At 72.0% G+C, this 56,525-nt stretch carries 52 protein-coding genes and 1 pseudogene (2 of these 53 cut by a window edge); 34 read left to right on the plus strand and 19 right to left on the minus strand.

The features are described from left to right. The 3 genes from C2L59_RS07130 to C2L59_RS46950 all read left to right on the plus strand — a co-directional run. Positions 1–399, plus strand: the final stretch of a protein-coding gene (locus C2L59_RS07130; RefSeq protein ID WP_103348705.1) for a SpoIIE family protein phosphatase. It extends 1,155 nt beyond the left edge of the window; only the last 399 of its 1,554 coding nucleotides appear in the window; its start codon lies beyond the left edge, outside the window; its stop codon occupies positions 397–399. Positions 400–547: 148 nt separating this feature from the next. Then, entirely contained in the window at positions 548–1,090 is a 543-nt protein-coding gene (locus tag C2L59_RS07135) for a type 1 glutamine amidotransferase domain-containing protein (protein ID WP_103348706.1), read from the plus strand. 94 nt (positions 1,091–1,184) lie between these two features. Further along, positions 1,185–1,385, plus strand: coding sequence for a hypothetical protein (locus C2L59_RS46950; protein WP_146060284.1), 201 nt, complete (start codon positions 1,185–1,187; stop codon positions 1,383–1,385). A 56-nt stretch (positions 1,386–1,441) separates the two neighbouring features. On the opposite strand, the gene C2L59_RS07145 is transcribed toward C2L59_RS46950, so the two are convergent. Beyond that, complete coding sequence (locus C2L59_RS07145; RefSeq protein WP_103348708.1) at positions 1,442–1,852, minus strand: hypothetical protein; 411 nt, start codon at positions 1,850–1,852, stop codon at positions 1,442–1,444. Between the two features lie 156 nt (positions 1,853–2,008). On the opposite strand from C2L59_RS07145, the gene C2L59_RS07150 reads away from it, so the two are divergent. The 3 genes from C2L59_RS07150 (at position 2,009) to C2L59_RS07160 (ending at position 4,907) form a co-directional block, all read left to right on the plus strand. Beyond that, entirely contained in the window at positions 2,009–2,434 is a 426-nt protein-coding gene (locus C2L59_RS07150) for a helix-turn-helix domain-containing protein (RefSeq protein ID WP_103348709.1), read from the plus strand. 394 nt (positions 2,435–2,828) lie between these two features. Continuing rightward, the gene (locus C2L59_RS07155) at positions 2,829–3,926 is read left to right on the plus strand and encodes a hypothetical protein (RefSeq protein WP_199198954.1); all 1,098 of its coding nucleotides are present in this window, start codon (positions 2,829–2,831) and stop codon (positions 3,924–3,926) included. Between the two features lie 141 nt (positions 3,927–4,067). Beyond that, entirely contained in the window at positions 4,068–4,907 is an 840-nt protein-coding gene (locus C2L59_RS07160; protein WP_103348711.1) for an SAM-dependent methyltransferase, read from the plus strand. Positions 4,908–4,972: 65 nt separating this feature from the next. On the opposite strand, the gene C2L59_RS07165 is transcribed toward C2L59_RS07160, so the two are convergent. Further along, positions 4,973–5,806, minus strand: coding sequence for an aldo/keto reductase (locus C2L59_RS07165; RefSeq protein WP_103348712.1), 834 nt, complete (start codon positions 5,804–5,806; stop codon positions 4,973–4,975). A gap of 23 nt (positions 5,807–5,829) precedes the next feature. Beyond that, entirely contained in the window at positions 5,830–6,768 is a 939-nt protein-coding gene (locus tag C2L59_RS07170) for an MFS transporter (protein WP_255410246.1), read from the minus strand. A gap of 686 nt (positions 6,769–7,454) precedes the next feature. Between C2L59_RS07170 and C2L59_RS07175 the strand changes: the two genes are divergently transcribed. The 13 genes from C2L59_RS07175 to C2L59_RS07235 all read left to right on the plus strand — a co-directional run bounded on the left by C2L59_RS07175 (position 7,455) and on the right by C2L59_RS07235 (position 21,139). After that, on the plus strand, positions 7,455–8,717 hold the full coding sequence (locus tag C2L59_RS07175; protein ID WP_199198955.1) for an ROK family transcriptional regulator: 1,263 nt from the start codon (positions 7,455–7,457) through the stop codon (positions 8,715–8,717). After that, the gene (locus C2L59_RS07180; RefSeq protein WP_199198956.1) at positions 8,714–10,219 is read left to right on the plus strand and encodes a sugar ABC transporter ATP-binding protein; all 1,506 of its coding nucleotides are present in this window, start codon (positions 8,714–8,716) and stop codon (positions 10,217–10,219) included. Before C2L59_RS07175 ends, C2L59_RS07180 begins: the two co-directional genes overlap by 4 nt. Continuing rightward, positions 10,212–11,204 carry an ABC transporter permease gene (locus C2L59_RS07185; RefSeq protein WP_103348713.1) on the plus strand — a complete coding sequence of 331 codons (993 nt, stop codon included), beginning with the start codon at positions 10,212–10,214 and terminating at the stop codon, positions 11,202–11,204. The genes C2L59_RS07180 and C2L59_RS07185 overlap by 8 nt, the downstream gene beginning before the upstream one ends. Beyond that, positions 11,201–12,226 (plus strand): substrate-binding domain-containing protein, encoded by a 1,026-nt coding sequence (locus C2L59_RS07190; protein WP_103348714.1) that lies wholly within the window; start codon positions 11,201–11,203, stop codon positions 12,224–12,226. Before C2L59_RS07185 ends, C2L59_RS07190 begins: the two co-directional genes overlap by 4 nt. Continuing rightward, complete coding sequence (locus tag C2L59_RS07195; RefSeq protein WP_103348715.1) at positions 12,223–13,380, plus strand: Gfo/Idh/MocA family protein; 1,158 nt, start codon at positions 12,223–12,225, stop codon at positions 13,378–13,380. Before C2L59_RS07190 ends, C2L59_RS07195 begins: the two co-directional genes overlap by 4 nt. Before the next feature lie 19 nt (positions 13,381–13,399). Then, positions 13,400–14,509: an inositol-3-phosphate synthase gene (locus C2L59_RS07200; RefSeq protein WP_103348716.1), complete on the plus strand. Its 1,110-nt coding sequence runs from the start codon at positions 13,400–13,402 to the stop codon at positions 14,507–14,509. Further along, positions 14,506–15,333 (plus strand): SCO3242 family prenyltransferase, encoded by an 828-nt coding sequence (locus C2L59_RS07205; protein WP_199198966.1) that lies wholly within the window; start codon positions 14,506–14,508, stop codon positions 15,331–15,333. The genes C2L59_RS07200 and C2L59_RS07205 overlap by 4 nt, the downstream gene beginning before the upstream one ends. Next, complete coding sequence (locus C2L59_RS50235) at positions 15,330–16,151, plus strand: sugar phosphate isomerase/epimerase family protein (protein WP_103348718.1); 822 nt, start codon at positions 15,330–15,332, stop codon at positions 16,149–16,151. Before C2L59_RS07205 ends, C2L59_RS50235 begins: the two co-directional genes overlap by 4 nt. Beyond that, complete coding sequence (locus C2L59_RS50240; RefSeq protein WP_103348719.1) at positions 16,148–16,693, plus strand: EboA domain-containing protein; 546 nt, start codon at positions 16,148–16,150, stop codon at positions 16,691–16,693. Before C2L59_RS50235 ends, C2L59_RS50240 begins: the two co-directional genes overlap by 4 nt. Next, positions 16,693–17,544 carry a TatD family hydrolase gene (locus C2L59_RS07220; RefSeq protein ID WP_103348720.1) on the plus strand — a complete coding sequence of 284 codons (852 nt, stop codon included), beginning with the start codon at positions 16,693–16,695 and terminating at the stop codon, positions 17,542–17,544. The genes C2L59_RS50240 and C2L59_RS07220 overlap by 1 nt, the downstream gene beginning before the upstream one ends. Then, positions 17,541–18,668 (plus strand): metabolite traffic protein EboE, encoded by a 1,128-nt coding sequence (eboE, locus tag C2L59_RS07225; protein ID WP_103348721.1) that lies wholly within the window; start codon positions 17,541–17,543, stop codon positions 18,666–18,668. The genes C2L59_RS07220 and eboE overlap by 4 nt, the downstream gene beginning before the upstream one ends. A gap of 73 nt (positions 18,669–18,741) precedes the next feature. After that, entirely contained in the window at positions 18,742–20,115 is a 1,374-nt protein-coding gene (locus C2L59_RS07230; RefSeq protein ID WP_103348722.1) for an alkaline phosphatase family protein, read from the plus strand. Positions 20,116–20,137: 22 nt separating this feature from the next. Beyond that, a complete protein-coding gene (locus C2L59_RS07235) occupies positions 20,138–21,139 on the plus strand; it encodes a sugar phosphate isomerase/epimerase (RefSeq protein ID WP_103348723.1) in 1,002 nt (333 codons plus the stop codon). Between the two features lie 46 nt (positions 21,140–21,185). Here C2L59_RS07235 and xylA read toward each other — a convergent pair whose 3' ends face one another. Beyond that, a complete protein-coding gene (gene xylA, locus C2L59_RS07240) occupies positions 21,186–22,334 on the minus strand; it encodes a xylose isomerase (protein ID WP_103348724.1) in 1,149 nt (382 codons plus the stop codon). A gap of 97 nt (positions 22,335–22,431) precedes the next feature. Between xylA and C2L59_RS07245 the strand changes: the two genes are divergently transcribed. Beyond that, positions 22,432–23,595: an ROK family transcriptional regulator gene (locus tag C2L59_RS07245; RefSeq protein WP_103348725.1), complete on the plus strand. Its 1,164-nt coding sequence runs from the start codon at positions 22,432–22,434 to the stop codon at positions 23,593–23,595. A 132-nt stretch (positions 23,596–23,727) separates the two neighbouring features. On the opposite strand, the gene C2L59_RS07250 is transcribed toward C2L59_RS07245, so the two are convergent. Further along, entirely contained in the window at positions 23,728–26,961 is a 3,234-nt protein-coding gene (locus tag C2L59_RS07250; protein WP_103348726.1) for a S8 family serine peptidase, read from the minus strand. 250 nt (positions 26,962–27,211) lie between these two features. Between C2L59_RS07250 and C2L59_RS07255 the strand changes: the two are divergent. Then, a pseudogene (locus C2L59_RS07255) lies at positions 27,212–27,325 on the plus strand (ATP-binding cassette domain-containing protein); the annotation flags it as partial. Positions 27,326–27,546: 221 nt separating this feature from the next. On the opposite strand, the gene C2L59_RS07260 reads toward C2L59_RS07255, so the two are convergent. Continuing rightward, positions 27,547–28,995 (minus strand): amidohydrolase, encoded by a 1,449-nt coding sequence (locus tag C2L59_RS07260; protein ID WP_199198957.1) that lies wholly within the window; start codon positions 28,993–28,995, stop codon positions 27,547–27,549. A gap of 767 nt (positions 28,996–29,762) precedes the next feature. After that, on the minus strand, positions 29,763–29,984 hold the full coding sequence (locus C2L59_RS48675; protein ID WP_233223318.1) for a MerR family transcriptional regulator: 222 nt from the start codon (positions 29,982–29,984) through the stop codon (positions 29,763–29,765). Positions 29,985–30,039: 55 nt separating this feature from the next. Between C2L59_RS48675 and C2L59_RS07270 the strand changes: the two genes are divergently transcribed. Both C2L59_RS07270 and C2L59_RS07275 read left to right on the plus strand, forming a co-directional pair. Beyond that, positions 30,040–32,373 carry a GH92 family glycosyl hydrolase gene (locus C2L59_RS07270; RefSeq protein ID WP_233223319.1) on the plus strand — a complete coding sequence of 778 codons (2,334 nt, stop codon included), beginning with the start codon at positions 30,040–30,042 and terminating at the stop codon, positions 32,371–32,373. Positions 32,374–32,453: 80 nt separating this feature from the next. Further along, positions 32,454–32,933, plus strand: coding sequence for a DUF2127 domain-containing protein (locus tag C2L59_RS07275; RefSeq protein ID WP_103348728.1), 480 nt, complete (start codon positions 32,454–32,456; stop codon positions 32,931–32,933). A gap of 3 nt (positions 32,934–32,936) precedes the next feature. Here C2L59_RS07275 and C2L59_RS07280 read toward each other — a convergent pair whose 3' ends face one another. Then, the gene (locus C2L59_RS07280; protein ID WP_103348729.1) at positions 32,937–33,650 is read right to left on the minus strand and encodes a PP2C family serine/threonine-protein phosphatase; all 714 of its coding nucleotides are present in this window, start codon (positions 33,648–33,650) and stop codon (positions 32,937–32,939) included. A gap of 113 nt (positions 33,651–33,763) precedes the next feature. Between C2L59_RS07280 and C2L59_RS07285 the strand changes: the two genes are divergently transcribed. Beyond that, positions 33,764–34,498: an AfsR/SARP family transcriptional regulator gene (locus tag C2L59_RS07285; RefSeq protein WP_233223320.1), complete on the plus strand. Its 735-nt coding sequence runs from the start codon at positions 33,764–33,766 to the stop codon at positions 34,496–34,498. Here C2L59_RS07285 and C2L59_RS07290 read toward each other — a convergent pair. The 7 genes from C2L59_RS07290 to C2L59_RS07320 all read right to left on the minus strand — a co-directional run bounded on the left by C2L59_RS07290 (position 34,486) and on the right by C2L59_RS07320 (position 40,868). Next, complete coding sequence (locus C2L59_RS07290; RefSeq protein ID WP_103348730.1) at positions 34,486–35,229, minus strand: hypothetical protein; 744 nt, start codon at positions 35,227–35,229, stop codon at positions 34,486–34,488. The two genes, C2L59_RS07285 and C2L59_RS07290, sit on opposite strands and share 13 nt — an antisense overlap. Positions 35,230–35,403: 174 nt before the next feature. Further along, on the minus strand, positions 35,404–37,239 hold the full coding sequence (locus C2L59_RS07295; RefSeq protein ID WP_103348731.1) for a glycosyltransferase family 39 protein: 1,836 nt from the start codon (positions 37,237–37,239) through the stop codon (positions 35,404–35,406). Further along, positions 37,239–38,495, minus strand: a complete 1,257-nt coding sequence (locus tag C2L59_RS07300; RefSeq protein ID WP_103348732.1) for a bifunctional glycosyltransferase family 2/GtrA family protein — start codon at positions 38,493–38,495, stop codon at positions 37,239–37,241. Before C2L59_RS07300 ends, C2L59_RS07295 begins: the two co-directional genes overlap by 1 nt. Positions 38,496–38,594: 99 nt before the next feature. Continuing rightward, the gene (locus C2L59_RS07305) at positions 38,595–39,215 is read right to left on the minus strand and encodes a hypothetical protein (protein WP_199198958.1); all 621 of its coding nucleotides are present in this window, start codon (positions 39,213–39,215) and stop codon (positions 38,595–38,597) included. Continuing rightward, positions 39,212–39,484: a hypothetical protein gene (locus C2L59_RS07310; protein WP_103348733.1), complete on the minus strand. Its 273-nt coding sequence runs from the start codon at positions 39,482–39,484 to the stop codon at positions 39,212–39,214. The genes C2L59_RS07305 and C2L59_RS07310 overlap by 4 nt, the downstream gene beginning before the upstream one ends. 80 nt (positions 39,485–39,564) lie before the next feature. Then, entirely contained in the window at positions 39,565–40,227 is a 663-nt protein-coding gene (locus tag C2L59_RS07315; protein WP_233223321.1) for a Crp/Fnr family transcriptional regulator, read from the minus strand. 20 nt (positions 40,228–40,247) lie between these two features. Then, the gene (locus tag C2L59_RS07320; protein ID WP_103348735.1) at positions 40,248–40,868 is read right to left on the minus strand and encodes a hypothetical protein; all 621 of its coding nucleotides are present in this window, start codon (positions 40,866–40,868) and stop codon (positions 40,248–40,250) included. Positions 40,869–41,102: 234 nt separating this feature from the next. Between C2L59_RS07320 and C2L59_RS07325 the strand changes: the two genes are divergently transcribed. Together C2L59_RS07325 and C2L59_RS07330 are read left to right on the plus strand one after the other, a co-directional pair. Next, positions 41,103–42,158, plus strand: a complete 1,056-nt coding sequence (locus tag C2L59_RS07325) for a helix-turn-helix transcriptional regulator (protein ID WP_233223322.1) — start codon at positions 41,103–41,105, stop codon at positions 42,156–42,158. After that, positions 42,155–43,321 carry a hypothetical protein gene (locus C2L59_RS07330; protein ID WP_146060285.1) on the plus strand — a complete coding sequence of 389 codons (1,167 nt, stop codon included), beginning with the start codon at positions 42,155–42,157 and terminating at the stop codon, positions 43,319–43,321. Before C2L59_RS07325 ends, C2L59_RS07330 begins: the two co-directional genes overlap by 4 nt. Here C2L59_RS07330 and C2L59_RS07335 read toward each other — a convergent pair. The 3 genes from C2L59_RS07335 to C2L59_RS07345 all read right to left on the minus strand — a co-directional run bounded on the left by C2L59_RS07335 (position 43,266) and on the right by C2L59_RS07345 (position 47,353). Further along, complete coding sequence (locus tag C2L59_RS07335; protein WP_103348737.1) at positions 43,266–43,823, minus strand: GNAT family N-acetyltransferase; 558 nt, start codon at positions 43,821–43,823, stop codon at positions 43,266–43,268. The genes C2L59_RS07330 and C2L59_RS07335 overlap by 56 nt on opposite strands. A gap of 103 nt (positions 43,824–43,926) precedes the next feature. After that, on the minus strand, positions 43,927–45,810 hold the full coding sequence (locus C2L59_RS07340) for a glycosyltransferase family 39 protein (RefSeq protein ID WP_233223323.1): 1,884 nt from the start codon (positions 45,808–45,810) through the stop codon (positions 43,927–43,929). A gap of 4 nt (positions 45,811–45,814) precedes the next feature. Further along, positions 45,815–47,353, minus strand: a complete 1,539-nt coding sequence (locus C2L59_RS07345) for a cell wall metabolism sensor histidine kinase WalK (RefSeq protein WP_103348739.1) — start codon at positions 47,351–47,353, stop codon at positions 45,815–45,817. A 190-nt stretch (positions 47,354–47,543) separates the two neighbouring features. On the opposite strand from C2L59_RS07345, the gene C2L59_RS07350 reads away from it, so the two are divergent. Beyond that, the gene (locus C2L59_RS07350; RefSeq protein WP_103348740.1) at positions 47,544–48,098 is read left to right on the plus strand and encodes a hypothetical protein; all 555 of its coding nucleotides are present in this window, start codon (positions 47,544–47,546) and stop codon (positions 48,096–48,098) included. A 182-nt stretch (positions 48,099–48,280) separates the two neighbouring features. Here C2L59_RS07350 and C2L59_RS07355 read toward each other — a convergent pair whose 3' ends face one another. Continuing rightward, positions 48,281–50,383: a fatty acid desaturase gene (locus tag C2L59_RS07355; RefSeq protein WP_103348741.1), complete on the minus strand. Its 2,103-nt coding sequence runs from the start codon at positions 50,381–50,383 to the stop codon at positions 48,281–48,283. Between the two features lie 138 nt (positions 50,384–50,521). On the opposite strand from C2L59_RS07355, the gene C2L59_RS07360 reads away from it, so the two are divergent. From C2L59_RS07360 to C2L59_RS07390, 7 genes are all read left to right on the plus strand, one after another. After that, complete coding sequence (locus tag C2L59_RS07360; RefSeq protein WP_103348742.1) at positions 50,522–51,112, plus strand: TetR family transcriptional regulator; 591 nt, start codon at positions 50,522–50,524, stop codon at positions 51,110–51,112. A gap of 128 nt (positions 51,113–51,240) precedes the next feature. After that, positions 51,241–52,632: a trigger factor gene (gene tig / locus C2L59_RS07365; RefSeq protein ID WP_103348743.1), complete on the plus strand. Its 1,392-nt coding sequence runs from the start codon at positions 51,241–51,243 to the stop codon at positions 52,630–52,632. A 138-nt stretch (positions 52,633–52,770) separates the two neighbouring features. Further along, a complete protein-coding gene (locus tag C2L59_RS07370; RefSeq protein ID WP_013228512.1) occupies positions 52,771–53,376 on the plus strand; it encodes a ClpP family protease in 606 nt (201 codons plus the stop codon). Positions 53,377–53,401: 25 nt separating this feature from the next. Next, positions 53,402–54,058 (plus strand): ATP-dependent Clp protease proteolytic subunit, encoded by a 657-nt coding sequence (locus C2L59_RS07375; RefSeq protein WP_103348744.1) that lies wholly within the window; start codon positions 53,402–53,404, stop codon positions 54,056–54,058. 231 nt (positions 54,059–54,289) lie between these two features. Beyond that, positions 54,290–55,585: an ATP-dependent Clp protease ATP-binding subunit ClpX gene (gene clpX, locus C2L59_RS07380; RefSeq protein ID WP_004562779.1), complete on the plus strand. Its 1,296-nt coding sequence runs from the start codon at positions 54,290–54,292 to the stop codon at positions 55,583–55,585. Positions 55,586–55,635: 50 nt separating this feature from the next. Continuing rightward, positions 55,636–56,046, plus strand: coding sequence for a hypothetical protein (locus tag C2L59_RS07385; protein WP_103348745.1), 411 nt, complete (start codon positions 55,636–55,638; stop codon positions 56,044–56,046). A gap of 53 nt (positions 56,047–56,099) precedes the next feature. Then, on the plus strand, positions 56,100–56,525 hold the beginning of the coding sequence (locus C2L59_RS07390; RefSeq protein ID WP_103348746.1) for a sensor histidine kinase. 495 nt of this gene lie beyond the right edge of the window; the window shows 426 of its 921 coding nt (coding positions 1–426); it begins with the start codon at positions 56,100–56,102; the stop codon falls past the right edge of the window.

Here is a 56,525-nt window from a genome sequence, read left to right on the forward strand (position 1 = left end):
CTCGGCACGGCCCGGCCGTCGGACGGGGGTGTCGGCCTGACGCTGGCCTCCGGCGGCCACCCGGCGCCGCTGATCGTCCGCCGGTCCGGCGTCGTGGAGGAGGTCACGGTGCCGGGCACGCTGGTCGGCATCTCGCCGCAGGCCCGGTTCGCCGAGGCGGAGGTGCGGCTGGAACGCGGCGACGTGTGCCTGCTGTACACCGACGGCATCACCGAAGCCCGCAACCGGCACGACCCGACGGAACTCTTCGGAGACGACCGGCTACGTGCCGTGCTCACGGCGGGGACGGGGGAGCCTGCCCGTGAAGTCGTGCGGCGGCTGCGCCAGACCGTTCGCGACTGGCTGGGCAGCTCGGCACACGACGATATCGCCGTGCTGGCCATCGAATGCGTGGACTGACCCCCTCTTCCGGGGGTTCCGGGTGGCGGAGCCCCGGCCCGGGGCGAAGCCCCGGATGTCACTGCACCGTCCTTTGTGGACTTGGGTTTGACGCCGTGACGAGGGGGTAATCACCCCGGTGCAATCGGTTTTCCGACGGAGGAGCCCCATGGCGAACGCACTGCAAGGACGCCGGGTCGCGATCCTGGCCGCGGACGGCGTCGAACAGGTCGAGCTGGAGAAGCCGCGCCAGGCCGTCCTCGACGAGGGCGCGACGGTCGAGCTGGTCTCGCTGGACACCGGCGAGATCCAGGCGATGAACGGCGACATCGACAAGGGTGACCGGTTCGCGGTGGACCGGAAGGTGGCCGACGTCGAAATCGGCGATTTCGACGCGCTGCTGCTGCCCGGCGGCACGATGAACCCCGACAACCTGCGCACGGACCCCGCCGCGGTCAAGTTCGTCGGCGACTTCGTGCGCGCCGGCAAGCCGGTCGGGGTGATTTGCCACGGTCCGTGGACGCTCGTCGAAGCGGATGTCGTACGTGGCCGCACGTTGACGTCGTACCCGAGCATCCGGACGGACCTGCGTAACGCCGGTGCCACCGTGGTCGACGAAGAGGTGGTAGTGGACAACGGACTGGTTTCCAGCCGCAACCCGGACGACCTGCCGGCGTTCTGCCGGACGGTGGTGCGGGAGTTCGCGGCCTGACCGCCGGTCCTCTGTGGACTCTCACCCGAACGGGTGTGTTAAGTCCCGCTTAAATCTGTTGGCTTTCGGCACCGCGGCGGAGGACGCTGAGGGTGTGACCGGAATCGCCCGTGGAGAGGAGGTGGACGCGATGACTGTGCACGCAAGGCGCTACGGCCGCTGGTGCCGTGAACACTTCGACGCGATCGCCGCCGAGGGCGTTCCCGCACCCCGGGGCGGCGAGCCGGCCGGACAGGCCCTGCCCGAACCCGAGCCGGAGCCCGTTCAACCGGTAGCCGGCCAGCCCCAGCTTTGACCGACCCACGGGAAAGGGCCCCCGAAACGTTTCGGGGGCCCTTTCCCGTGGGTGCGTCAGCGGTAGCTGCGCCGGTACCAGACCCGCCGCGGGCCGGGCACGCCGATGCGCGTGATGACGTCGGTCAGGATGGCGCCGATGACGAGCCAGATGATGGCGGCCAGGCCGTCGTTGAGGAACGTCCGCAGGCCTTCCGAGTCCGGCGTGAAGAGGTTCCGCAGGCCGAGCGACACGCCCGCCGACCACTCCGAGATCAGGTGCGCGAAGCCGTTCGCCGAATTCGCCCCGCCCAGCACCAGCACGATGTGCAGGGCCAGGACCAGCGCGAACACCGCGCAGACGAGGTGGATGAGGGCGTTGACCGTGCGTACCGCCCGGAGGCGCGGGTGGGTGCGTTCCACGATCTCTTCGGCGGGTGCGGGCTCGTACGGCGTGCCGTACGGCTCCGGGGGCGGGGGATACGGCATCGTCGGCGCCGTCCTTTCGACTGTCCGATGTGGACGTATCTGGGCGAACAGGAACAACACCCGGGAATACCCGTCACCCGGCCGAGTGAACCACTCTTCCGCAAAGTTCCCTTTTTGGGTGCGTGATAAGGTACTTTGCGGAACGCGAGGAGGGTCATGCCGCAGGACGTCTTTTCCGTCGAGCAGGTCGCCGCGAAGCTTGGCCTGCACGTCCGGACGGTTCGGAAGTACGTGCGGGACGGGCGGCTGAAGGCGGTCCGGATCGGCAAGCAGTACCGCATCACCGCCACCGACCTCGAGGCCTTCACCGGGCTGCCGGTCGCCGAGCGCGCCCCGGCCCCGGCGGCCGAGCTGTCGGCGGTCGCCGAGATCACCGGCCTCGACCGGGCGGCGGCCGACCGCCTCGCGACGATGGTGCTGGCCTCGGTGAACGGCCCCCGCGAGGCGGGCGAGCGGCCCCTGCGGGTGGAGACCATCCACGACGGCGAGCGGGCGACGATGAAGGTCATCGTGCTCGGCGACCTGGCCGCCGGCGCCGATTTGCTGCGGTGGGTCGCGTCGGTGGCGGAGAACCTGACCTGAGGCTTGGCGGGGTGCCGGAATTCGGCGATGGGCCGGGTCGTCGGCTGCGGCTGGGCGCCCGGGGTGGCGCGTGCACCCGGTCTGCCGCGGCGAAGTCCCGCGGGTGGGTGCCCGGGGGTGGCGCGCGCACCCGGCCTGCGGCGGTGAAATCCCGCAGGTGGGCGCCCGGGATGGCGCGCACCCGGCCTGCCGCGGCGATATCCCGCGGCTAGGCGCCCGGGGACGGCGCGCCCACCCTGCCCTGCTGTCGCAAACCCCCGCGGTCCCGAACCACTCGCCGACGTCACCGGTCCGGCGCAACCCGCCACCCGCCTGGCCGCACGCCCACTGAGCCGCGCGGCGCAACTCCGCCCGGTGCGGCAACCCCCGCCCCGCACGAGACGTCCAGCTGATCATGAGCACTCCCCGGCGCTGTGCGCTGCTGGTGTCCGTCCTCGCCCTCCTCGCCGCTTTTGCCCCACCCGCGACCGCCGGAACCGTGGTCCCCTCCGGCTTCCGGCCCGCCTCCGCCAGCTGGACCGGCCCGGACACCGGGTACGTCCTCGGGTACCGGCCGTGTGCCGGCGCGTGGTGTCCCGTGCTGCTCGGCACCTCCGACGGCGGGCGGCGCTGGCGCCGCCTGGGGGCGCCGCCGATGGCCCTGCCGGACAACCACAACCACGTCGCCCTCACCGCCGTCGATGACCGGGTCGCGTACGTCAGCGACGGCGTCCACCTGCGCGCCACCCGCGATGGCGCGGCCACCTGGCACTCCGTCACCCTGGCCGGCGCGCGGGAGCCGTTCTACCTCTCGAAGATCGCCGAGACCGGCGGCCGGGTCTTCGCCATGCTGACCGCCTACCGCGACGGGCAGGGCTCGACGCGGCTGTACTCCGGGCCCGCCGGCTCGCCGGTGCTGCGGCCGGTGCCCGGGTTCGCGGTCAGCGGCGGGCTCACCTACGGCGACCTGGCCGTCGGCGGCGGCCTGCAGGTCGCGCTCGGCTCGGACTACGGCACCGAGCAGTACTGGACCTCGCGCGACGGTGTCCGGTTCGCCCCGGCGGGTCCGCCGTGCCCGGCGGGGGAGGTCGCCTCGCTCGCCGGCGTCCGCGACCGGCAGGTCGTGGCGTTGTGCAGCAGCAGCCCCGGCTCGCCGCAGCCCGGCTCGACCGAACGGCAGCTGCGGCACGCGCCGCAGCTCGGCGGGACCTTCAGCGGGACCGCCGCCGCGCCGTTCACCGGCATCAACCAGGGGTTCGCGGCCGCCTCGCCGGCCTCCGCGACCGTCGCGGCCATGGGCGGGGGCGTCGGGTTCCTGCACAGCACGGCCGACGGCGGCCGCACCTGGGCGACGCTGGCACTGTCCGAACGCGGCCTCGCGCTGTCCGATCTCGACTTCCCCGGCCGCGGCACCGGCGTCGTCGTCGACGGCCAGCCGGACGCCGACGGCGGTTCCGCCGTGTACCGGACCACGGATGGGGGACGGACCTGGCGGGAACTGCGTTTCAGGTAGTTGTCCCTGGCGGGCAAGGCCCTTGTGCCCGGTTCACTTGGTGCACCGCATGTCGTAGGCTGAGCACTGTCCGTTGCCGGACATGGCGGGCGAGCCCGGGGCAGGGGCGGCGTCCGCCACAGACGAGTGGGAGAGCAGCCGATGACGCCTGGCGACCTGCGGTCCGGAACCGAGGGCGGTGCCGCCGCTCTCGATTTCAGCAAGGCGAGCCTGGCGCGGCTGTCCGACGCCCTCCTCGGCGGGCACGACCACTACGAGGTCGACCGCGAAGCGATGCGGCGGTTGCTGGCCATCGCGCCCGGCGCCCGCGCGATGGCGAAGGAACACCGGGACTGGCTGGTGCGCGCGGTCCGGTTCCTGGCCGGCAAACGCGGCATCGACCAGTTCCTCGACCTCGGGTCCGGGATGCCGACGGCGGAAAACACCCACGAGGTGGCGCAGCGGTACAACCCGGACGCGCAGGTCGTGTACGTCGACAACGATCCGGTGGTGCAGGTGCACGGGCGGGCGCTGCTCGAGGAGAACTACCTGACCCACGTGACGGGCGCCGACCTGACGCGCCCGGCCGACACGCTCGGCGACGAGGTCGTCAAGGAGTACCTCGACTTCACCCGGCCGGTGGCGCTGATCCTGACCTCGATCGTGCACCACATCGACGACTACGACCGGGCGCGGGCGATCGTCGCGGAGTACGTCGCCGCCCTCGCGCCCGGGTCGTACCTGCTGCTCACGCACAACTATGACCCGGAAGAGGACTCCCCGCGCCAGGAGCTGGCGCGGCTGCTGGAAACCAGTTTCCAGGGCACCGGGCTGGGCAGCGTCTACCGCACGCGCGAGCAGATCACCGGGTTCTTCGAAGGCACCGAGCTGCTGCGGCCGGGGCTGGTGTACCTGCACGAGTGGTGGCCGGACGGCCCCCGGCTGCACCAGCTGGGTGAACTGAACTTCCTCACCCTGGGTGGCGTCGCCCGCAAGCAGTGAGCTCATGACGCGGCTTGCCGTGCGGGGTGAGGGCGGTTCCCGCCGCCCTCACCACCCACGACGGGTCAGGCGGCGTTGAAGGTGTCCGGGTCCGGCCCGGTGCGCTCGCCGCGGTCCAGCGGCGTCAGCGAGTCCAGCTCCTCCTCCGTGAGGGTGAACCCGAACAGGTCGAAGTTCTCCTCGATCCGGGACGGCGTCACCGACTTCGGGATCACGACGTTGCCCAGCTGCAGGTGCCAGCGCAGGACGATCTGCGCGGGCGTGCGGCTGTGCTTCACCGCGAGGTCGGCGACCACCGGGTCGCCGAGCAGGCTGCCGCCCTTGGCGAGCGGGCTCCACGCTTCGGTCGCGATGCCGTTCTTCGTGTCGAACTCGCGCAGGTCCGCCTGCTGCAGGTACGGGTGCAGCTCCACCTGGTTGACGGCGGGGACGACCGAGGCGGCGTCCATCAGCCGTTCCAGGTGCGCGGGCTGGAAGTTGGACACGCCGATCGCGCGGACGCGGCCGTCGGCGTAGAGCTTCTCGAACGCCTTCCAGGTGTCGAGGTACTTGTCGCGCTCGGGGGTCGGCCAGTGGATCAGGTAGAGGTCCAGCTGCTCCAGGCCGAGCTTGGCCATGCTCTCGTCGAACGCCTTGAGCGTCGAGTCGTAGCCCTGGGCGGCGTTCCACAGCTTGGTGGTGATGAACAGCTCGTCGCGGGCGACGCCGGCCTCGGCGATCGCCTGGCCGACGCCCTTTTCGTTGCCGTAGACGGCGGCGGTGTCGATGCTGCGGTAGCCCGCTTCGAGGGCGGCCTTGACGGCGGCGGTGGTCTCGTCGTCCGGGACCTGGAACACGCCGTAGCCGAGTTGCGGCATCCGCACGCCGTTGTTGAGTTCGATCACGGGCACGCTGGTCACGAGGGGTCCTTTCGGTGGGTGGTTCACGGGGCGGGTACCCGTTCCCCCGCTGCGAAACTAGCCGGAGCCCGGCGGTCGAGCAGTCCGGAGACGAGCGCCACGGCGAGGCCGGCCGCGGCGAGCACGGCGCCGATCCAGCTGGGGGCGGTGTAGCCGAGGCCGGCGTCGATCGCCTGGCCGCCGAGCCACGCGCCGCCGGCGTTGCCGAGGTTGAACGCGGCGATGTTCGCCGCCGACGCCAGCGCCGGGGCGCCTTCGGCCTTGGCCATCACGCGGGCCTGCAGCGGCGGCACGGTGGCGAATCCGGCCGCGCCGAACAGGGCGATGGTGATCGCCGCGGGCACCTTCGCGTGCGCGGTGAACACGAACGCGACCAGCACGAGCGCCAGCGCGGTGAGGATGACGTACAGGCTGGGCATGAGCTTGCGGTCCGCGGCCCGGCCGCCGAGCAGGTTGCCGGCGAACAGACCGGCGCCGAACAGCACGAGCAGCCAGGTGACGGCGCCGCTGGAGAAGCCCGCGACCTCGGTCATCATCGGCGCGATGTAGGTGAACGACGCGAACACGCCGGCGAAGCCGAGCGCGGTCATGACCAGCGCGAGCCACACCTGCGGGCGGCGGAACACGGCGAGCTCGCCGCGCAGGCCGGCGCCCGGGTCCGGCGCCTGGCGCGGCACCAGCGCGAGGATGCCGGCGGCGCCGGCGACGCCGAGCGCGCTGACCACCCAGAACGTCGAGCGCCAGCCGAACGCCTGGCCGAGCGCGGTGCCGGCGGGCACGCCCAGGACGTTCGCCACGGTCAGCCCGGTGAACATCAGCGCGATGGCGCTGGCCTGCTTCGCCGGCGAGACCAAGGACGCGGCGACGACCGAGCCGACGCCGAAGAACGCGCCGTGGCTGAGCGCGGCGACGACCCGGCCGGTCATCAGCAGGCTGTAGCTCGGGGCCAGGGCCGAGAGCACGGGCCGCCGGTGACACCCACGTCATCCTCGACGGGACTCCGATCCCCGCCGACCGGTCGCGGCCACCACGAGCAAAACCGTGGCCTGTGCCTCGTGGGTGCGCTGACCGCTGCGGCAGCCAGGGTCTGCGCACGCCGGCGGACAGGGCTTACCACTCCGCTGGAACCGGGAGCCTGACACCGTTCAAGAAAACCGCAGGTCAACCACCCCTCGCGGTGGATCACCAGGCCAACAACCTGCTGCACCGCCGACTGCGCTGCTCGGTGAACGTGCCGCCGCATTGCTCACCAAGGCCGCTACTGAGCGCACCCAATGTGGCGTTCGGTGCGCTGGACGCAACCAACGCCACATCGGGGCGCTTGGCCTGCACCGCTCCGGACGCAAGTTTGCGAAAGTTTCGGCTCCGCAGCAGAACTTTCGCGCCTGCCGAGCCCGAACCGCTGCACCGGGCGGCTTTCCGCGGGCCCCGGTGACGATCCCGTTCGGCGGCGGGATTACGGCGGCCGCGCTCCCTAACCCGTGCTCCATCCGTGGGACCCGCCCCGGCTTCCCGCTCCGACAGTTTCGCTGGTCAGCTCGGTTCCGGTGGCTTTCGTCCCGGTTCGCCCCCGCTGCGGCCTCGTTGACCCGTTCGTTCCGCCGGACCTAATTTGTTGTCCCACCAGACGAACTGGGGCGGTGTCGGTGTGGACTCCTCCTTCTCGCGCAAGCCGGCGGACCAGACGGCCGTCCGGCGCAGCAACCTTTCGCTGGTGCTGCGGCACCTGCGGGACGCGGGGCCGCGGTCGCGGGCGGGCATCGCCGCCGACACCGGGCTGAACAAGGGGACCGTCTCCAGTCTCGTCGCCGAGCTCGTCGGACGCGGGCTGGCCCGCGAAGGCGACCGGGAACGCGCCGGCGCGGTCGGGCGGCCCGGCACGATCGTCGAACTCGACGGGCGGGGGGTCGGCGGGGTCGGCGTCGAGATCAACGTCGACTACCTGACCGCGCTCGCCCTGGACCTCACCGGCACCGTGCTGTTCGAACAACGCGTGGCGCTCGACGTGCAGGCGCTGCCGGTGGCCAAGGTGCTCGACGCCGGCGCCGAACTCACCGCGCGGGCGCTACGGGAGTGCCGTCGGCTCGGGGTGCGGCCCGCCGGGGTGACCGTCGGCGTCCCGGCCCTGGTCGACGTCGCGAGCGGGACCGTCGCGCTCGCGCCGAACCTGCACTGGACCGACGTCCCGGTGGTCCGCGCCTTCACCGAGCGGCTGACCCGGCGGCTCGGCCCGCCGTCGTTCCCGGTGCGCACGGCCAACGACGCCAACCTCGGCGCGCTCGGCGAGTACGCGATGGGCAGCGTCGCCGGCACCGCCGACCTCGTCTACCTGACCGGCGAAATCGGGGTCGGCGGCGGGGTGATCTCCGGCGGCCGGCTGCTCGGCGGCGCCGAAGGGTTCTCCGGCGAGATCGGGCACATCCAGCTCGACCCGGCCGGCCGGGTCTGCGGCTGCGGCCGCCGCGGCTGCTGGGAGACGCTGGTCGGGCTGGCCGGGATGCTGCGGCTGGCCGCGTCGCCGAGCGATCCGGTGCACGACCCGTCGCTCGACCTCGAACAGCGGCTCGACATCATCCGCCGTCGCGCCCAGCTCAAGGACAAGCGGACCCTCGACGCGCTCGCCCAGGTCGGCACCGGGCTCGGCGTCGGCGCGGCCGTGCTGGTCAACGTCTTCAACCCGCGCGTGGTCCTGCTGGGCGGCTACTTCGCCCAGCTGGGCCCGTACCTGCTCGGCCCGATGCTGGCCGAGCTCGAAGCCCGGGTGATCGCCCCGGGCATCGGCGGCTGCCGCGTCGAGCTGTCCTGGCTCGGGTTCTCCGCGGCTTCGCGCGGCGGCGCGCACGTCGCCCTGCAGGCGGTGTTCGACGACCCGGCGCTGGTGCCGGTGCGGGCGGAAAGGGACAGCGGATGACGCTCGTGGAGATGACCGGGATCGGCAAGCGCTTCCCCGGCGTGCACGCGCTCGACGACGTCGAGCTCAGCGTCGAAGCCGGCGAAGTGCACTGCCTGCTCGGGCAGAACGGCGCCGGGAAGTCGACGTTGATCAAGGTGCTGGCCGGCGCGCACCGCCCGGACGACGGCGAGATCCGGATCGACGGCACGCCGGTGCGGCTGCCGAACCCGACCGCGGCGATCCGCCACGGCATCGCGACGCTGTACCAGGAACTCGACCTCGTCGACGGCCTTTCCGTGGCGGAGAACGTCTTCCTCGGCCACGAGCAGGCCCGGGGCGGGTTCGTCCGCCGCGCGGCCATGCGGGCCGAGGCGCGCAAGCTCATGGACCGCCTGGGACACCGGGAAATCCGCGTCGAACGGGAGGTCGGCACGCTGTCCGCGGCCGGCAAGCAGATCGTCAGCCTCGCCCGCGCGCTTTCGCTCGACGCCCGGCTGATCGTGCTCGACGAGCCGTCCGCGGTGCTCGCCGCCGACGAGGTGGCGAACCTGTTCCGGGTCATCCGCGGGCTCACCTCGCGCGGAGTCGCGGTGCTCTACATCTCCCACCGGCTGGCCGAAATCCGGGAGATCGGCGACCGCGTGAGCGTGCTCAAGGACGGCCGGACCGTCGCCGCCGGGCTGCCCGCCCGGACCACCCCGACCGGTGACCTGGTGGCGCGGATGACCGGCCGCCGCGTCGAATTCCCGTTCCCGCCGCGGCCGGAGGAAGGCGCCCACGAAGGCAAGCCGGAGATCCTCGGGGTCACCGGCCTCAGCCTGGCCGGCGCGTTCGAGGACGTCACGTTCTCGCTGCGCGAAGGGGAGATCCTCGGTCTCGCCGGGCTGGTCGGCTCGGGCCGGTCGGAGGTACTGGAGACCGTCTACGGCGCCCGGAAGGCGACGGCCGGGGAGATCCGCCTCGCCGGAGAACCGGTGAAGCACGGCGTCGGCGCGGCCGTCCGCGGCGGGCTCGGCCTGGCGCCCGAGGAACGCAAGAGCCAGGCCCTGCTGCTGCACGATTCCGTGGCCCGCAACGTGTCCCTGCCGTCCCTGCGGCGGTACGCCCGCTTCGGCTGGTTCAGCGGGAAGGCCGAAACGGCCGCCGTGCGCCGGCACACCGAAGCCCTCGACCTGCGCCCGGCCGACGTCCGCCGGGTCGTCGGCAAGCTGTCCGGCGGCAACCAGCAGAAGGCCGTCGTCGCGCGCTGGCTGCTCAAGGGCTGCCGCGTCCTGCTGCTCGACGAACCGACCCGCGGCGTCGACGTCGGCGCGCGGGCCGAGCTGTACCGCGTGATCCGCGAGCTGGCGGACTCCGGCGTCGCGATCCTGCTCGTCTCCAGCGAACTGCCGGAGGTGCTCGGGCTGGCCGACCGGGTGCTGGTGCTGCGCGAAGGCCACGTCGTCACCGAAGCCGACGCCCGCGAGCTCGACGAGCGCCGCGTGCTGGATCTCATCCTGGAGGAGCACGTCCATGACTGAACAGGTGGTGCCCCGGGCGGCGCCCGAGCGGCGAAAGCTCGCCGAAATCCGCAACCTCGGCCTGGCCGGGGTCCTGGCGATCCTGGTGGTGGTCGGGGCGCTCACCCAGCCCGGCCAGTTCCTGACCACCGGCACCCTGGTGCTGCTGCTGACCCAGGCGTCGGTGATCGGCGTGATCACCGTCGGCATGACGTTCGTGATCATCGGCGGCGGCATCGACCTGTCGGTGGGCGCGGTGGTCGCGCTCGCCACGGTCTGGGCGACGACGAAGGCCACCCAGTCGTTCGGCGTCGGCGGGATCGTGTTCTGCGCGCTCGCCGTCGGTCTCGGCTGCGGCCTGGTGACCGGGCTGCTCATCGCCTACGGGCGGCTCGTGGCGTTCATCGGCACCCTCGCCATGCTCGCCTCGGCGCGCGGCCTGGCGATCCAGCTCTCGCAGGGCCGCACGCAGACGGTGACGGCGAAGAACCAGGCCCTGGTCGACCTCGGCTACCAAGACAGCTACGTGCTCGGCGTCCCGCCGCTGGTGCTGGTCTTCGCCGCGGTCGCCGTCGTGGGGTGGATCGTGCTCAACCGCACCACCTTCGGCCGCCGCACCTACGCGATCGGCGGCAACCTCGAAGCCGCGCGGCTGGCCGGGATCAACGTCCGGCTGCACACCTGCCTGCTCTACGTGCTGTCCGGGCTGTGCTGCGGGATCGCCAGCGTGCTGCTGATCATCCTGACCAGCTCCGGGACCAGCGGCAACGGCAACCTCTACGAGCTCGACGCGATCGCCGCGGTGATCATCGGCGGCACGCTGCTCTCCGGCGGCCGCGGCACGCTCGCCGGCTCGGTCCTCGGGGTCCTCGTCTTCACCACCATCAGCGTCCTGTTCACCCTCAACAACCTGCCCACCGCGGTGCAGCAGCTCGCCAAGGGCGTGCTCATCGTGCTCGCCGTCCTCGTCCAGCGCCGGTATTCGACCGAGAGGAACTCCCGATGAACTCCCTGCTCCGCAGACGCGCGTTCCTGGCCGGCGCCTCCGCCCTCGGCGCCGGCGCGCTCGCCGCGTGCACGAGCAACTCCGACGAACCGGCCGCCGCGACCGTCACCCAGGGCGCGGCCGACGCGCCGGGGAAGAAGGTGACGGTCGGCTTCGCCGGGCCGCAGGCCGACCACGGCTGGCTCAACGCCATCACCGTCAACGCCAAGGCCGAAGCCGGCCGCCACCCGGACGTCGAGCTCGTCGTCGCCGAGGGGTCCAACGACGCCGCCACCCAGTCGGCCCAGGTGGACGCGCTGATCAACCGCAAGGTCGACGTCCTGGTCGTGCTGCCCGCCGACGGCAAGCAGCTCACCCCGGCCGGGCGCAAGGCGATGGACGCCGGCATCCCGGTGATCAACCTGGACCGGATCTTCGACTCGCCGCAGAGCTACCGCACCTGGATCGGCGGCGACAACTACCGGATGGGCGTCAACGCGGGCAACTTCATCGGGCAGAAACTCGGCGGGAAGGGCACGGTGCTGGAGCTGGCCGGGATCGACACCCTCGAACTCACGCGGCAGCGCACGCAGGGGTTCGACGACGCGCTCGCCAACTTCCCCGGCATCCGCAAGGCCGGTCGCGCGGCCGCGGAGTTCACCGTGCCGACCGGGCAGGCCCGGATGGCCGAGCTGCTGCAGGCCCACCCGAAGTTCGACGCCATCTGGAACCACGACGACGACCAGGGGACCGGGGCGCTGCAGGCGGTGAAGCAGGCGGGCCGGACGGACTTCCTGATGGTCGGCGGCGCCGGCTCGAAGGCGGCGATGGACCAGATCAAGGCGGACTCCTCGGTGCTCAAGGCGACCGTCCTCTACCCGCCGACGATGGCCGCGTCGGCGATCAAGCTGGCCCGGCTGCTGGGGCAGGCGAAGGGCCTCGGCGACCTGGCCGAACAGGAGGTCCCGGCCACCGTGACGCTGTTCTCCGCCGTCGTCACCAAGGAGAACGTCGACCGCTACCTGCCGGTGTCGTTCGAATGAGCGGCGCGACGATCGGGATCGGCATGGTCGGGTACGCCTTCATGGGGGCGGCCCACTCCCAGGCGTGGCGGACCGTGCACCGGGCCTTCGACCTCCCGCTGACGCCCCGGATGGCGGTGCTCTGCGGCCGCGACCGGGCGGCCGCGGAGGCCGCCGCGGCGAAGCTCGGCTGGGCCTCGGTGGAGACCGAGTGGAAACGCTTGATCGAGTCCGGCGATGTAGACCTGGTGGACATCTGCACGCCCGGCGACTCGCACGCGGAGATAGCGCTGTCCGCGCTCGCCGCGGGCAAGCACGTGCTGTGCGAGAAACCGCTGGCCAACACGGTCGCCGAAGCGGAGGCGATGGCCGCCGCGGCGGCCGGGGCGGCGGCCCGTGGCGTGCGGTCCATGGTCGGCTTCAACTACCGGCGGGTACCCGCGGTCGCCTTCGCGCGGCGGCTCGTCGCCGAGGGCAGGCTGGGGGAGGTCCGGCACGTCCGCGCCCAGTACCTCCAGGACTGGCTCGCCGACCAGGAGTCCCCGCTGGTCTGGCGGCTGCGGAAGGACAAGGCGGGCTCGGGCGCGCTGGGCGACATCGGCGCGCACGCGATCGACCTCGCGCAGTTCGTCACCGGCTCGCCGATCACCGGCGTCTCCGGCCTGACCGAGACCTTCGTCGCCGAACGGCCGCTGCCCGGCGGGGGCGGGCGGGGGCCGGTGACGGTCGACGACACCGCGTTGTTCCTCGCCCGGTTCGCCGGCGGCGCCGTCGGCACCTTCGAGGCGACGCGGTTCGCGAGCGGCCGCAAGAACGCGCTGCGCCTGGAGGTCAACGGCTCCGCGGGCAGCCTCGCGTTCGACTTCGAGGCGATGAACGAGCTCGCCTTCCACGACCACACCGAGGACCCGGAGCTCGGCGGCTTCCGCCGGATCCAGGTCACCGAGCCCGGACACCCGTACGTCGGCGCCTGGTGGCCGCCGGGGCACGGGCTCGGCTACGAGCACACGTTCACCCACGAGGTGCGTGATCTGCTCGCCGCGCTGGCCGCGGGCGAGGACCCGGAACCGTCCTTCGCGGACGGGCTGCAGGTGCAGCGGGTGCTCGCCGCGGTCGAGGAAAGCGCCGCGGCGAGCAGTGTCTGGACCCGTGTCGGAGCACACGGCACGGGCTGAACCAACAGGAGGGGAAACCATGGGGAAGATCGGTGTCTGGCTGGTCGGCGCCCGGGGATCGGTGGCCACCACGGCCATCGCCGGGGCCGCCGCCCTGCGTGCGGGACTCGCCGCGCGCACGGGCTGCGTGACCGAACTGCCGGACTTCGCCGGGGCGGCACTGCCCGGCTTGGGGGACCTGGTCTTCGGGGGCCACGACGTCGTGGACACGCCGCTGGTCAAGCGGGCGGAGCAGCTGGCGGCGGCGGGGGTGCTGCCCGCCGCGCTGCCCGGCCCGGTGACGGCCGAACTGGAGGCGGCCGAGGCCCGGCTGCGCCCGGCGCCGTCCGGGGGCGGGCGCGCGGCGATCGACCGGATCGTCGCGGACCTGACCGGGTTCCGCGCGGGGCTGGACCACGTCGTCGTGGTGAACGTTTCGTCGACGGAGCCGCCGTGCGAGCCGCACCCGGCCCACGCGTCGCTGGCCGCCTTGGAGGAGGCGCTGGACGTGCTGCCGCCGAGTGCGCTGTACGCCTACGCCGCTTTCCGCGCGGGTTGTGGCTTTGTCGACTTCACGCCGTCCACGGGGGCACGGCTGCCCGCGCTCGACGAGCTGGCCCGCGTCACCGGGCAGCCGTACGCGGGCCGGGACGGCAAGACCGGCGAGACGCTGCTGCGGTCGGTGCTCGCGCCGATGTTCGCCCAGCGCGGGCTGAACGTCCTGGCCTGGTCGGGCACGAACCTGCTCGGCGGCGGCGACGGCGCCACGCTGGCCGACCCCGGGGCGGCGTCGAGCAAGAACGCGTCGAAGCAGCAAGTGCTTGCGCAGAACCTCGGCCGGGACGTCGACGGCGAGGTGCACATCGACTACGTGCCGGCTCTCGGTGACTGGAAGACCGCCTGGGATCACGTGCTGTTCGAAGGGTTCCTCGGCGCGCGGATGACGCTGCAGCTGACCTGGCAGGGCTGCGACTCGGCGCTGGCCGCGCCGCTGGTGCTCGACCTCGCCCGGCTGACCGCCAAGGCGTGCCGCGACGGCGTGGCCGGCCCGGTCGCCGAATTCGGGTTCTTCTTCAAGGATCCGGCCGGTGACGGTCCGCACGACCTGGCTTCCCAGTACGCGGCGCTGCGTGAGTGGGCGCACCGGTGAAGGCGCTCGTCGAACTCGTCCGCGCGCCCGCCGCGCTGACCGTGCCCGGGGACGCCGTCGCCGGGGCCGCCGCGGCGGGCTGGCCGTTCGGCCGCCGCACGCTCGCCCTGACCGGTGCGTCCGTCTGCCTCTACTGGGCGGGCATGGCGCTCAACGACTACGCCGACCGCCGGCTCGACGCGATCGAGCGGCCCGAGCGGCCGATCCCGTCCGGCCGGGTCGCGCCGGCGACGGCGCTCGGCGTCGCCGGCGGCCTGACCGCGGGCGGGCTGGGCATCGCCGCGGCCGCCGGGGGACGGCGGGCGCTGCGCGTCGCGGTGCCGCTGGCCGCGACCGTCTGGGCGTACGACTTCGTGCTCAAGACCACCGTGCTCGGCCCGGCCGCGATGGCCGCGGCCCGCACCCTCGACGTCCTGCTCGGCGCGGGCGGGGCCCGGTCCGCGCTGCCCGCGGCGCTGACGGTCGGGGCGCACACCTACGCCGTCACCGCGCTCTCGCGGTCCGAAGTGGACGGTGCGAAACCCGCGCTGCCGGCGGCCACCCTGGCCGCGACGGCCGGGGTGGGGATCGTGGCCGGCCGGGGCGGGCTGCTGTCCTCGGCGCTGCTCGGGACGTACGCCGCGACCACCGGCGGGGCGCAGTACGACGCCGTCCGCGACCCGGCCGCGCCGAAGATCCGGCGCGCGGTCGGCGCCGGCATCCACGGCATGATCCCGTTGCAGGCCGGGCTGATCGCCCGGACCGGTGCGTGGCGCTCGGCGCTGACCGTCGCCGCCGCGTTCCCTCTCGCGCGGGCGCTGGGCCGGAAGGTGTCGCCGACATGAGGTTCGGGTACGGCACCAACGGCTTCGCCAACCACCGGCTCGGGGACGCCCTGCGCGTGCTCGCCGACCTCGGCTACGACGGCGTCGCGCTCACCCTCGACCACCAGCACCTGGACCCGTTCGGGCCGGACCTCGCCCGCCGCGTCGCCGGTGTCGCCGCGGATCTGGACCGGCTCGGCCTCGCCGTGGTGATCGAGACCGGGGCGCGGTTCCTGCTCGACCCGTGGCGCAAGCACTCGCCGACGTTCCTCGACCCCGACCGCGCGCGGCGCGTCGAGTTCCTGACCCGGGCCGTCGAGATCGCGGCCGATCTCGACGCGGAGGCCGTGTCCTTCTGGAGCGGCAACAAACCCGCGGACCTGGCCACCGAGGACGCCTGGGCGTACCTGGTCGACGGGTGCGCGGACGTGCTGAAGGCCGCCGACGAGCACGACGTCAAGCTCGGGTTCGAACCGGAGCCCGGGATGCTCGTCGAGGACCTCGACGGCTACTTCGAGCTGGCCCGCCGGCTCGGCGACCCGGCGCGGTTCGGGCTGACGCTGGACATCGGGCACTGCCGGTGCAACGAAACGGCGTCCGTGCCCGAATGCGTCCGGCGCGCGTTGCCGCGGCTGGTGAACGTCCAGATCGACGACATGCGCCGCGGCACGCACGAGCACCTCGAGTTCGGCCGCGGGGAGATCGACTTCCCACCGGTGCTCGAAGCGCTGTCGCCCTACACCGGCCTGGTCGCCGTCGAACTGCCGCGGGACAGCCACGCGGCCCCGCGGATCGCGCGGGAGTCCCTGGAGTTCCTCCGGAAGGCGGTGACCGCGTGAACGCCTGGCTCGACGACGCCTTGACCAAGGTGGCGGCCGACGCGACGGCGTTGCGCACCCTCTTCCCCGCGGTCGGCCGCCGGGTCGGCCGGGGCCCGTCGGACACCCCGGGCCGGACGGTCGACGACGTCGCCCGCGTGGAACTGCTCAAGGCCGCCCCCGGTGCGGCGGCGGAGATGCCCGAGCTCTACCGCTACGGCGACGCGGCGGAGAAGCGGGCCGTCCTGTATGGCCTGTCCGTGGTGGACACCGGGGACGCCGGCGTGGAGCTGGTCGCGGACGCCCTCCGCACCAACGACACCCGGCTCGTCACCGCCGCGATGGGCGAGTACGCCGCCACGCACCTGGACGCCGCCGCGTACCGCCACGGCGTCCTCAAGTGCGTCTTCATGGGCATCCCCCTGGCCGCGGTGGCCGGGCTGGACCGCCGGACCGACGAGGAACTGCGGCGGATGCTGCGGTCGTTCGCCGCCGAGCGCGCCGCCGCCGGCCGCGACGTCCCCGCCGACCTCCTCCCGCTGCTGACCGGACAGGACACCTGATGCGCATCTTCGACCCCCACATCCACATGAGCTCCCGCACGACCGACGACTACGCGGCCATGCACGCCGCCGGCGTCCGCGCGCTCGTCGAACCGGCGTTCTGGCTGGGCCAGCCGCGCACCGGCGTCGGCAGCTTCACCGACTACTTCGACGCGCTGGTCGGCTGGGAGCCGTTCCGGGCGAGCCAGTACGGCATCGCCCACCACTGCACGATCGCGCTCAACCCCAAGGAGGCCAACGACCCGCGCTGCACGCCGGTGCTCGACCTGCTGCCGCGGTACCTGGAGAAGGACGGCGTGGTCGCGGTCGGCGAGATCGGCTACGACTCGATGACCGCTGAGGAGGACAAGGCGTTCGCGGCCCAGCTCGCGCTGGCGATCGACCACGACCTGCCCGCGCTCGTGCACACCCCGCACCGCGACAAGGCGGCCGGCACCGAGCGGAGCATCGCCGTCGTGCGCGAGTCCGGGATCGCGCCGGAACGCGTGGTGCTCGACCACCTCAACGAGGTGACCGTGCGGCCGGTCAAGGACTCCGGCTGCTGGCTCGGCTTTTCGATCTACCCGGACACGAAGATGGACGAGGACCGGATGGTCGCGATCCTGCAGGAGTACGGCACCGAGCGGGTGCTGGTGAACTCCGCGGCCGACTGGGGCAAGAGCGACCCGCTCAAGACCCGCAGGACCGGCGACGCGATGCTGGCCGCCGGGTTCTCCGAGGACGAGGTCGACCGGGTGCTGTGGCGCAACCCGGTCGAGTTCTACGGGCAGAGCGGGCGGCTCTCGCTCGAACCGGACACCGTGCCGGCCGAGTTCGCGGGCAACTCCATCCTCCGGGGGGCCCGCAAGTGAGGTTCCGGCACCCGGACGGCACGGTCGTCCACCTCGCCTACTGCACCAACGTGCACCAGGCCGAGGACCTCGATGGCGTTCTCGCGCAGCTGGCCCGGTTCGGCGAACCGGTCCGGCAGCGCCTGGGCGCGGACCGGCTCGGGCTCGGCCTCTGGCTGGCCCGGCCGGTCGCGGCCGAGCTGGTGGCGGACCCGGCGGCGGTGACGACGCTGAAGGCCGAGCTCGCCGCGCGCGGCCTGGAGGTCGTCACCTTCAACGGCTTCCCGTATGAGGGCTTCCACGACCCGGTCGTCAAGCACCGGGTGTACCGGCCGGACTGGGCGGCGCCCGAACGCACCCGGTACACCCTGGACCTCGCGCGGCTGCTCGCCGAGCTGATGCCGGACGACGCCGTGCGCGGCAGCGTGTCGACGCTGCCGCTGGGCTGGCGCACGGACTGGCGGGGCGACGGTGGGCAGCTCGAGCTGCTGGCCGAGGGGCTGGCGGCGCAGGACCGCCCGGTGCGGGTGGCGTTCGAGCCCGAGCCGGGCTGCGTCATCGAGACCACCGCACAGGCCGCCACCCTGCTGTCCGAAGTGGACAAGGACCGGCTGGGCGTCTGCCTCGACACGTGCCACCTGGCGGTCGGGTTCGAGGAGCCGGCGGCCGCGCTGGGCCGGCTCGAGGCCGCGGGGCTCGACGTCGTCAAGCTCCAGGCGTCGGCGGCGCTGGAGGCCGCATCGCCGAAGGACCCGGCGACCCGGCGGGCGCTGGAGTCCTTCGTGGAACCCCGGTTCCTGCACCAGAGCAACGAAGGCGCCCCGCCGGGCGCCGACGACCTGGACGAAGCGCTGGCCGGGGCCCTGCCGGGGGAGGCGCCGTGGCGGGTGCACTTCCACGTGCCGCTGCACGCCGACCCGGCACCGCCGCTGACGTCGACCCGGCCGGTGCTGGCCGCCACGCTGGCCGAGCTGTTCGGCGGCGCCACCGCGCGCACCGACCACGTCGAGGTCGAGACCTACACCTGGCAGGTGCTCCCGGACGCACCCGCCGACGACGCCGGGCTGGTCGCGGGCATCGCGGCCGAGCTGGACTGGACCCGGCGCGCACTGACCAACCTGGGCCTGGAAGAGGTTTCCGCATGAGTGAGCCTGCGAACGAATCATTCAACACTGCGTCTTCGGCTCAGGCCGCACCGAGCGTCAGCGAGGTGTGCGCATGAGTTTGCTCGTCCTCGACGTCGTCGGGCTGACGCCGCGGCTGCTCCCGCACATGCCGAACCTGCGCAAGATGGCCGAACCCGGCTTCACCGCGCAGCTGGACACCGTGTTCCCCGCCGTCACGTGCTCGGTGCAGTCGACGTTCCTGACCGGGCTGCCGCCGGCCGGGCACGGGATCGTCGGCAACGGCTGGTACTTCCGCGACCTCGGCGAGGTGTTCCTCTGGCGCCAGCACAACCAGCTGGTGCAGGGGGACAAGTTCTGGGACGCGGCCCGCCGCGCGCAGCCCGGCCACCGGGTGGCCAACGTCTGCTGGTGGTACGCGATGGGCGCGGCCACCGACCTCACGGTGACCCCGCGGCCGATCTACCACGCCGACGGCAAGAAGTCCCCGGACGCCTACACGTACCCGCCGCAGCTGCACGACCGGCTGGTCGGGGCCCTCGGTGGGTTCCCGCTGTTCACCTACTGGGGCCCGACGGCGTCGATCACCTCGTCGCGGTGGATCATCGCCGCCGCGCAGCAGGTCATGACCCAGGACCGGCCGGACACCACGCTCGTCTACATCCCGCACCTGGACTACGACCTGCAGCGCTTCGGCCCGGACGCGCCGCAGGCCGCGGCGGCCGCGCGCGAGGTCGACACCGCCCTGAAACCGTTGCTGGACTTCGCGGCCGCCGGCGGGCACACCGTCGTCGCGCTGTCGGAGTACGGGATCACGAACGCGAACCGGCCGGTCGACGTCAACCGGGCGCTGCGCCGCGCGGGCCTGCTCAACGTGTACGTCCAGGCCGGCATGGAGTACCTGGACCCGTGGACCTCCCGCGCGTTCGCGGTCGCCGACCACCAGGTCGCGCACGTCTACGTCGCCGACCCGGCGGACGTCCCGCGGGTGCGGGACATCGTGGCCGGACTGTCCGGAGTGGACGTCGTGCTCGACCGCGCCGGGCAGGCCGGGCTGGGCGTCGACCACGAACGCGCCGGGGAGCTGGTCGCCGTCGCCGAGCCGGACGCCTGGTTCACCTACTACTACTGGCTGAGCGACGACCGCGCGCCGGACTTCGCGAAGACCGTCGAGATCCACCGCAAGCCCGGCTACGACCCGGCCGAGCTGTTCTTCGACCCGGGCGACCCGATGGTCAAGCTGAAGGCGGCGTCCGCGCTGGCCCGCAAGAAACTCGGCCTGCGGTATTCGATGCAGGTGGTGCCGCTCGACCCCGCGCCGGTGCGCGGCAGCCACGGCCGGCTGCCCGACTCGGCCGCGGACGGGCCGGTGCTGCTGTGCTCGGACCCGGCCCTGGCGCGGGAGAAGTTCCACGCGACCGAGGTCAAGGACCTGCTGCTGGCGGCCGCCGTCGCCGGCACCGAGTGAAACGCACCGAGGAGGTCAGGACATGGCACGACCGTTGACCCTGTTCACCGGGCAGTGGGCCGATCTGCCGTTCGAAGAGGTGTGCCGGCTGGCGAGCGGCTGGGGCTACGAGGGCCTGGAGATCGCCTGCTGGGGCGACCACTTCGAGGTGGACAAGGCCCTCGCCGACGACGGCTACGTCCCGGCGAAGCGGGAAACGCTGGCCAAGTACGACCTGGAGGTGTGGGCGATCTCGAACCACCTGGTCGGCCAGGCCGTCTGCGACCACCCGATCGACGAGCGGCACGAAGCCATCCTGCCCGCGCGGATCTGGGGCGACGGCGAGCCCGAGGGCGTCCGGCAGCGGGCGGCGGCGGAGATGCAGGCCACCGCCCGCGCCGCGGCGAAACTCGGCGTGTCCACTGTGGTCGGCTTCACCGGCTCGTCGATCTGGCACACCGTGGCGATGTTCCCGCCGGTGCCGCCGTCGATGATCGAGCGCGGGTACGCCGACTTCGCCACCCGCTGGAACCCGATCCTCGACGTCTTCGACGAGGTCGGCGTCCGCTTCGCCCACGAGGTGCACCCGAGCGAGATCGCCTACGACTACTGGAGCACGGTCGCCACCCTGGAGGCGATCGGGCACCGCGAGGCGTTCGGGCTCAACTTCGACCCGTCGCACTTCGTCTGGCAAGACCTGGACCCGGCCGGCTTCCTCTGGGACTTCAAGGACCGCATCTACCACGTCGACTGCAAGGAGGCCCGCAAGCGGCTCAACGGCCGCAACGGACGGCTCGGTTCGCACCTGCCGTGGGCCGATCCCCGCCGCGGCTGGGACTTCGTCTCCACCGGCCACGGCGACGTGCCGTGGGAGGACGTCTTCCGGATGCTGAACGCGATCGGCTACGACGGCCCGATCTCGATCGAGTGGGAGGACGCGGGCATGGACCGGCTCATCGGGGCGCCGGAGGCCCTGGAGTTCGTCCGCAAGCTCAACTTCACCCCGCCCGCGGCGGCGTTCGACGCGGCTTTTTCTTCGAAATAGCCCGTGAAGGGCACCCTCGTGGTCTCGAGGGTGCCCTTCAGGACGTTCAGCGGACGCCGAGCAGGTGCTCCAGGGCCAGCTGGTTGAGCCGGGTGAAGTGGTAGCCGCGCTGGGCCGCCGCGTCGAGGTCGAAGTCGTCGTTCAGCAGGTCGTCGAACGACTCGCCCGGCGCCAGCGTCGGAGTCGAGAGGTCCGGGACGCGCGAGGCCGCCAGGGCTTCGGCGACCTCCGGGTCGGCCCGGAACGCGGCCGCCTTCTCCTTGAGGATCAGGTAGGTCCGCATGTTGGCCGCGGCCGACACCCAGACGTCGTCGGTGTCCTCGGTGCGCAGCGGCTTGTAGTCGAAGTGGCGCGGACCGTCGTAGCCGCCGTTCTCCAGCAGGTCGACCAGGAAGAACGCGCTCTTCAGGTCGCCGTGGCCGAAGACCAGGTCCTGGTCGTACTTCGGGCCGTGCTGGCCGTTGAGGTCGATGTGGAACAGCTTGCCCTGCCACAGCGCCTGCGAGATGCCGTGCACGAAGTTCAGCCCGGCCATCTGCTCGTGCCCGACCTCCGGGTTGAGCCCGAACATCTCCGGCCGCGCGAGCTGCGAAATGAAGCCCAGCGCGTGCCCGATCGTCGGCAGCAGGATGTCACCGCGCGGCTCGTTCGGCTTGGGCTCCAGCGCGAACCGCAGGTTGTAGCCCTTCTCGACGACGTAGTCGGCGAGCAGGTCGAGGCCCTCCTTGTAGCGGTCCAGCGCCGCGCGGACGTCCTTCGCCGCGTCGGACTCGGCGCCTTCGCGGCCGCCCCAGACGACGTACGTCTCCGCGCCGAGCTCGGCCGCCAGATCGACGTTCCGGCGCACCTTCCGCAGCGCGTACCGGCGGACGTCACGGTCGTTGCTGGTCAGGCCGCCGTCCTTGAACACCGGGTGGGTGAACAGGTTCGTCGTCGCCATCGGCACCTTGAGGCCGGTCTCGGCGAGGGCCTTGCGGAAGCGCTCGATCGCCCGGTCGCGGTCCGGCTCGGTGGCCAGGAGGTCGTCGTCGTGGAAGGTCACGCCGTAGGCGCCCAGCTCGGCCAGCCGGTGCACGCTCTCCACCGGGTCCAGCGGCGGCCGCGTCGCCACCCCGAACGGGTCGGCCGCGGGCCAGCCCACGGTCCAGAGGCCGAAGGTGAACTTGTCGGCCGGCTGGGGAGCGTAGTCGCTCATGACTGTCCCTTCATTTAGTTCACGTTGTAGACTAAATATGCGCCGCGGGGTCCCGGGCGTCAAGGGGGGCGGTTAGAGTGCTTCGCAGGAGGACGCGATGACCCAGGCCGTGCGGCACGAGGAGATGCGCGCCCGCAACCTCGAGGTCGTGCTGGGCGCGGCCGGCCGCGGCGGCCCGCTGACCCGCGCCGCGCTCGCCGAGGTCACCGGGCTGACCAAGTCGACGGTCTCGAAACTGGTCGGCGACCTGGTGGACGCGGGCCTGCTCGCCGAGACCGGCCCCGCGCGGGCGGGCGAACGCGGCCGGCCGGGGGTCGAGGTCGTGCTCAGCGGCGCGCGCGTGGCGTCGCTGGGCTTGGAGATCAACGTCGACTACCTCGCGGTGCGTGTGTTGGACCTCACCGGCGGTGTCCGCTTCGCCGCCCGCCGCGAGCGCGACAACCGCGGCTCACGCCCGAAGAAGGTCCTGGGCGAACTGCAGGTGCTGGCCACCGAGGCCCTCACCGAGACCCACCGGCTGGGCCTGGAGGTGGCGGGCGCGGTGCTGGCGGTGTCCGGCCCGGTCGGCGACGGCGTGCTGTTCAGCGCCCCCAACCTCGGCTGGCAGGACGTCCGCCCGGCCGACCTGCTGCACCTGCCGGTCCCGGTCGAGCTGGACAACGAAGCGAACCTGGCCGCACTGGGCGAGCTCTGGTACGGCGACGGCGAGCGCGACTTCCTCTACGTGTCCGGCGAAATCGGCATCGGCGCGGGCCTGGTCGTCAACGGCGTGCTGTACTCCGGCGCGACGGGCCTGGCCGGCGAGCTGGGGCACGTCGTCGTGGCCCCGGAGGGAACGCCGTGCCGGTGCGGCGGCAGCGGGTGCCTGGAGACGTACGCGGGCCAGGAAGCGTTGCTGGCGGCGGGGAACACGGCCTCGGTGCCGGCGTTGCTGGCCGCCCTCGAGCGGGGTGACGGCCCGGCGCTGGCGGCGTGCGCGTCGGCTGGGCGCGCTCTCGGCATCGCCCTGACGTCGGCGGTGAACCTGCTGGACCTGGACCGCATCGTGCTGGGCGGGGTGTTCACCCAGCTGTACCCGTGGTTGTCCGGGCCGGTGTCGGAGGTGTTGGAGGCCCGCTTGGGCGGTCTCCGCGGTGCACCCCCGGCGCTGACGGCATCCCGGCTGGGCGGCGACGCGGCCACGCTCGGCGCGGCGGGCCGGATCATCCACCGCGTGCTGGCGGATCCGGCGCCGTTCGTCACCCGGGCCCAGGAAGCCTGAAGCGCCCCAATGTGGCGTTGGTTGCGTTGGATGCACCCAATGTGGCGTTCGGTGCGTTGGACGCACCCAATGTGGCGTTCGGTGCGTTGGACGCACCGAACGCCACATTGGGGCGCTTGGGGCCGGCCGGAGCTAGCTCACCGCGGTGATCTGCACCAGCGAGGTGCCGACCGTGACCCCGGTGTCGGTCTGCACGGCCAGCTGGCCGCGCAGGGTCCGGCCCGCGGCCGGGGCCGCCGTGGCGGTCACCGTCGCCGGCACCGTCCACGAGCTGCCCGACGCCCGCAGCGCGTTCGCGTCGGTCACCGCGACCGAACCGAACGCCGGGTTGGTGAACACGTCGAGGTAGTCGAAGGCCGTCGTGCCGCCGGGCACCGCGTACCCGTCGACCAGCGCGACCCACACACCCGGCGCCGGGTTGGGCACGGTCACCGACTCCTCGGAGTCACCGTCCGCGCTGACGCCCGCCTGCACGCAGGAACCGGTCGTGCAGTTGTACAGCACCAGGTCGAGGTCCGTGCCCACCACGGCGGGGTTGCCGATCGTGGCGGTCAGCGACGTCGAGCCCGGCGTCACCGCGATCTGGTACTGCTGCTGCGCGCCTTCGGTGATCGTCGGCCGCTGCGTCTTCGCGCTGCCCAGCGTGGCGCCGGTCAGCTTGCCGGTGAACGCGCCGAGGGTGTTCTGCACGGTGTAGGACCGCGGGATCGGCGTGCCCAGCGTGGCCGAGGCGATCGTGTCCGGGTTCGGCGAGATCGCCGTGCCCAGCACCGACGCCGTCAGCTTGTACGGCGCTTCGGCCACATCGGACGTCCGGCGCGCCTCGACGACGATCTCCCACACGCCCGGGAGCGGGTTGGCGATGGTCCGGCTGGTCGGCGTGCCGCCCGCGCAGCCCGCGCCCGCGTCGGGCAGGTAGCACGCGGTCGTCGCGGTGCTGGCCTCGGCCGGGACACCGGTCGGGTCGTACCGCAGGAACCGCACCTGGCCCTTGCCCGGGGCGCCGCCGCCGGCGTCGATGTCCACCTTCAGTGCGCTGGCGCCCTGCGGCACCCGCACGAAGTAGCTGGTCGCCTGGTTGCGGGCGGCCTTGCCGGTGACGTCGACCTGGAAACCCTTGCCGGCGACGAACTCCTGCGGCGCGAAGACCGTGTTCAGGGTCTGCACGTCGATGCCGATGGTCAGCGGGTTGTCCAGGTAGAGCAGGGCCGAGTGGACCCCGGCGCTCTTCGGGTTCACGTTCACCTTGAAGGAAACCGGCGCGTTCAGCGGCAGCGCCACCGTCGAAGCCGAGGAGAACGTGCCGTCGTTGCCGACCCAGCGCACGAAGTACGGCACCGGGTGCGCCGAGCCCGTGGTGCGGGTGATCGTGTAGGTGCGGGTGTAGGCCTGGCCCGTGGTGACGCCTTCGCGGTCGTGGATGCCCACGCCCGTGTTCGGCTTGGCCAGCAGGCCCGACTGGACCGTGTGCACCTCGACCGACGTCGAGACGACGTCCGGCTTCGGGTTGAGCGAAAGCGCGACGAACGCGGCCGGGACGTTGAACAGGCCCGCGCCCTGGGCGTACGCGCCGATGCCCGGCACGAACCGCGCGGTCGACTTGATCGCCGCGCGCAGCTGCGCCACCGGCGGCCGCTGCCCGTTGTGCGTCGCCTTGTACGCGCTCACCAGCAGCGCGGCCGCGCCGGTCGCCTGCGGCGCCGCCATCGACGTGCCCTGCAGCATCGCGTAACCGGCAGGCAGGGGGTACGTGCCGGCGACCGGGGTCGGCTGTTCCCACCGCGGGACGGTGGCGATGGCCGCGCCGGGTGCGATGATGTCCGGCTTGAAACCGCCGTCCTCACGCGGGCCGCGCGAGGAGAACGGGTGCATCGACTCGGGGTTCTTGGTGACCGAGCCGTAGTTCGACAGCCAGGTCTCCTTGGTGATGTACGAGCCGACCGAGATCGCGTCCGTGGCCACCGACGGGTCGCCGACGGTGTTCGCCCCGGCGCCGCTGTTGCCGGCCGAGATGAAGATCTGGACGTTGTACTCGGCGATCGTGCGGTTGTAGAGCTCCGCGCGGGCGTTGTTGCCGTCGTTCAGGGCCGGCAGGCCGCCGATCGAGATGTTGATGACGTCGGCGCCGTGGCTGGCCGCGTAGACGACGCCGTCGATCAGGCCGGAGGAGGTGCAGCCGGCGCTGGTCAGGCAGACCTTGACCGCCAGCACCTTCGCGCCCGGCGCGGCGCCGTCCATCTTGCCGCCGAACAGGTCGTTGCCGGTGGCGATGCCCGCGACGTGCGAACCGTGCTCCGCGCCCGCGATGCCGATGCCGACGTACCCCGGCTTGTCGGTCTGGACCACGAAGGCCATCCGCTCGGCGATGTCGGTCGCCGGGTTGTCGGTGCCGAAGAAGCCGACGTCGTACTTCTTGTTGTAGTCGGTCATCGGCTTTTCGTCGGTGAAGTCACCGTTGCCGTTGAGGTCGACCCGGACCTCCTTGGTCGCCGGGTCGAGCAGCACGCCCCAGGAGTCGGCGCGGTCGCCGTCGCGGTTGAGGTCACCGCCGGTCTCGCTGTCCGCGGCGCCCAGGTCGCCCGCGGTCTCGCCGAAGACGCCGAAGGTGTACGGGCCGCCGGTGGCGGGCGCCGTCCAGGTCTTGCCGTTCGCGGTGAAGGTGCCGGTGTAGGTCTGGGTGGACTGCTTGACCCAGGTGCCGTCGCCGGAGTTGGTGGCGTTGGCGTTGTACCAGTCGACGATCTTGCGTTCGCCGTGGCTGGTGGTGGCCAGCGCGGGGGAGTCGAGGTCGACGCCGGAGTCGAGCACCGCGACCGTGGTGTCCTTGCCGTCCCAGTTGGGCAGGACCTGGCCGAACTGCGCCGCGTAGGTGTCCCCGGTCGGCAGGTACGGGTTGACCCGCGGGGTGTCCTTGCCCGGAGCCGGCTGCGGCAGCGGAGTCGCGGCGCCGTCGGGCTTGGGGTCGTCGCGCACGATGAGCCCGTCGACGTCGACGGCGTTCACCGACTTGAGCTTGGCGGCCTTCTCGGCCTTGGCGGTGGGGATGCTGACCTTGACGTAGTCGAGCTTCGTGTCCGTGGACTGGACGACCCCGCCGAGGGCCTTGAGCTCGTTCACGGCGGTGCCGGTCTGGCCCTTTTCCGCGGCGATCAGCAGCGTGACGTCGGGCTTCCCGGCCTTCTCGGCTTCGGCGACGAGCGCGCGGTCGTGCTCGTCGAGGGTCTTCCCATCGGCCGCGCCGTTGGTCGGCGGGGCCTGCTGCGCGGAGGCCACCGGGACGGCGACCCCGAGGACCGAGGCGCCGAGTGCGGTGGCGAGGACGGTGATCCCGGCCCGCCGTCTCCAGCGCGATCTGTGCTGTGTCACTGAAACGACCCCTTCGTGAAGATATGCGTCCGAGCAGTACACAGGCCGGGATGTTCGGTAGCAATCAGACAGTTAGCCCATAGACCGCAATTGGTTGCGAGCCAAATGGAGTAATCGGTTGGTCCGTCACGCGATGCGTCACTTTCACGTGAAAGTGACGCCTTGCTACTGGGACGTATAGCCCGCCGCTCCCGGACTGCTCGACAAGGCACGCGAAGTCCTGCCCGTCGACGCGGTCATCGTCGGCGGCCTGACCGTCCGCACCGGCGAGGTGCGCGGGTTGCTCGGGCCCAACGACGCCGGCAAGACCACCACGATCCGTATCTTGCTGGGGCTTGTGCGGGCCGGCAGCAGCCGCGTAACGCGGCGGCGACTGGCGTCCGGCGTGCTCGCCGGGCTCGGCGTGGCCGCGCCGGGACGGCCGCGTTGCTGATCGGCCGGCACGAACGCCGGACCGGCGCGAACGTCCGGTGGGCCAGGGCCCAGCCTCGGCGGCCGACCGCCGTCGCCATGACCGGTTCCGCGCGGCCCGCCGCGGTGCGCTCGGCGTCAGCAGGCAAGCCGCCTGGAAACGGTGGGCCGGCGTCAGACCTGGTGCGTGACGCGCCCGCCGACGATCGTGGCCGTCACCGGGAGGGCGCGCAGGTCGGCCGGGGACAGCACCGACGGGTCCGCGGCCGTCACCACGAGGTCCGCGACGTCCCCCACCGCCACGCCCCGGCGGCCGCCGGAAGACGCCGCCAGCGCGTCGGTGAACGGGATCGACTGCTCCGGGTGCCACGGCGGGCGGTCGTCGTCCGTGCGGGAGATCGCCGAAGCCAGCCCGTCCCACGGGTCCAGCGGCGCCACCGGGGCGTCCGAGCCGAACTCCAGGCGGGCCCCCGATTCCAGCAACGCCCGGTACGGGAACGCCCGCTCGGTGCGCCCGTGCCAGTGGCGGTCCGCGACGTCGCGGTCGTCCGGCTGGTGCGCCGGCTGGACACCGGCGATCACCCCGAGCGCACCGAACCGGGCGACGTCGCCGGGGGCCAGCAGCTGGGCGTGCTCGATGCGGCCCGGGCAGCCGACCTCCTCGAACGCGTCCAGCGCGATCGTGTTCGCGCGGTCGCCGATCGCGTGGACCGCCGGGAGCAGGCCGTGGTCGAACGCCCGCCGCAGCAACGGGATCAGCTCGGCCGGCGGGAGTTCGAGCTGCCCCGGCGAATCGCTGCCCGGGTACGGGTCGTGGCAGTAGGCCGTGCGCGTGTTGAGGGAACCGTCCACGAAGAGCTTGAACGGCCCCACCGTCAGCAACCCCCCGGAATCCGGGAGGACGTCGCCGGTGCGGAGGCCGCGTTCGATGGTCTGGTCCAGCAGGTGCTTGGCGATCACGCACGAGATCCGCGCCGCCGGGGCGCCCCGGCGGGTCCAGTCCGCCACCGTGTCCGCGTACTCGTAGTCGGCGATCTGCGTCACGCCCCGGGTGGCCGCCGCGGCCACCGCTTCCGCCACCCAGCGGTCCTGGACGTCGATGGGCGCCGTGGGGAGCTGGGCCGTCGCGCTCATGCAGTCGCCCTCCAGCAGGACGCCCGTCGGGTGGTCGCGGCCGATGAGCTTCAGCGCCGCCGGGCTCAGCCACAGCGTGTGCAGGTCCGCGCTGAACAACGCGACCGCCCGCCCGGGCAGCGCGCGCTGCAGCAGGTTCTTGTGCGGCTTGTCCGGCCACAGCGCGTCGCGGAACCCCGCGCCCACGACGAGTTCTGTCTGCGGCGCGGGGGTGGCCAGCAGGTGCGCGAGGAGCAGCTCGATCGCCTCCCCCGCCGAACGGGCCGCGGCCAACGGGATCCGGCGCCGGAACGTCGCCCACTGCAGCAGGTGGACGTGCGCGTCGACGAGCCCGGGCAGCAGCGTCCCGCCGTGCCCGTCGACGACCCGCGCCGCGAACCCGGTGGACCCCGGTTCGGTGATCGAGGTGACCCGGCCGTCGCTCACCCGGACGTCCGCGAGGTCACCACCGAGGCCCGGCCGGACGCGGCGCAGCAGGAGATCATCCATGCGGACAACCATGCCAGCCGGACCCGTCCGGGTGAAGCACGGCTTGAGATGGGAAATACCCGGGTATTCGCTACCGTTGGAACAGACGGCAGCCGTCGCCCGCCGAAGGGTCAGGGCCGGTCAGGAGCGCCGCCTTCACAAGCCGCGCAGGGTTCGACTCCCTCGGTTGCCACGCGATCCTCGGGGCGGGGCAGGTGTGCGAAAGTGTGCACCTGTCCCGCCTCGCGGTGTTTGCCCCCGGGACCTCCGCCGTGGTTGCGTTTCGCGGTGAGCCCAGCGGCATGTCGCGGCGGCGCAACGCGAACAGCCCGCCGGCGGCGGCCACCGGGCCGGCTCCGGCGAGAACGTCCCGCCCGGTAGGCGCTGGAACAGCGAGGTCCCAGCACCCCTTCGTTCCACCGCACGCCGATCCCACCGGCGACAGCAGCAGGAACCCCGCCACAACTCCCACGCCGCCGGGAAGCGCGGGGCGAACCCGTGTAGGCGCGACCCAGCGAAGCCACGAGCTCGGCTTGAGCGTGCAGCGCGTCACCCCTCGGCACGGTGCCCCGGAACGTCGATGAAGGTGTGCCACGGGGTGACCCGTCCGGTGATCGCCGCGAGCTGACCGGCCGACAGGTACCGGCGGGCGTCGACGGGCATCGGCTTCAGGGTGGCGAGGGAAGAGCCGGCATGGCCGCCTCGGCCGGCCGGGCGAGCAGCCCCGGAGGCGCTGCGCCGACTCCTCCGGGCGCACGGCCTCGGCCTTACGCCGGCGAGCTGCGCGGTCAGCAGGCCGCGCAGGGAGCCGAGGTCCTCGCCCGCGTTCCGCAGCACGGCGGCCACCTCGCCAGGGACAGGCCCAGCCAGGACAGCGTCCGCACGCGGTGGAGCCGGCGCACGTCCGCCTCGGCGTACCGCCGGTGCCCGGCCGGCGTCCGTTCCGCCGGGGGAACCAGCCCGATCCGGTCGTAGTGGTGCACAGTCCCTTCGGGGCTTGATTTGTCCACCGGACAACGGAAAAGATCCGACCGTGCATGTGACAACGTTGTCAGGAGGAAACCGATGAGAGCGCGGACGCGCGTCCTGGCCACCCTGCTCGCCGGGGCCACCACCGTGGCCCTCGCGACCCCCGCCGAAGCTGCCGGACCGAGGTTCGCCGACGACCCCACGACCCTCGTCGACACCTCGATCGGCAACAACGGGGACGGCACCACCTTCCCGGGCGCCACCACCCCCTTCGGGATGGTCCAGCTCAGCCCGGACACCCAGCTCAAGAAGTACGCGTCCTACGACTACGCGCAGGACACCACGCTCGGCTTCAGCCACACCCACCTCTCCGGCGTCGGCTGCCAGACCATGGGCAACTTCCGGTTCATGCCGACCACCGGCGCGGTCACCAGCAGCGATCCCGCGAAGTACGGCGCCGAGTTCAGCCACGCGAACGAGACCCGGCAACCCGGGTACTACGGCGTGAAGCTCGACAACGGCATCGACGCCGAGCTGACCGCCACCCAGCGCACCGGCCAGCACCGCTACACCTTCCCGGCCGGCGCGACCAGCGAGAACGTCCTCATCGAAGTCGGCGAGAGCAACGGCTACACCTACGCCGGCGACGTCCACGTCGTCGGGGACGACACCGTCGAAGGCTGGCTGCAGGGCGGGAACTTCTGCTGGGAGACGCAGAAGGAGCGCTACAAGGTCTTCTTCAGCGCCAAGTTCGACCGCAGGTTCACCGGCTTCGGCACCTGGACCGACACCAAGCTGACCGCGAACCGGCGTGACGCCAAGCTCGGTTCCCAGCGCGCCGGCGCGTGGCTCACCTTCGGCAGCGACAAGAGCCAGGTCGGGGCGTCCGTCGGGCTGTCGTACACCTCCATCGACGGCGCTCGCCTCAACCGCGGCGCCGAGCAGCCCAAGTCGTTCGACAGGGCGCGGAAGGCCGCCCACGACACGTGGGAAGACGAGCTGAACCGGCTGCGTGTCGCCGGCGGGACGACCGCCGACCAGCGCACCTACTACAGCGCGCTGTACCGGTCGTTGCTGCACCCGTCCGTCGGGTCCGACGTGGACGGTGCCTACCGCGGCTTCGACGACGCCGTGCACCGCAGCCGTGACACGTACTACCAGATGTTCTCGTTGTGGGACACCTACCGCTCGCAGAACCAGCTGGTCGCGCTGCTGCACCCGGACAAGGCCGCGGACATGACGAAGTCCGTCCTCAAGATCTACCAGGACGGCGGCTGGGTCCCGCGCTGGGCGCTCGCCGGCGGCGAGACGAACGTGATGAGCGGCGACCCGGTCACGCCGTGGGTGGTCGACAACTACCGCCGTGGCCTGCTCGACGACCGGACCGCGCGCCGGCTGTTCGACGCGTTGTGGCGCAACGCCAACGAAGTGCCCGCCGATCAGTCGATCTTCCGCGGCCGCGACGGCAACCCGACGTACGTGAAGAACGGCTGGATCGGCTACCAGGACCTGCCCGGCTACACCTACGGCGACACGCGCCAGGCCGGGTCGGCGACCCTCGAGTACGCGCTCGCCGACTGCGCCCTGTCCACCATGGCGGCCGGCTTGGGCTACCGCGACAAGGCGGCGACGCTGCAGGCCCGCTGCGGCAACTTCGCGAAACTGTGGGACACCAGCGTCGAATCCCACGGCTTCACCGGCTTCCCGCGGACTCGCGCCGCGGACGGCACCGGCGTCGGCGACCCCGACCCGGCGCAGTCCGTCGGCTTCCACGAGGGCACGCCGTGGCAGTACCAGTGGCTGGCCCAGCAGGACACCGCGAAGCTGTTCGGCCTGATGGGCGGCCCGGCGCAGGCGGAGAAGCGGCTCGACACCTTCTTCGACATGCCGTTGCTGCTCACCGACCCGGCGAAGGCCGCCAAGGACTCCTGGGTCCACGGCGCGTACGACTACCACAACAACTTCGCGTTCAACCCGAACAACGAGCCCGACCTGCACGCACCCTGGATGTACAGCTGGACCGGGGCGCCGTGGAAGACGTCGGCGGTCCTGCGCGCGGCGCGCACGCTGTTCACCGACACGCCGTACGGCATGCCGGGCAACGACGACCTGGGCACCATCTCGTCGTGGCTCGTCTTCGGCATGACCGGCGTCTTCGAAGCCCAGCCGGGCTCCGGGACGTACCTGCTGAGCACGCCGATGTTCGAGAAGGTCGAAATCCGCCCGGCCGGCGGCCACAAGGTCGAAATCGAGGCGCCGGGCGCGAGCGCGGCGAAGCTGCAGTACACGAAGGAGGTCCGGATCGGCCACCGCGGCTACGACCGCAGCTGGATTTCCCACGACGACCTGCTCCGCGCGGGCAAGATCCACTTCTCCCTGAGCGACACGCCCACGGGGTGGGGCACGAAGGCGGCACCGCCCGCGATGTAGGTCACCGGCGGGGCCCGGACAAGGCGGTGCAAAACGTGCCTCCACGTGCGGTGCCCCGCCGTTTCTGCTGAGCTGGGGGCATGCCCGACCAGAAACCGACCGCCACCGAGCGGTTCTTCCGGATCGCGATCGCGATCAAGGGCCTCGACGGCGCGCTGCAGGTCGTCGGGGCCCTGATCCTCGCGTTCGTCCCGGCGGCGGCCGTCAGCGGGTTCACCCACGCGGTGATCACCCGCGACCTCCTCGGCGACCCGTCGGGCACCCTGGCCCGCCACCTCGAGTCGGCCACGGAGAACTTCCTCCACGGCGACACGAAGACGTTCGCCGTGGCGTACCTGCTCGCCCACGGCCTGATCAAGCTGGGCCTGGTCTGGGCCCTGGGCCGCAAGATCGTCCGAGCCTACCCGATCGCGGCGGCGATTCTGGCGGCGTTCGTGGTGTACGAGATTTTCCGCGCGGTACACACCCACTCGATCGCGCTGCCGTTCTTCGCGGCCTTGGACGTGGTGATCATCGTCCTGGTGCTGCGGGAGTACCGGCAGCTCAAGCGCGGGGCCTAGGGTTCACGCGGCGACGGGAAACCGGACCGTGGTGCTGTCGGCCGCCTCCAGGGGTTCGACGTAGAGGGCAGTCGCGTTGTCCGAGCCGCCGCGGGCGAGCGCGGCTTCGACGAGTTCGGCGGCGCCCGCGCCCGGGCGGGCCAGCACCGCGCGGATGCCGGTGCCGGTCAGCGGCTTGTGCACGCCGTCGCTGGTCAGCAGCAGGCCCGTGCCCGTGGTCTCCGCCGTGCCGATCTCGTGCGCTTCGGCGGTGCGGACGCTGGTCGTGACGACGTGCTCCATCCGCGGCGTCACGGGCTGGTGGCGGGCGCGGAAGTACTCGGCGAGTATGTGGTCGGTGGTCAGGAGGCCGAGCGCGGTGCCGTCCCAGGCGTACGCGCGGGCGTCACCCACCCAGGCGATCCGGTACCCACCGTGCCCGGCCGGCATGGCGACGACGAGCACGGCGTCCCCGGTCGTCTGCTCCCGGACGGCCCGCTGCGCGGCGAGAACGGCCTCGATGGGTCCTTTGTGGACGTCGGTCCGGGCGGCCGCCGCGGCGGCGATCCGAGCGGCCTGGGCGGCGGCCGGTTCGTCCCCGACCCCGTCGGCGAGCGCGAAGGCGATCCCGGGGCCGCCCGCGGCGGCGTAGGCCCCGACGGCGTCGGCGTTGAGCGAGCGCGGCCCCTGCGCACTCGCGGTGTGCCACCGTGGGTGACCCGGACGTGTGGTGATCATCGTGGCCTCCTCGTCCCCTCTGCCCGCCATGATCCGCGCTCCACCTGTGGGGCGTCTGAGACTTCCCTGTGCGGGCGGGGCCGGTCCGCGTACCGTGGGAACGGGGTGGGGGCATGGAGTTCCGGATTCTCGGGCCGCTGGCGGTGTCGCGCGCCGACGGCCGGCCGGCCGCGCTCGGCGGCCGCAAGCCGCGGACGTTGCTGGCGGCGCTGCTGCTGGCTCGCGGCCGCGTGGTGCCCGACGAGCGGCTGGTTTCGCTGCTGTGGGATGGCGTCCGGCCCTCGACCGTCGACGCGCAGGTGTGCACGTACGCGTCCCGGCTGCGGAACGCCCTCGGGCGGCCGGCGCGGCTCCTCCGGTCAGGCGGCGGTTACCTGCTGGCGCCGGGCGGGACCGTCGACGCCGAGGAGTTCGAGCGTCTGGCTTCGGCGGGCCACGACGAGCTGCGCGCGGGCCGGCCGGTCCGCGCGGCGGAGCTGTTCCGCACCGCCCTTCAGCTGTGGCGCGGCCCGGTGCTCGCCGACGTCGCCGAACCGCTGCGCGCGGGCGAGGCGGCGCGGTTCGACGAGCTGCGCCTGGCGGTGCTGGAGGGCCGGCTCGAAGCCGAGGTCGCGTCGGGCGACCACCTGCGCGCGGTGCCCGACGCGACGGCGTTCGTCCTCGAGCACCCGCTGCGCGAACGCGCCCGTGCCGCGCTCATGGCGGCGCTCTGCGCGAGCGGCCGCCCGGCGGACGCCGTCGAGGTGTACCACGACGGCCGCCGCCTGCTCGACGAGCGGCTCGGGCTGGCACCGGGCCCGGCGCTGCGGGCGGCGTACCAGCGGGTGCTGGGCGGTCAGGCCGGGTAGGGCGAGGACTGGAAGTCCCGGTCGAGCTCGGCGGGCGACCGCCGCAGCCAGTACCGGGCCTCGCGCTGGACCTGCTCCCGCGGCAGGGCGGGGTTGACGTGCCGGTGGTCGGGCTTCGCGATGGACTGCAGCCCCCAGGCGAACCCGACCATCGGGTCGATCCGCGCCCACCGGTGCCGGTCGATGCCGAGCAGCATCTGCGCGCGCTGGATGACGTGCCAGAAGTGGTAGCTGCCCGGCGGGTTCCCGTTCATGGTGTGCACTTCCGACTCGGCGTCGGCGCGCCGCGGGTCGAAGAGAACGCCCTGCCCGAAGTAGGCGAAGGCGCTGACGAGCCCCGTTTCGTCCCAGCGGTAGAAGCGGTCGAAGTTGTCGAGCTGCAGCGTCGACAGCGTGCGCAGCGGCTGTTCCACCGGCTTCGCGAACTCGGCGTAGTTGTGCGGGTAGCCCGGCTCTTGGCTCAGCTCCCGCCATTTCTGGTAGAGGCCTTCGGGCGCGTTCTGCCGGAGGTACGCGCCGAGGGCGGTGTAGGCGTCCGTGACTTCCTGCGCCGGGTGGTACAGCGAGATTTCGTCGAGCTGGTACCAGAGTTCGTTGGCGCGCCGGTCCCCGAGCATCCCGGGAACGGGCGGCAGGCCGGGATCGGCGAGCGCGGTCCCGGCGCCGGCGGCGGTGAGCGCGACCCCGGCCACGGCGACGGCCCCGACCTTGAGCAGACTGCGGCGATCCATGTGTCCCCCCTGCTGCGGCGGTCCCCTGCCGCCGTTCGCCGCCAAGGTACGGACGATTCCTATACTTTCTCTGTACGGTCCCTCGGGTGGACGACCACGCGCACCGGACGGTGCGGCGCGCGGCGCCTGCGCGCGAAGGGGCCGTGAGCGGACTCACGACCCCTTCACGGAACTTCAGCTCTGCAGGTCGTACACCGTCTGGCCGTCGACCGTCGTCGCGGTGAAGTTCGCCGTCACCCACTCGGTGATGTCCGGCGAGCCGCCGCCCGGACCGCCACCGCGGCCGCCTTCGATGTAGTACTTCACCTCGCCCGCGGCCACGTACGCCTTGAACTCCGCCAGCGTCGGGGCCGGGTCCGAGCCGCTCCAGCCGCCGATGCCGATCACCGCCTTGCCGCTCGCCAGCTCCAGCGACGCCGCGCTCTGCGAACCCGTCGTCGCCGCGGCCCACCTCGTCGTCGTCTTCGCCAGCAGCGAGCCGACGGCGCTCGAAGCGGAGTCACCGCCGAAGCCCCCGCCGAAGCCGCTCGACGTCGGGCCCGACGTGGGGATCGACCCGCTGTGCGCCACCGACGCCGTCTCGACGCCGTACGCCGCCGACGACACGCCGAGCGTCAGGACCACCGCCGCCGCCACGACCGCCACCACCCGGCGCGAAGCCGGCACGCCCATCACCAGCACCGTGCCCACCAGTACCCCGAGCACCGCGACGACCCACCGCAGCGCCGGGAACCACTCCGGCGTCCGGTCCAGCAGGATGAACGACCACACCGCGGTCGCCACCACCATCCCGGCCAGCACCGCCCGCGGCGCGAGGTGCGCGCGGCCCTGCCACAGCGCGCGGCCCGAGATCGCCACGAGCGCCGCGATCGCCGGGGCCAGCGCGACCGAGTAGTACGGGTGCACCGTGCCGCTCATGAAGCTGAACACCAGCGCCGTAACGACCAGCCAGCCGCCCCACAGCAGCAACGCCAGCCGCGTGCGGTCCGTCCGCGGCGCGCGGCGGGTGAACCAGAGCCCGGCGACCAGGCCGAGCAACGCGGCCGGCAGCAGCCACGAGACCTCCGTGCCGAAGCTGGCGCCGAACATCCGGAACAGGCCGGTCGACCCGCCGAACCCGGTGTTGCCGCCCATGCCGCCGCCACCCATGCCGCCGCCGTTGCCCTCGCCGCCGAAGATGCGGCCCAAACCGTTGTAGCCCAACGCGAGTTCGAGCAGACTGTCCCCTTCGGACCCGCCGATGTAGGGCCGCGACGACGCCGGCCACAGGTCCACCAGCGCGATGAACCAGCCCGCCGAGACGACCAGCGCCACCACCGCGCCGCCGAGGTGCAGCAGGCGCCTGCCCGGCGACGCCGGTGCCGCGATCAGGTACACCAGCCCGAACGCCGGCAGCACCAGGAACGCCTGCATCATCTTCGTCAGGAAGCCGAACCCGAGCGCGGCCCCGGCCAGCGCCAGCCACCGCGGGCTCGCCGTTTCCGTGGCCCGCACGACGAAGTAGGCGCCCGCCACCATCAGCAGCACCAGCAGCGCGTCCGGGTTGTTAAAGCGGAACATCAGCGCCGCGACCGGCGTCACCGCCAGCATCGCCCCGGCCAGCAACCCGGCGACCGGGCCGGAACTCCGCTTCACCGTCAGATAGAGGATGCCGACGGACGCGACGCCCATCAGCGCCTGCGGGGCCAGCACGGTGAAGCTCGAAAAGCCGAAGGTCCGGGCGAACGCCGTGCCGGCCCACAGCGCCGCGGGCGGCTTGTCGACGGTCAGCACGTTGCCCGAGTCCAGCGACCCGAACAGCCACGCCTTCCAGCTCTGCGTCCCGGACTGGACGGCGGCGGCGTAGAACGAGTTGCCGTAGCCGGACGCGGTGAGGTTCCAGAAGTACAGCACGGCGGTCGCGGCCAGCAGCCCGAACGCGGCCGGGCGGACCCAGCGCGGGGGCGCGTGCGCGTCGAGCTCCTTGCGGTGCCGGGGTTCGGAAACCGGGGCGGGCAGGACGGCGGTCATCAGTACTCCTTCTGGGGGGTGGCCTGGCGGCGGGGGTTGAACACCCAGCCGCGCAGGAGCAGGAACCGGAGCACCGTCGCGGCGAGGTTCGCCAGCACGAGCACGGTGAGCTCCAGGACCAGGCCGGGGGTGGTGGAGCCGTGGAGGAGGGCCAGCGAACCGCTGGTCAGCGCGAGCCCGAGGCCGAACACGATCAGCCCTTCGAACTGGTGGCGCCCGGCGCCGGCGCGGCCGCGGATGCCGAAGGTGAGCCGCCGGTTCAGCGCGGTGTTCCCGACCGCGGTCACCAGCAGCGCGGCGAAGTTCGCCGGCTGCGCGCCGACGGCCGTCCGCAGCAGCAGGAACAGCACGAGGTAGGCGAGCGTGCTGCTGACCCCGATGGCGGCGAACCGCACGAGCTGCGTCACCAGCCGCGGGGGCACGCCGGGCGCGTCGACCCCGATCGGCTGCCGGCCCAGCTGTTCACGCAGCCGGCTGACCGGAATCTCGCCGGTGAAGGTGGCCCTGGTAACGCGGACGATGCCCTTGAGGTCCTCGGTCGCCGTCTTGGCGATGTGGACCGACGAGTCCGGGTCGTCGACCCAGTCGACCGGCACCTCGTGGATCCGCAGCCCGGCCCGCTGGGCCAGGACGAGCAGTTCGGTGTCGAAGAACCACCCGGTGTCCACGACGTGCGGCAGCAGCTCGCGGGCGACGTCGGCGCGGATGGCCTTGAAGCCGCATTGCGCGTCGCTGAACTTCGCGGCGAGGGTGGAGCGCAGGATCAGGTTGTAGCAGCGCGAAATGAACTCGCGCTTCGGCCCGCGCACGACGCGCGCCCCCCGCGCGAGCCGGCTGCCGATGGCGAGATCGGAGTGCCCGGACAGCAGCGGCGCGACGAGCGGCCCGAGCGCGGCGAGATCGGTGGAGAGGTCGACGTCCATGTAGGCGAGGACGGCGGCATCGGAAGCCAGCCAGACGGCGTTGAGCGCGCGCCCGCGGCCCTTCTCGTCGAGGTGGTGGACGGCGACCTCGGGGAACTCCCGCGCGAGCCGTTCGGCCACCGGCAGCGTCGCATCGGTGCTGGCGTTGTCGGCGACGGTGATCCGGAACGGGTAGGAGACGTGCTCGGCCAGGTGGGCGTGCAGCCGTCGGATGCACGGTTCGAGGTCGGCCTCTTCGTTGTGGACCGGAATGACGACGTCGAGAACAGGCTGCGGACCGGCCAGGTCGACCGGAACGCACCCGGGCCGCGATGCGGAGGCGGTGGCTGTCATGCCCCCACGGTCGCGCCCGCCGCTTTGGTGACGGTGTGATCTCTCTGTGCGATTCCTGTGCGGTGCCCGGCGCCCGGGTTCCGGACGCCGGGCGGGCGCTCAGCTGTGCGCCCGCAACGGCACCACGTTGCTCGGCAGCACCGCCCGGGGCTCCCGCGGGGCTTCGGTCGGGCTGATCGTCAGCGTGACCAGGCTTGCGTACCTCGGGTGGCGGTCCACGTACACCTCCGGGACCGCGCAGGCGGCGGCCAGGACCGTGCGGTGGCGGTGCAGGTGCTCGAACGCTTCGCGGCCGTACAGCGACACCACGATGTCGCCGCCCCGGGGACGGCTCCACAGGATCGCCGGGCGGCGGCCGCCCGGCAGGCGCAGCTGCGGGAACGCCGCCCGCAGCCGGTGCTGGAGGACCACGGCGTGGATGCGGGCCCGCACCCGGTGGCGTCGCAGCACGGCCCAGCCGAGGGCGGCGGCGAAGACCGCCGACGTCCACAGCGGGCCGGCCCACAGCACGAACGTCACCGCGCCGTAGGGAAGCAGCGTCACGGCCAGGATCTCCCATCGCCAGTGGTACAGCCGCAGTGGGAAGGCCGGTTGCGTGCTGGTCATTTCCGTGCTCCGTCCGGTCGGGCGGCGGCGCAGGGCACCGCCGAGGTGGCGCAGGAGACGTCCGGCACCGGCCGCCAGCACGAGGGCGGCGACGATGACCGGCCCGGACGTCATGTCGGGATCCGGGTTTTGGGGGCGGGCTCCGGTTTGCGGTCGCGTTCGCGGCCGAGCTGCCAGGTCCAGCGCCACCCCGCCCAGATCGCGGCGGCGGACCCCAGCAGCACGAGCACGAACGCCTGGCCCACCAGCCCGTCGAGCGGGGCGAGCCGAAGCAGCACCAGCAGCGCCCACAGCTGCGAAGCGGTGAAGGGAATGACGAGACCGGCGGCGTAGACCCCACGGCGCCAGCGGCTCCGGGGCGGGGCGGTGGTGTACGAGTCCATGAAGCCCTCCTCCTCTGCGTGGATCCAGCAAACCTCCGGCTCGCCGTGCGTTCTGTGTCAGCTGACACAGAACGCGGGATTCAGCTCGCCAGTCGTCGAAGTTCGGCCAAGCGGTGGATCGTCACCTGTCTTCTGCCGGTGCTGATGACCCCCAGCCGACGCAGTTCCCGCGTCGCGCGTGCCCAGGACTCGCGGGAGATCGCCGCGGTCATCGCCAGCTCGGCCTGCGTGGCCGGGACCGCGATCCGGATGTCCTCACCGCGCGGCACCCCGTGCTGGACGGCCAGCTGCATGAGCTGCGCCGCGACCCGGCGCGCCGCGGCCCCACCGCCGAGGTCAAGCCACTGCCGGCCGACGGACCGCAGCCGCCCGGCCATCACGACCAGGAGCGCCCAGGAAATCCGCGGCCGTGCCCGGCACAGCGAAGCGAACCGCTCGCCGGCGACTTCGAGCACGTCGAGGTCGTCCAGCGCCTCGACGGTCGCCGACCGAGGCAGAGCGTCGATCGCGGCGAGCTCGCCGATGATTTCGCCCGCACCGCGCACCCCGACGACGACTTCGCGCCCGTCCGGCGTACCATGGATGATCCGCACGTGCCCGGCCAGCAGCACCAGCACGACATGGGTGTGGTCGCCTTCCCGGCACACGGTTTCCCCGCGCCGGTAGGAACGCCGCGTGGCGACGTCCGCGAGCGCGTCCCGATCCGGCTGCGGCAGATCGGCCCAGAATCCGGTCGGTTCCACGGTCCCCACCTCATTTCGCGCTACGCGGTCATGTCCTCCTGGCGTCGGGCGGCTTCCGGGAGGTGGATCCACCCGCGGAGCCGCTGGGTGCCGACTCTGATGGCCACCGCCGGGGCGAAGGCGTCCTGATCGATCCCGGGGTAGCCGTGCCGGACGACCGAGCGGTGCATCTCCGGCGAGATGACGAGAACGAGCGGGGCGGCCGTGATACGCAGCTGCCGCCGAAGCTCCCGCGCGTCGACGAACCGGCAGACGATGTCGACGTCCTCGCCGTACGGGCCGCGCCTGTCGTAGTGCACCTCACCGGCGTGCACGGCGACCCGCAGCCGGAAGGCGAGGTCCGGATGGGTTTCGGCGTGCTTTTCGAGCAGCACCGCGAGCGCGGGGACGACGGTGGTGAGCAGCACGGGCTTCGGCGCCTGGTCGACGGGCCGGATCAGGCAGAGGGCGCCATCACCCCGGTCGACGAAGGCGTCGCGGAACTTCTTGGTGATCCCGGCGGCCAGGAAAGCTTCGTCAAGCAGCTCGAAGAGGACGAGGCGGAGCTGGGCCCGGGCCGGGTTGGTGCGCATCGTTGAGCCTTCGATGTCGACCGCCACCATGGCCCGGTGGAGGGGAACGTGCTGCGCTGGGGTACTCATGGCCTGCTCCTGCCTTCAGGTCAAAACTGAAGTTCAGTCAACTTGACTGTAGGTGCTGGAGTGCCCTGGAACAACTGAGATGAATCGGGTGTTACCTGTTTGATTCGCGGATATTACGTCAGATGTAACGGTTCAGTTCCAGCTACTGCGAGCCGCCGATCAGCCTTCGACTCACGGGGAGTAGTATCTGTGCCCTCGCCCACAGTACTGAAATTTCCTGAAGGGTGGCGGATTGTGTCCCCAGCTGCGCCGCGGCCCGCACTTGCGCGCCGTCTCAAGGAGCTCAGGGAGGCGCATTGGCCGGATGCGGGCCTCACGCAGAGCCAGCTCGCCAAGGCGCTCGGTGGCGTCAGCATCTCCCTGATCTCGTCGTGGGAGAAGGTCGAGAAGCCCGTCCGTCCGCCGATCAAGCGGCTCGAGTCCTACGCGACGCTGTTCGCGACCCGGCGGTCCCTGGACGGTGGCCGCGTTCGCCTCCTCCACCTGGAGCACCTGACGGACGAGGAGCAAGTCGAGCGTAAGGAGCTTCTGGAAGAGCTGCTGCGGCTGCGCGAAGGACGGGAGGCCGCCGTGGCGAATCCGGTGACGGACGTGTGGACCTATCCCGCGGGCGAGGATGTCACCATCGTCTGCGCCGAACTGCCGCGTGAGCTGCGCGTTCATCTGGAGTATGTGGATCCGGAGAGTGCCGATTTCGTCACGCTCTACACTTACGCGGACCCGGACGCGTTGATCGAACTGTATGGACACATCCGGGCGAAAAATCCCGAAAACCATGTCGGCTTCCGCAAGACTGAGGAGCTGACACCCGACGACTACACCACTCACCTCGTACTCCTCGGTGGCGTGGACTGGAACACCGTCACCCGCGACGTCATCGAGCGCGTGGACCTGCCGGTGAAACAGGTCGTTCGTGCCGACGAAGCTCCGACCAGCGAACCTGGCGGCTTCCGGGTGCAGCGTGACGGCGGGAGCGTGCTCTTCCCGCCACTCCTGGACAGCGAAGGTCACCTGTTGGAAGACGTGGCACATTTCTATCGGGGTGTAAGTCCCTTCAACCGAAAGCGCACTGTGACCGTGTGCAATGGTATGTACGGTCGTGGCACTCTCGGCGCGGTCCGCGCGCTGACTGATCGCAGGTTCCGCGATCGCAACGGCGACTACCTGCGCACGCGGTTCGCCGGTATGGAGTCGTTCAGCATCATCAGCCGGGTTCCCGTGATCAAGGGACAGGGACTGACCCCGGACTGGACGATGCCGGAGAACCGGCTGCACGAGTGGCCCGCATGAACGCGCGGCAGCACACTTCGCACCGGGAGCTGCTCACGCCCTTTGCGACGGGTGCCGCGCACGCGTCCCTCGACGCGATCATCGTGCCCAACGGCCGGCCTGCGGGCTACCTGCTGCAGGCCATCGAGGCGGCGAGGCGCCTCGATGCGCACCTCGTCCTTCTGTGCAGCTTGCGGGCCGACGCCGCTCTTGCGGCCCAGCGGGCGAAGCGGGGCGGGGTGGCGGTGACCGCCATCGACGTCACTCAGCTGCCCCGTTCCGTCGTGCCCGAATTCGCCACCGACCGGCTGCTGTTACGGAATGATCTGCACCGGATGGTGGACACAAGCCTTAAACGGAACCTCGGTCTCCTGCTCGCGCGCCTGGCCGGGTGGAAGCGCATCCTGTTTCTCGACGACGACATCGTCCTGCCGGACCCGGCGGACCTCACCACGGCGGCCGGGCTCATCGACGGTGACTACGCCGTCGTGGGGCTGGCGAACGGCGGGATGCCGGACAACTCAGTCGTGTGCCACGCGCTCCGGGCCATCGGGGAAGCGCAGGACACCTTCATCGGCGGCGGCGCGCTCGTGGTGGGCAAGCCCGCGTTCGACTCGTTCTTCCCCAACATCTACAACGAGGACTGGTTCTTCCTGCTCGACGGGGAGAAAATGCGGCCGTCGGCGGTCACCGGGCTGGCGATCCAGCACCCTTACGATCCGTTCCGCAACACCTGGCGCGCTCGCGGCGAGGAACTCGGCGACACCCTCGCCGAAGGACTGTTCGGCCTGCTGGACAGCGGTGACGGGCTCGCCGCGGCGGATGAGGACTACTGGAAGGTGTTCCTGCCCGACCGGCGCCGGATCATCAGCGGCACCATCGCCCGGGTGGAGAACTCCGACATCGAGACCGGCCCCAGGAGCAGGATGGTCGCCGCGCTCAAGGCGGCGATCGGCCGCAGTCACCTGATCACGCCGGACCTCTGCGTGCGCTACATCCGTGCCTGGCAGCGTGACCGGATCAGCTGGTGCCACCACGTCCAGGAGCTCGACATCCGGCATCGGAACGGGCAGGGCATCGGGAAGGCCCTCGCCACCCTGGGGATCAACCACCTGGCGGAGTCGGGTCTCACCACCCGCGCGAAACGCCGATCGGGCTCGACCCGGACCGGGGCGCGGGGGTGACCGGCGTGAGGTCCTTGACCAGCACGTAGCAGTCCTCGGGCTCTTCCAGGACTCGGCCGTCCGGCAGGGTTGCCCGCGCGTAGCAGATGACCTCGCCGTGGCCCCAATCCCGGTAGCCAAGGCGCCGGTACAGCCGGGCCGCGGCCGGGTTGTCGGTGCGCACGCCGAGGGCGACCCGTTCCCGGCCGCATTCGGCGAGGTACTGCTCCACCGCGGCGACCAGAGCCGCCCCGACGCCGAGGTTGCGCAGGTCGGGGCGGACCTGGAGGTGCGTGAGCAGGGCGACGCCCGGCAGGTGCCGCCGGATCGGGCGCTCCTCGGCCTCCTCCAGCCACAGGTAGACGTCGCCGGCCGGGCGGGTGCCGAGCCAAGCGAAGAAGAGCACGCCGAGGCCGTTGCGCTGGCGCATCAGGCGGTCGACGAGGAAGTCCCCGTCGCCGATGGCGGCGGTGAACGGGAGCAGGTCTGCGAGGCGGGCCGGCCGTACGTGAGGCTCGGTCATCTGCAGAAACTCCTGTCCACCGGGGCCCACCAGTGTGCCGGAGCCGCCCGGTTCTTGACCAGGCCGGACGGGTGCCGGCCCCTGCTTTCGTCGGTGGGCCTGCTCAGCGGGTCGCGGTGAGGTCGTAGACCGTTACACCGTCCACAGTAGACCCCTGGTACGTCGAGGCCACCCATTCGGCGATCTGCTGGGCCGCGTCCGAGCCGCTGGAACCGCGCATCGTCATGCCTTCGCCCAGGAAGTAATGAATCCTTCCGCTCGCCACATACCCCTGGAACTGTGCCAGCGTCGGGTACGGGTCCGTTCCGTTGAAGCCGCCCACCGCCAGCACCGGGGCGCCGCTCGCCAGCTGGTAGCCCGCCGCCGCGTTCGACAGGACCGTTGCCGCCGTCCAGGTGTAGCGGGGTGCGTCCTGCTGGAGCAATGCCGTCAGGGATGCGCCCGGCAGCGTTGTCGAAAGCAGGGAACCCGGGCCGCCGAAGCCGCCGGGACGGAAGCCGGATGACGGGCCCGCCGACGGGATCGCGCCACTGTGCGTCGTCGACGCCGTCTCCAGCGTGTACGCCGCCGTGCCCGACAGGGCGACCACCAGCGCCAGCACCGCCACCAGCGAGGCCGCCCAGTGGGTCAAGTGAGCCGCGAAGAACAGGGCCACCGCCGCCAGGAGCCCGCCCACCAGCACCGCCGGGGCCAGCCACGACGAACCCAGCAGCAGGTACGCCGTCAGCGCCGTCAGCGCGACACCGCCGCTGAGCAGCCCGGACGCCGCCGGGTGGGCTCGGATGCGCCACAGCTGGACCGCCGCCGTTCCGGTCAACGCCGCCACCGCCGGGGCCAGGGCCACCGTGTAGTACGGGTGGATGATGCCGCCCATGTAGCTGAACACCCCGGCCGTCACCAGCAGCCAGCCGCCCCACAGGAGCAGCGCGGCCCGGGACGGGTCCGTGCGTGGGGTCCGGCGGGTGAACCACAGGCCCGCGCCCAGCGCCAGCACCGCCGCCGGGAGGAGCCACGCGATGCCGCCCGCCATCTCGCTGCCGAACAGCCTCGTCAGGCCCGTCGAGCCCCACCCCCGGCCCGCGCCGCCGCCGACGCTGCCCACCTCGTCGCCCGTGATGCGGCCGAAACCGTTGTAGCCGAAGATCAGCTCCCACAGGGAGTTCGTCTGGGACCCGCCGATGTACGGCCGCGACGCCGCCGGCCACCGGGCCACCACCACCAGGTACCAGCCCGCCGCCACCAGGACCGACACCAGCGCGCCCAGCAGGTGCAGCAGCCGCCGGCCCAGCGGCGCCGGCGCCGCGACCAGGTAAGCGAGCGCGAAAGCCGGCAGCACCAGGAACGCCTGCAGCATCTTCGCCAGGAAGCCGAAGCCGACCGCGACGCCGGCCAGGGCGAGCCAGCGCGGGCTCGCCTTCTCCAGCGCGCGCACCACGCAGTACGCGGCCGCCACCAGGAGCAGGACCAGCAGCGCGTCCGGGTTGTCGAACCGGAACATCAGCGCCGCCGCCGGCGTCAGGGCCAGCACCAGGCCCGCGACCAGCCCGGCCGCCGGGCCGGACGAACGGCGGACCGTCGCGTACAGCAACCAGACCGAGCCCACACCCATCAGGGCCTGCGGAACCAGGATGCTCCACGCGTTGACCCCGAACAGGCGCGCCGAGAGGCTCATCACCCACAGCGCCGCCGGGGTCTTGTCGACCGTGATCGCGTTGGCCGCGTCGCTGGAGCCGAAGAACAGGGCCTTCCAGCTCTGCGAGCCCGCCTGCGCGGCCGCCGAGTAGAACGCGTTGGCCCAGCCAGAGGCGCCGAGGCCCCACAGGTACAGCACCGCGGTGCCGAGCAGGAGAACGGCCAGGAGCGGCCGGTGCCATGAGCGGCCTGAAGGGGGCACAACGGTTTCGCGGGACGCGACGGCGGCTTCTCGGGGGCTCGGGGTCGTGGAATCCCCGGACCGGGGCGAAGCCCCGGATGTCACTGCGGTCATGAGCTCAGCTTCCGGTGCCCAGCTGGGGCCGGGTTGTGCCGATGCTGTGCACCCGCTGTGCGGGGACGGCCACGGGCAGGCGCACCGCGAACTCCGTCCGGCCGGGCCGGCTGTGCACCTCGATCGTGCCGTGGTGGGCCACCACGACGGCCGACGCGATCGCCATGCCGAGCCCGGTGCTGCCCGCCGTGCGGGAGCGGGACGAGTCGCCGCGGGCGAACCGCTCGAAGACGTCCGGCAGCAGGTCCGGCGCGATGCCGGGGCCGTCGTCGGTCACCGTGAGCACCGCGCTGCCGTCGCCCGACCGGGCGAGGGCCGTCGTCACCGACGTGCCGGGCGGGGTGTGCGTGCGGGCGTTCGCCAGCAGGTTGCCCAGCACTTGGTGCAGGCGTTGGACGTCGCCGAGCACGAGCACCGGCTCCGGGGGCAGTTCCAGGAGCCACCGGTGCCCGTGCCCGGCGACCCGGGCGTCGCCGACGGCGTCGGCGACCAGGCGGGTGAGGTCGACCTCGCGCACGTCCAGGGGACGGCCCGCGTCGAGGCGCGCCAGCAGCAGCAGGTCCTCGACGAGCGCCGACATCCGGACGGCTTCGGACTGGATCCGGCCCATCGAGTGCGCGACGTCCGGCGGCACCAGCGCGCTGCCGCGGGCGGCCAGCTCGGCGTACCCGCGGATGGCCGCCAGAGGGGTGCGCAGCTCGTGGCTGGCGTCCGCGACGAACTGCCGGACCCGGATTTCGCTGTCGTGGCGCGCTTCCAGGGCCTGGGCGACGTGGCCCAGCATCAGGTTCAGCGCCGAGCCGACCTGGCCGACCTCGGTGCGCGGGTCGGTGTCGGCCGCCGGGACGCGGATGGACAACGCCACCTGGCCGCGGTCGAGCGGCAGTTCGGTGACGCGCCCGGCGGTGGCCGCGACGCGCTCGAGCGGGCGCAGCGTGCGGCGGACCGCGAACGCGCCGAGGACGGCGACGCCGAGCACGCCCGCCGCGGCGACGCCGAACAGGATCAGCCCGACGGTGAGCAGCGTTTCGCCGACCGGCTTCATCGGCAGGCCGGTCACCACCACCACGTCGGAAGTCCCGGTGACGGGCAGCGCCATCAGCCGGTACTCGCCGAGGTCGGTGAAGGACATCGTGTGCGGCTTGCCGTCGGCGGGTACCGACAGCATCAGGGCCTGCTGGTCCGGCGTGAGGTTCAGGTGCCCGCCGTGTTCGGAAATGCTGTCGTCGTGGACGAGCAGCCGCCCCGAGAAGGTGGCGCTGACCGTGCCGACGTTCTGCCCGAGCGGGTGCTGGCCCAGCTCGTCCGGCGGCGGGCCGCTGTTCTGCGGGTGGGCGTTGCTCGCGAAGACCAGCGAGCGGTTCGCCGCGGCGGACAGCTGCTGGTCGATCTGGCGGGTGAGGAAGAGGTCGAGCGCGAACTCGCTGACCACCCCGACGAGCAGGCACACCACGGTGAGCAGCACGACCATCGAGCCGGTCAGCTTCGCGCGCAGCGAAAGCCGCCCCCGGCGGGGGCGTGACGGGACGGTTCGCGCGGCCATGGACCCAGCGTCCGTCCGTGCCGTGTGTGCGGGTTGTGTGCTGCCTGTGAGGCGGCTGTGCGGTGACCGGCCCGGTGCGGGATGTCCGGTTCCTCCGGTCACAGGAACGGCTGACGGCGGGCACAGTCCGCGCACAGCGAACGGCTCCACCGTGGACCGCACCGACGGATCTCGTTGAGGAGCAACCACCATGACCACACCGCAGGCACCGTCCACTCCGGACCAGACGTGGGGCGGGGCGCCCGCGCCGGGCCAGGCCCCGAAGCCGGCCTGGTCGCCGGGCAGGAAGGTCGCGGCGGGCGCCGTCGCGGCGGTGATCGTGGCCGGCGGGGGAGCGGCGATCTGGGCCGCGTCGTCATCGGCGGCCACCGACACCCAGGGCGGCATGATGGGCGGCCCCGGCGGCGGCATGGGTGGCCTCGGCTCGGCCCTGCACGGCGAATACGTGTCCTCGGACGGGAACGGCGGGTACGTCACGAAGATCACGCAGACGGGTGAGGTGACGGCGCTGAGCGCGACGTCGCTGACCGCGAAGAGCGACGACGGCTTCTCGAAGACGTACACGATCACGTCGGCGCAGGCGACGGGGCTGGCGACCGGCGACACGGTGACGGTGGTGGCCACGGAGTCGGGCAGCACGGCCACGGCGACGTTGGTGACGGACGGCGAGGCGGGCGGCCAGGGCCAGGCCCCGGGCGGCGGCCAGGGCACGCCGCCCTCGGGCGGCCCGACCCGGACCGGCTGACCCGGCTGATCGGCGGCCCGGTTCGCAAGCGCCCCAATGTGGCGTTGGGTGCGTGGGATGCACCGAACGCCGCGTTGGGTGCGCTGGATGCACCGAACGCCGCGTTGGGTGCGTTGGATGCACCGAACGCCGCATTGGGTGCGCTGGACGCACCCAACGCCACATTGGGGGAGTCCGGGCGGTCAGCGGCGGTCGTAGTCGACCGCGACCTCCGGGGTCGTCGCCCGGGAGCGGCACGTCAGGATCCGGTTCGCCGCGACGTCCTCCTCCGTCAGCGCGTACCGGACGTCCATGTCCACCTGGCCGTGCAGCAGCGTCGCCCGGCACGTGCCGCACGCGCCGCCGGTGCACGAGTACGGCACCTCGAAGCCCGCCCGCAGGGCCGCGTCCAGCACCGTCTCGCCCGCCTGCGCCGGCACGCACGTCGTCGCGCCGCCCAGGGTCACCGCCACCGTGGCCGCCGCGCCCGCCGGGTCGCTCGGGGGTGCGGCGCCGCGGAACAGTTCGAAGTGGACGCTCTCCTCCGGGACGTCCGCGTCGGCCAGGGTGCGCCGGGCCATGTCCAGCAGGCCGCGCGGCCCGCACAGGAACCACTCGTCGACCTTCGCCGGGTGCAGCCGGTTCTGCAGCAGCGCGCGCAGGCGCGTCCCGTCGAGCCGGCCGCGCTGGTAGCGCTCGTGGGAGATGGCGAGCGCCTCGCCGACCGTGTCGAAGTGCCGCGGCCGGTGCGCGTGCAGGTCCGGGTCGCGCTCGTCGGTGCGGTAGTGGACGACGTGCAGCCGGCCGCCGAACCCCTCGGCGAGCGCGCTCAGCTCCGGCGCGAACAGCGTCGTCGCGCCCGACGTGTTGACGTACAGCAGCGTCGCCCGGCTGTGCGGCTCCGCGGTGAGCGTGCTGACCAGGATGGACAGCACCGGCGTGATCCCGCTGCCCGCCGCCAGTGCGACGTAATGCGCGGTCCGCGCCGGGTCCGGCACGTGCGTGAACGCGCCGGACGGCGGCAGGACGTCGAGGAAGGCGCCGGCGGCGAGCGTCGTGGTCGCGAAGCCGGAGAACGCGCCGCCGGGCCGCCGCTTCACCGCGATCCGCAGCTCGCCCGGGTCCGCCGGTGCGCAGATCGAGTACGTCCGGCGCACCGGATGGCCGTCGACGACCGCGCGGACGGCCACGTGCTGGCCGGCGGTGAAGCGGAACTCCGCCGCCAGGTGCGGCGGGACGTCGAAGGTGATCGCGACGGCGTCGGTGGTCAGGGGCCGGACCTCGCGCACCCGCAGGCGGTGGAACCGGCTCGGCCCGAGCGCCGGCGGTTCGGGGTCGGGGTCCTGGTCGCCCAGGTCGTCGGCCAGCCGCCGCCAGGCGCGGTACTCCGCCGGGGTCAGCTCCCGGCCCCACGCCGTGATGATCGGGACGTCGCGGGCGAGGTAGGCGTCCCGGTTGTCCTGCCACGCCCGCAGGTAGCGGTAGAACGGCACGGCCGGGTGCAGGTGGTGCACCAGGTGGTAGTTCTGGTACAGCATCATCGGCGTCATCAGCCACTCCAGCCCCACCCGCACCCGGGTGGTGCCGAACTTGTCCCGCGGCTTCGCCGCCGGCAGGCCGTGGTGGGGCAGCCAGTCGAACCACCACGCGAGCACGGCCAGCCCGATCCGCTGCGGCAGCACGTACCCCAGCAGCAGCTCGGTGCCGTGGCCGCAGGCGACCAGGACCGCGGCGGCGACGAACGCGAGCGACGGCGCCACGATCGTCTCCGCCCGCTCCGGCGCGGGCCGGCCCTGCACGCGGGACGTGTAGAAGTGCGCGTACCAGAAGTCGATGGTGAGCCAGCGGAACGGCAGCGACCACCAGGCTCCCTGCGACGTCCACGCGTCCGGATCGGTGTGTGAGTCCGCGTTCGTGTTCCGGTGGTGTTCACTGTGGACGAACCGCAGCAGCGGGAACGACGCGTACGCGGCGACGAACGGCATCGCCAGCCGGCCGAGCAGCTCGTTGATCCATGTCAGCTTTCCTGCGGCGTGGTGGGCCGATTCGTGCACCACGGTGAACATCGTGAAGGTGACGATGGCGTGCAGCGCCACGGTGTACACCGGCGGCGCGATCCCGGCCAGCAGCAGCCAGGTCGCGGTGACCCACAGCGCGACGCCGCCGGCGAACAGCAGGAGCGTCGGCACCGACAGGCGCGGCAGCGGGATCCGGGGCGAGGGCACCGAACGACGGCCCGGCGCTCCGGACGGGGCCGGCGATCCGGACGTCCGGGAGCCACGCGGCGGGGTATCGACGACGGGCATCGAGCGGTCTCCTCGGTCGAGAAGCTCCTGGCGAGGCGGGAGTCACCGTAGACAACCCGGCGTGGTTTGTAAACGTCGTGCCAGGCTTCGAAAAAAGGTCCGGGCCAGCCGAACGCAAGCGGTAGGTAAGCTGCCCATGTGAAGGCCGTCACCCACCCCGCCCCGGCGCGCACCCGGGACCGGCTGCTGGACGCGGCCGCCGGCCTCATCGCCGCGGACGGCTGGGCCGCGGTGACGATGGGCAAGCTGGCCGCGCAGGTCGGCGTCAGCCGGCAGACCGTCTACAACGAACTCGGGTCCAAGGCCGAGCTCGCCGAGGCGTTGCTGCTGCGGGAAACCGGGCGGTTCGCCGAGCGCGTGAGCGAGGTCGCCGCGGCGCACCCCGGCCGCCCGGTCGACGGCGTCACCGCCGCCTTCCGCGAGATCCTCGAAGCCGCCCGGGTCAACCCGCTCCTGCTGATCGCCCTCGGCTGCCCCCAGGCCGGCCGCGACGACTTCCTCCCGCTGCTGACCACCCGCCCCGAGGGCGTGCTGGCGCGCTCGGTCGACACCGTGGCGGCGGTGTTCGCGCGGTGCTACCCGGAGGCCGGGCTGACCCCGTCGGAGTGGACGGTCGCGGTCGAGGCGATCGTCCGGCTGCTGCTTTCCCACCTGGTGCAGCCCAGTGGCTCGGTGGCGCACGCGAGTGGTCAGATGCGCTGGGTGATCGGCCGGATGCTGGGCGCCTGACGCCGCAGGTGGCCCCCGGCCCGGTGGCGAACGCCCCTGGCCTAGACTCGGACGTCCCGGTCTGCAGGTGACCGGGGGCATTTCCGCAGGATTGTCCACCACAATCGTTACCGCTCGAGGAGAAGACCTTGAAGAGCACCGTCGAGCAGCTCAGCCCGACGCGAGTCAAGATCAATGTCGAGGTGCCGTTCGACGAGCTCAAGCCGAACTTCGACCGCGCCTACCGCAAGATCGCCCAGCAGGTGCGCATCCCGGGCTTCCGGCCCGGCAAGGCGCCCGCTCGCGTCCTGGAAAGCCGGATCGGGCGCGGCCCGGTGCTCGACGAGGTCGTCAACGAGGCCATCCCGGCCAAGTACATCGAGGCCGTCCGCGCCAACGAGGTCCGCACGCTCGGCAACCCCGAGTTCGACGTGACCAAGCTCGAGGACCGCGACGTCCTCGAGTTCACCGCCGAGGTCGACGTGCGCCCGGAGATCGAGCTGCCCGACCTGGACGGCTTCGCGATCACCGTCGACGACGTCGAGCTGACCGACGCGGAGGTCGACGAGCAGCTCGACGAGCTGCGCGCCCGCTTCGGCACGCTGACCGGCGTCGAGCGCCCGGCCGAGACCGGCGACTTCGTCTCGATCGACCTGTCCGCCACCGTCGACGGCGAGACCGTCGAGGAGGCGAGCACCAGCGGGCTGTCCTACGAGATCGGCTCCGGCCAGCTCGTCGACGGCATCGACGAGGCGATCGTCGGCGCGGCCGCCGGTGAGACCAAGACGTTCACCACCCAGCTCGTCGCCGGAGAGCACGCCGGCAAGGACGCCGAGGTGACCGTGACCGTCCAGTCGGTCAAGTCGCGCGAGCTGCCCGAGGCCGACGACGAGTTCGCCCAGATGGCCAGCGAGTTCGACACGATCGAAGAGCTGAAGAACGACCTGCGCGAGCGGCTCGGCCGGGTCAAGAAGATGCAGCAGGGCGTCCAGGCCCGCGACAAGGTGCTCGACGAGCTCCTGGAGCGCACCGAGGTGCCGATCCCGGAGAAGGTCCTCGACGCCGAGATCGAGAACCGCAAGCACGACGCGATCCACCCGTTCGACCACGACGAGGACCAGTTCGCGAAGGCCCTCGAGGCCGAGGGCCGCACGCTCGAGGAGTTCGACGCGGAGACCCGCACCGAGTCGGAGAAGGCCGTCCGCACGCAGCTGCTGCTGGACACCATCGCCGACAAGGAAGCGGTGTCGGTCAACGACGGCGAGCTCACCGAGCGGATCATCTACCAGGCCCAGCGCTTCGGGATCAGCCCGGACGAGTACGTCCAGCGCGCCCAGCAGTCCGGCCAGCTGACCGCGATCTACGCCGACGTGCGCCGCGGCAAGGCCCTCGCCTCGGTCGTCCGGAAGACGACCGTGACCGACGGCTCGGGTGCCGAGGTCGACCTCTCGGAGCTGTTCGGCAGCGACGAGCCGGCCGTCGACGCGGCAACCGAAGAGACGCAGGTCACCGACGAGACGGCGAAGACTCCGGCGGAGTGAAGCTGTGAGCGAACTTGGGCGGTGTCAGGCATTCTGCACCGCCCGAGTTCGTTAGGGTCGGATACAAGATCTCAAGCATCTGAAACGACAGCGGCGGCCGTCAGCACCGGGCCACCGCCGGCGAAAAGGCAGGCAGACGTGACGCAGCACACGCCCGAGGCGCGGACCGGCACCGCAGGGCTCACCCTCACCGACTCGGTGTTCGAGCGGTTGCTCCAGGAGCGCATCGTCGTCCTCGGTTCCGAGGTCAACGACGAGATCGCCAACCGGATCACCGCGCAGCTGTTGCTGCTCGACGCGGACGACGCCGAGTCCGACATCCGCTTCTACATCAACTCGCCGGGTGGCTCGGTCACCGCCGGGTTCGCCATCTACGACACCATGCAGCTGATCCGCCCGGACGTCGCGACCTACGCGATGGGCATGGCGGCCTCGATGGGGCAGTTCCTGCTCTCCTCGGGCACGCCGGGCAAGCGCTACGCGCTCCCGCACGCGCGCATCCTGATGCACCAGCCGTCGGCCGGGGTCGGCGGCACCGCGTCGGACATCGCGATCCAGGCGGACCTGTTCAACAAGTGGAAGCGGGAGCTGGCGCAGATCACCGCGGACCAGACCGGCCAGACGGTCGAGCAGATCATCAAGGACGGCGACCGCGACCGCTGGTTCACCGCGCAGGAGGCGAAGGACTACGGCTTCGTGGACCACGTCCTCACGGCCGACATCGCCCGCCCGGGCTCGCGCTGAGCCCGAAGCACCAAGGAGACTTTCGATGAGCAACTTCAGGCTCCCGGGTGATGACTTCCGGGCTCCGAACACCCCCCAGTCGCGGTACATCCTGCCGTCCTACGTCGAGCGCACCAGCTACGGCGTCAAGGAGTCGAACCCGTACAACAAGCTGTACGAAGAGCGGGTCATCTTCCTCGGCGTGCAGGTGGACGACGCCTCGGCCAACGACGTGATGGCCCAGCTGCTGCACCTCGAGCACGAGGACCCGGACCGCGACATCCTGATCTACATCAACTCGCCGGGTGGCTCGTTCACCTCGCTGATGGCGATCTACGACACGATGCAGTTCGTCCGCCCGGACATCCAGACGTACTGCCTCGGCCAGGCCGCCTCGGCCGCCGCGGTGCTGCTGTCGGCCGGCACGCCGGGCAAGCGCTACGCGCTGCCGAACTCGCGCGTGCTGATCCACCAGCCGGCCACCGAGGGCACCTACGGCCAGGTCTCCGACCTCGAGATCCAGGCGAACGAGATCCAGCGGGTGCGGCGCCAGATGGAGGTCATCCTGGCCAAGCACACGAACAAGGACCCGGACCAGATCCGGACCGACATCGAACGCGACAAGATCCTGACCGCCGAAGAGGCCAAGACGTACGGCATCATCGACGAGGTGCTGCCGTACCGTAAGGCGTCGGCTCTGTAGATCCGCCAGGCCGGTGTGTGTCGAGAAGACGACACACACCGGCATCCTGGTTTAGGGTCGTCCTCTGACGTGCTGCCGGAGCTCGTGGGTGTTCCCGCCCGCGGCATCGGACGGGTACCGTCAGTGGCAATGCGTGAGGCTCCGCCCGGTCCTGGGTGACCAGGGGTGTCGCACCGTCGCAACACACGTCAGGCGCGGAAACCCGCGCCGGAGGGGACGAGGTCAACGGCCATGGCACGGATCGGTGACGGCGGAGACCTGCTGAAGTGTTCTTTCTGCGGGAAGAGCCAAAAGCAGGTGAAGAAGCTCATTGCCGGCCCCGGGGTCTACATCTGCGATGAGTGCATCGACCTCTGCAATGAGATCATCGAGGAGGAGCTGGCCGAGGCCGGCGACGTCAAGCTCGACGAGCTGCCCAAGCCCGCCGACATCCACGAGTTCCTCGAGCAGTACATCATCGGCCAGGAGGACGCCAAGCGGACCCTCGCGGTAGCGGTCTACAACCACTACAAGCGGATCCAGGCGGACGACAAGGCCGGGCCGAAGGACTCCAAGGAGGAGTCGGTCGAGCTCGCCAAGTCGAACATCCTGATGCTCGGCCCCACCGGGTGCGGCAAGACCTACCTCGCGCAGACGCTCGCGAAGCTGCTGAACGTGCCGTTCGCCATCGCGGACGCCACGGCGCTGACCGAGGCGGGCTACGTCGGCGAGGACGTCGAGAACATCCTGCTCAAGCTCATCCAGGCGGCGGACTACGACGTCAAGCGGGCCGAGACCGGGATCATCTACATCGACGAGGTCGACAAGATCGCCCGCAAGAGCGAGAACCCGTCGATCACCCGGGACGTCTCGGGTGAGGGCGTCCAGCAGGCGCTGCTGAAGATCCTCGAGGGCACCACCGCCTCGGTGCCGCCCCAGGGCGGCCGCAAGCACCCGCACCAGGAGTTCATCCAGATCGACACGACGAACGTGCTGTTCATCGTGGCCGGCGCGTTCGCCGGGCTGGAGAAGATCATCAACGAGCGGGTCGGCAAGCGCGGCCTCGGCTTCGGTGCGGAGATCCGCACCAAGTCCGAGATCGAGGAGAGCGACGTCTTCTCGGACACCATGCCCGAGGACCTGATCAAGTTCGGGCTGATCCCGGAGTTCATCGGCCGCCTCCCGGTCGTGGCGACGGTGAACCACCTGGACAAGGACTCGCTGGTCAACATCCTGACCCAGCCGCGCAACGCCCTGGTGAAGCAGTACAAGAAGCTCTTCGAGATGGACAACGTCGAGCTCGAGTTCACCAAGACCGCGCTCGAGGCCATCGCCGACCAGGCGGTCCTGCGCGGCACCGGGGCCCGCGGCCTGCGTGCGATCATGGAAGAAGTGCTCCAGCCGGTGATGTACGACATCCCGAGCCGCGACGACGTGGCGAAGGTGGTCATCACCGAGCAGACCGTCCGGGAGAACGTGAACCCGACGATCGTCGCCCGGCAGCCGACGCGGCGCGCGCGCAGCGAGCGCGGCGAGAAGTCGGCCTGACGCCGGGCGTCTCCGGGCCACCCGGCCCGGAGACCCGACAGGAAAGCTGAATGACTGCTGATTCTCTCCCGGGTTCCGGGGCCGGTCCCGGTGGTGGCGTGCAAGCGCCACCACCGCCGGCCCCGGTACCCGATGAGCCCGCTCCGGCGGCGCCCGTCCTCGGGTTCCGCGAGCTGAGCGAACGCGTGATCGCGTCCGCGTTCGAGCGCTACCCCTGGCTGAACCGCGTGCTCATGGGCGTGCTGGCCGTGTGCACCGGCACCTGCGTCGTAGCCGTGGTGGCCCGGCTGTCGCCGTTGCCGCTGATCCCGGTGCCGTTGTTCGTCGTCGCGGGGTACGCCCTGCGGCAGGCCCGCGGCGTGACCGCCCGGCGGCCGTTCGTCAACTGGGTGGTCCTGTTCGCCCTCGCGACCCTGCTCGGCTTCTGGCTGATCTCGGTCGTCGGCCGCTGGGTCGAGTGAATTCCGGACGTACGTAGGGTTTGAGCGCTACGGCGGTTGGGTAAAACTTTTCTGTGGTCGATGCCCTCAGTCCGTTCCGGCATCCCGCACTTTTCTACCGCGGTGACGAAGAGTATCTGGACGGTGTCATCCCGTACCTGCTCGAAGGTCTCGACCGCGGCGAGCCCGCGGCCGTCGCCGTTCCCGGCCGTAATCTGCTGCTGATCGAAAAGGCCCTGGAAGACCGCGCCGGCGAAGTCCGGCTGATCGACATGCAGCGCGCGGGCCGCAACCCCGGGGCGATCCTGCCGTCGGTGCTGCACGCCTTCGCTGCCGCGCACGAAGGCCCGGTGCGCATCGTGGGGGAGCCGATCTGGGCCGGCCGCTCGGCTTCGGAGTACCCGGCGTGCGTGGTGCACGAAGCCCTGATCAACAACGCCTTCGCGGGGCGTGACCTGGCGGTCCTCTGCCCGTACGACGTCGGGGCGCTGCCGCCGCCG

This window comes from Amycolatopsis sp. CA-128772 (genome assembly GCF_002904295.1).
Lineage (GTDB): Bacteria > Actinomycetota > Actinomycetes > Mycobacteriales > Pseudonocardiaceae > Amycolatopsis.

Bases quoted from the DNA above. Each gene is read 5' to 3' on its own strand.
- C2L59_RS07185 (WP_103348713.1), top strand. From the start codon at position 10,212: ATGACTGAACAGGTGGTGCCCCGGGCGGCGCCCGAGCGGCGAAAGCTC.
- C2L59_RS07350 (WP_103348740.1), top strand. From the start codon at position 47,544: ATGACCACACCGCAGGCACCGTCCACTCCGGACCAGACGTGGGGCGGG.
- C2L59_RS07340 (WP_233223323.1), bottom strand. From the start codon at position 45,810: ATGACCGCAGTGACATCCGGGGCTTCGCCCCGGTCCGGGGATTCCACG.
- C2L59_RS07155 (WP_199198954.1), top strand. From the start codon at position 2,829: ATGAGCACTCCCCGGCGCTGTGCGCTGCTGGTGTCCGTCCTCGCCCTC.
- C2L59_RS07220 (WP_103348720.1), top strand. From the start codon at position 16,693: ATGCGCATCTTCGACCCCCACATCCACATGAGCTCCCGCACGACCGAC.
- C2L59_RS07160 (WP_103348711.1), top strand. From the start codon at position 4,068: ATGACGCCTGGCGACCTGCGGTCCGGAACCGAGGGCGGTGCCGCCGCT.
- C2L59_RS07260 (WP_199198957.1), bottom strand. From the start codon at position 28,995: ATGGATGATCTCCTGCTGCGCCGCGTCCGGCCGGGCCTCGGTGGTGAC.
- C2L59_RS07135 (WP_103348706.1), top strand. From the start codon at position 548: ATGGCGAACGCACTGCAAGGACGCCGGGTCGCGATCCTGGCCGCGGAC.
- C2L59_RS07280 (WP_103348729.1), bottom strand. From the start codon at position 33,650: ATGATCACCACACGTCCGGGTCACCCACGGTGGCACACCGCGAGTGCG.
- C2L59_RS07300 (WP_103348732.1), bottom strand. From the start codon at position 38,495: ATGACAGCCACCGCCTCCGCATCGCGGCCCGGGTGCGTTCCGGTCGAC.
- C2L59_RS07330 (WP_146060285.1), top strand. From the start codon at position 42,155: ATGAACGCGCGGCAGCACACTTCGCACCGGGAGCTGCTCACGCCCTTT.
- C2L59_RS07295 (WP_103348731.1), bottom strand. From the start codon at position 37,239: ATGACCGCCGTCCTGCCCGCCCCGGTTTCCGAACCCCGGCACCGCAAG.
- C2L59_RS07320 (WP_103348735.1), bottom strand. From the start codon at position 40,868: ATGAGTACCCCAGCGCAGCACGTTCCCCTCCACCGGGCCATGGTGGCG.
- clpX (WP_004562779.1), top strand. From the start codon at position 54,290: ATGGCACGGATCGGTGACGGCGGAGACCTGCTGAAGTGTTCTTTCTGC.
- C2L59_RS50235 (WP_103348718.1), top strand. From the start codon at position 15,330: ATGAGGTTCGGGTACGGCACCAACGGCTTCGCCAACCACCGGCTCGGG.
- C2L59_RS07235 (WP_103348723.1), top strand. From the start codon at position 20,138: ATGGCACGACCGTTGACCCTGTTCACCGGGCAGTGGGCCGATCTGCCG.
- C2L59_RS07275 (WP_103348728.1), top strand. From the start codon at position 32,454: ATGCCCGACCAGAAACCGACCGCCACCGAGCGGTTCTTCCGGATCGCG.
- C2L59_RS07385 (WP_103348745.1), top strand. From the start codon at position 55,636: ATGACTGCTGATTCTCTCCCGGGTTCCGGGGCCGGTCCCGGTGGTGGC.
- C2L59_RS07190 (WP_103348714.1), top strand. From the start codon at position 11,201: ATGAACTCCCTGCTCCGCAGACGCGCGTTCCTGGCCGGCGCCTCCGCC.
- C2L59_RS07245 (WP_103348725.1), top strand. From the start codon at position 22,432: ATGACCCAGGCCGTGCGGCACGAGGAGATGCGCGCCCGCAACCTCGAG.
- C2L59_RS07195 (WP_103348715.1), top strand. From the start codon at position 12,223: ATGAGCGGCGCGACGATCGGGATCGGCATGGTCGGGTACGCCTTCATG.
- C2L59_RS07200 (WP_103348716.1), top strand. From the start codon at position 13,400: ATGGGGAAGATCGGTGTCTGGCTGGTCGGCGCCCGGGGATCGGTGGCC.
- C2L59_RS07180 (WP_199198956.1), top strand. From the start codon at position 8,714: ATGACGCTCGTGGAGATGACCGGGATCGGCAAGCGCTTCCCCGGCGTG.
- xylA (WP_103348724.1), bottom strand. From the start codon at position 22,334: ATGAGCGACTACGCTCCCCAGCCGGCCGACAAGTTCACCTTCGGCCTC.
- C2L59_RS07285 (WP_233223320.1), top strand. From the start codon at position 33,764: ATGGAGTTCCGGATTCTCGGGCCGCTGGCGGTGTCGCGCGCCGACGGC.
- C2L59_RS07270 (WP_233223319.1), top strand. From the start codon at position 30,040: ATGAGAGCGCGGACGCGCGTCCTGGCCACCCTGCTCGCCGGGGCCACC.
- C2L59_RS07355 (WP_103348741.1), bottom strand. From the start codon at position 50,383: ATGCCCGTCGTCGATACCCCGCCGCGTGGCTCCCGGACGTCCGGATCG.
- C2L59_RS07150 (WP_103348709.1), top strand. From the start codon at position 2,009: ATGCCGCAGGACGTCTTTTCCGTCGAGCAGGTCGCCGCGAAGCTTGGC.
- C2L59_RS07305 (WP_199198958.1), bottom strand. From the start codon at position 39,215: ATGACGTCCGGGCCGGTCATCGTCGCCGCCCTCGTGCTGGCGGCCGGT.
- C2L59_RS07375 (WP_103348744.1), top strand. From the start codon at position 53,402: ATGAGCAACTTCAGGCTCCCGGGTGATGACTTCCGGGCTCCGAACACC.
- C2L59_RS07290 (WP_103348730.1), bottom strand. From the start codon at position 35,229: ATGGATCGCCGCAGTCTGCTCAAGGTCGGGGCCGTCGCCGTGGCCGGG.
- C2L59_RS07345 (WP_103348739.1), bottom strand. From the start codon at position 47,353: ATGGCCGCGCGAACCGTCCCGTCACGCCCCCGCCGGGGGCGGCTTTCG.
- C2L59_RS07230 (WP_103348722.1), top strand. From the start codon at position 18,742: ATGAGTTTGCTCGTCCTCGACGTCGTCGGGCTGACGCCGCGGCTGCTC.
- C2L59_RS07145 (WP_103348708.1), bottom strand. From the start codon at position 1,852: ATGCCGTATCCCCCGCCCCCGGAGCCGTACGGCACGCCGTACGAGCCC.
- C2L59_RS07310 (WP_103348733.1), bottom strand. From the start codon at position 39,484: ATGGACTCGTACACCACCGCCCCGCCCCGGAGCCGCTGGCGCCGTGGG.
- C2L59_RS07335 (WP_103348737.1), bottom strand. From the start codon at position 43,823: ATGACCGAGCCTCACGTACGGCCGGCCCGCCTCGCAGACCTGCTCCCG.